Source organism: Rheinheimera pacifica, assembly GCF_024809855.1.
GTDB classification, from domain to species: Bacteria; Pseudomonadota; Gammaproteobacteria; order Enterobacterales; family Alteromonadaceae; genus Alishewanella; species Alishewanella pacifica_A.
Genome location: NZ_JANUEM010000014.1, coordinates 1 through 57,671, shown reverse-complemented (window position 1 = coordinate 57,671; position 57,671 = coordinate 1). Strand labels below are relative to the sequence as shown.

The following is a 57,671-nucleotide window of genomic DNA, read 5'->3' as shown; positions in this document are numbered from 1 at the left end:
CTGATATTGCCCTTATCGGGGTCATTCATTCCTGTACGGCGGCCATAGCTGTCATAACTAAGCGATGTTATTGCGCCACCTACTCCCGTTACTCTTTGTGGCATGCCCAGAGCAGTGTAAGTAAAGTGGGTATTATTACCCAGGCTATCGGTAGAATAGCTTACTTCACCACGGCCATTGTGCTGCTCTTCCCGTGTACGGTCCAGGCTGGCACTACTGCCTGCATCGCTGTAACTGCCACTGATATATTGCGTAACCTTACCAGCGTAATAACTAAAACGGGTAGCTAAGTCATCAGCCGATTGTACCGCGCCTTTGCGGCCTAAGGCATCATAGCTTAAGGTATCGTAGTAGGCTGTTTGCCCATTAATATAAGGCTTTGACACCTTAACTGGCCGCATTAGAGTATCGTAAAGGGTATCAGCCAGACTCCAGCGGCCATCAAGTAACTGAATAGCCTCCCGCACTTTATTACCATTGCTATCCAGATAAGTAATAGTGTCTGGCTGGTCTGGCGATGACATAACCACTGCCAGCACAGCATTGACCGGGCAATCACTACGATTACTACACAGCTGTTTAGCGACCTTGCCAGAGCTGCCCTGATTGGTGTAACTAAAATAACGCTCACCAAAACTGTCATAACGATAATACTCACGCTGTCCGGCGCGGCTATCGTACTGGTTGAACCGTACCTCTTGTGCCTGCCCCAACTTATTAAAGCTATGGAATGACTGCTCGGTGTAATACGGATTACTGACCTTTGTTAGATAACGGCCGGTAGTGTCATAACTGAAAATTTTACGCCGGAACACTTTCTCAGCATTATCCTGAGTATCGGGTACCGATGCATCACCACAGTTTTGTGCAAAATGCAGGCTACACTGCGTTTGCTCAGTAAGATTACCTTTACTGTCGTAACGCATAAAAGTTTGCAGATACAAGCTGGCATCACTACTGTCCGGCTCCTGAACCACCTGCTGCACACTACCGTTGGTGTTATATATGGTGTCAGCAGTTTGGCTTATAGTGCTCTGGCCCGTGCGGCTTCTGCCAGTAACTGTGCGGGTTGGCCGCTTAATACGCCAATTAGCAAGATCTTCATCGGTGTACTCATAGCTGACTGTTTGGCTGCTGCTGGTATTATCCAGCTTGTCAGATACTGTAGTGACTGTGCTTTTTACTCTGGGATAATTGGTAGCGGTCATTTCAAAAGTAGTTTCTACTACGGTAGTCAAGGCCGCAATAGCAGAAGATATGTCGCCATAGTCAGCATTAAGGTAGTAATTATCCGTCTGCTGTTTACGTGGTGCCACAAAGCGGCTTTGGTTATTGTTGCTTGCCAGGTTCCACCAGGTTGCTACGGTAGTACGTTCAGCCAGCTGGCCGTCGACGAATGTCTCAGATTTACTCAACATCCCATTAAAAGGCGAGTCTTGCCGGAAGTACTTAATGGTTTTGGTTTTCGCAGTGACATCTTCTGTTGTTACTTCTGCAAAACCAAGTGCACCACGGCCACCGGCCTGCGTTTTCATGCCTTTATAGCTATATTCAATTTCTTTATTTAACGGCTGGCCGCTTTGCGATAAACCGGTAACTTCAGTTACTCTGGCCACTACCGGCATGGTGGAGACAATATCGCGCACCTTTGAACCACTGCCCCAGTTAGCTGCCGCTGCACCGGTGCCTTTTTGGTAAACTTGTGAGTCGTTTAACCGGCGGTATTCAATTGCGTAATTCTTGCCTAAACCGTTCTCAACTGAAATAAGCTTATCCAGCACTTCGTTGTTGGTGTTGCGATCAAAACGGATATGGACTTTTTGGGCGGCGACATCAAAATAGATCAGCTCGGGTTGGTCATTACCATTCAGATCTGCCCATAGGTAAGGGTCTGTTTCACGAATAGACCAGCTAACACTGCCAAGCTGAACCGCAGAGGCTGACGCGTCTGACAATGACTGCCGCCAGTAAATTTTCTTATCGTGCACATAGACAATATCATCTTTACCATCGCCGTTAATATCAGCCAAGCCCTTAAGGCAGTTTTGGTTATTTGAATAGGAGTTGCAAGTAGAAGGTACATTTCCAAATGATGTTGAGGCATTCTGGAAATTTCTGCCCGTTTTTACATAACCGAGGTAGTCAATAACACCATCTCCGTTTATATCGCCCGGGATCTCATACTTATCCATATACCTGCTATCTTCATAAGGCACCAGTACTCCACTATAGTGCTGACCGTTTGTCTGGTTTAATTCAATAACATAATTATCACCAATAAACTCAGCCGGCGTATCACCTGTTTGTGGATCATACATTTCACGATAAAAATGTACTGGCACAGCTCTATCTAACAGCCCATCACCATTGTAATCAAATACAAAATCAGACAGCCTTTGTTCCATACCATAAGGTCGTACATAATATTCAATGGAGTAATCACCGCTATACATATTCTCGTCAATAAACTGTTGCATTGCGGCCGATGACGTTCTGGGGCTTACCTCATCTACACCATCACCATCCCAATCATAATAAGCGACATAGCCATAGTTGATTTCTTTTATACCATCGCCATTGGTATCAATTAGTCGCCAGGGAAAGTGGTAGACAATTGGTTCCATATTGCGGGCATACTTAAATGGTCTTAAATCAACATTAAGCAGCGATTTATTACTCTGGTAGGTAAAGGACTGCCCGATAAATTCAAACGCAAAGATTTTACCGGTTTCACCATGCAAACTTGATACAAAAAGCTCTGCCTTACCATTATCATCAAAATCAGTGACTTGTAATTTATAAGCTGGGCAGGAGCCATACATCTCCCGTTTGGTACAATTGGATTTGCCCTGCACAGAGCTATAAGAACCCAGATTAATAACAACCTCATTGCTTTGAAAACCAGCCATATCATAATCAGAGTAATCCAGCCGGGTTAGCAGGCTGCAAATACCACTGGTTGTGCCGTTACACATTTGTACTGTTTCAAGCAGGCTGCGCCCACTAAAACCGCTTAGCCGGTAACCCAGATGGTAGCTTCTGATTAACTGATTGCTATGGTTGCTGATAGTAATGGCCGCAATTCGTGAGTCATAAACCAGTTTATTACCCAAATAATAATGAGTAGACGCATCCGACCGGTCTTCATATACCATTTCAACCTGATTACCTGCATAGCGGATAAACTGCAACAGCGGAGCATAATTCAGCCTGCGTAAGTACAGGTATTCTACTTGCTGGCCAAACAGGTTGGCCTTTACTGATTGCAGCCAGCTATAGGGTTGCTGCGATATACTGTCAATCTGCCGGCTTTGTGCATCGTCACCAAAAATGACGGTTTCACCATTCGGGCGGTACAGCGTAAAATAGCTGCTCGCACCATTGCCGCTTTGCACAACTTTAACATCCGGCTGTTTATCAGCCCGGTACTCGGCACCGCCTCTGAGGTTAGTACCAGACACCAGGCGCAGCTTTTCTCCATCCAGACATAAAGCGTCCTGGTCGGTAAAGGTAATTTCCTGGTAACGCCCATCACCTTCCAATACCTTCTGGCAGCGGCTAATCGACGAAACGGCAGCTAAACTCCAGCCTAAGCCTGCATCACCGCTGCCACCTAAAGACGAGTAGTTCAGTGCAAGCTCTGGCGTATAGCCGCCAAGCCCCGCAGGTAACGTTATCGGAATGTTATAGGTTGCGGCCCCCTGGTTGGTTACCGTAAAGTCACCCGCCACAGTCATGACGGAGGTCGAAGCGGCAGATTCTGCCGGAATGGATACGCTAGCAGCGGCAGGTACTGCAGTAATAAAATCACTGTCAGCGCCATTTTCAGTAATTGTTACTGCACTGCTTGTAGCAGACCAACCCGAGCAACCAGATGTGTTACAGGCACTTAATTGGTAGGTATATACTCCTGCTCCCACATCATTAAACACACATTGATTTTGCTGGCAGGAGGGGTTATTTGCCACACTAAACTCTTGCCATGTAGCCCCATTTTTACTTTGCCTTAGCTTGTAAGTGGTAGCTCCGACAGTTTGCGGCCAGCTAATAGACACTCTGCCACTACCTCCACTAACCTGAGGCTTAGACGGCACCGGCGGCACTATAGTGAACACTTTAGTGATTTCGCTACTCTCTGCCATACCGGTCTTAAACGCTTTTGCTCTTATTGTCGCGCTCTGGCTTAAAGCTATGGCGGCAGTATATTGTGCTGAGCTTGCCGTTACAGCAGAGTTATTTAGCGTATAGCGTATAGTCGCCCCACTGGTGGTTGTACTGAGCGTAACGTTTACCTGGCTGCTATGGCTGCCGCCATTAGGCGTGGTTACCGGGGTGGCCACCTGGCTGATAGTGACTGCATTGCTTAGGGCCGTGTAATTTGAACAACCACTACTGTTACAAGCTCGTACTTTAAAGGTATAACTGCCAGCCTGTGTCCAGGGACGGTTACTGGAGGTGCCGCTGATATTGACAACTTCTTCTCCCCAAACTGCGCCGTCTTTATAGCCCTGCATCCGATACGTCGCAGCACTACTCTGTGTGGTAGCCAACCCGCCGTCCTCTTTAAGTTGCAGAGTCTCAGCAGGAGCAGGGCCACCCAAAGGAATACAAGGCTCACCGTCGCGGCAATGGCATGTACCGGTATAGTGACATGGATCAAGCGGTGGCGTGCTGACAACCCAACTAACTACAATATTATTGCCGCTTAAACTGGCAGTCGGGTTTGGAGGCACAGCAGGCAGTGGCGGCGGGGTCAGGGTGACCGTCGCCGCTGACCAACCGGAGCATCCACTGCTGCTGCAAGCTCTGACCTGATACTGGTGGTTAGCCCCCGGTGTCGCGGGAAAGGGGTGGACCCGCGTCGTGTCTTTGTTGATTTCGTTCTGCCAACTGCCATTCAGGCTCTGGCGGATATGGTAAGCAGTGGCGTGGGTAGCCATATTCCAGCTGGTATTGATGGTTGTGCCGTCCAGGCTGGCTGCCAACCCGGTAGGAATGGCTGGCACCGGCGACAAACTTACCTGATTACTGACTGCCGAGAAAGTTGAGCAGTAGTTATTGGCATTACAGGCCTTGACCTGATATTGGTAACTGTTGCCTGCGGTACCGGTCGTGTTATAACCAGGAGTAATAGCGTAGATATCGCTACTCCAGTTGCCACCATTGACTCGTTGCTGGACACGGTAGGACGCAGCACCGCTAACCGGCAACCAATTGGTGCTAAGTGACGTACCATTAAAGCTTGCTGTTGGGGCTGCAGGCACCGCAGGCACCTCCAGTACATTAATGCTGTTACTGACTGCAGCGTAAGCCGAGCACTGATTGTTAGCATTGCAGGCTCGTACCTGATACTGATAACTCCCCGCTGCCAAACTGCTAAAAACGCGATTGGTACCGGTGCCGGCATTGATTTCAGTCTGCCAGCTACCACCATTCAGCCGCTGCTGAATGCGATAGCTGATTGTGCCAGTGCTTTGTATTCCTGCATCGGCCTGCAGAGCCGAGCTATCCATTGCGCCGTCATCTTCCTTTATCGCAGCAACCGGAATGTCGCCGCCACCCAGCGGAATGCAAGGCTCGTTTTCACGGCAATGACAGGTGCCAGTAAAGTGACATGGCGGTGGCTCGCTACCGCCGCCTGCCCAACTAACAGTGATACCGTTCACCGAGGTCAGTGACGCTAACGGGATCGGCGGCAACGGGGGCACCGCCAGGATGGCCGCACTGTCGCTCATCGGACTATAAGCCGAGCACTGGTTATTGGCATTGCAGGCTCGCACCTGATACTGGTAGCTGCCTACAGCCAGACTGGAAAATACCCGGCTAGTACTGGTGCCAGCATTGATTTCCGTTTGCCAGGCACCACCATTGAGCCGCTGCTGGATACGATAACTGGCTGCACCGCTAACAGCCACCCAACTGATGGTAATACTGTTACCATTAATGCTCACTCCCGGTTTAGCCGGTGTCGCAGGCACAGCCAGAATCGCCGCCGCATCACTGATAGGGCTGTAAGCCGAGCAGTAATTATTGGCGTTACAGGCGCGCACCTGGTACTGGTAGCTGCCTACGGCCAAACCGGTAAAAGCCCGGATGGTCGCGGTACCGGCATTAACCTCAGCCTGCCACGCCCCGCCATTTACCCGCTGCTGGATCGTGTAAAAAGTGGCGCCGCTAACCGTACCCCAGCTCGCAGTAATGCTATTACCGCTAACACTGGCAGCAGGTTTGGCCGGTGCGGCCGGTGTTGCCAAAATAGACCTGGCATCGCTAACAACGCTATAAGCCGAACACTGGTTATTAGCATTGCAAGCTCGTACCTGATATTGGTAGTTTCCGACCGCCAAACCGGTAAAAGCACGACTGGTACCGGTGCCGGCATTGATTTCAGTCTGCCAGCTGCCACCATTCAGCCGCTGCTGAATGCGATAGCTGATTGTGCCAGTGCTTTGTATCCCTGCATCGGCCTGCAGAGCCGAGCTATCCATTGCGCCGTCATCTTCCTTTATCGCAGCAACCGGAATGTCGCCGCCATCCAGCGGAATACACGGCTGACCATCAGAGCAATGACAGGTGCCAGTATAGTGACATGGCGGTAGCTCGCTACCGCCGCCTCCTGCCCAACTAACAGTAATACTATTGACTGAGGTTATAGAGGCAACTGGCTTAGCAGGTGTTGCCGGGACAGACAATACAGATCGGCTATCACTTACCGGGCTGTATACTGAACACTGGTTATTAGCATTACAGGCACGCACCTGATATTGATAGTTTCCAACATTAAGGCCAGTAAAAGCGCGACTCGTTGCCGTTCCTGCATTGATTTCACTTTGCCAACTGCCGCTATTCAATCGCTGCTGAATACGGTAACTGGCGGCACCGCTGACTGCATTCCAACTAGCCGTGATTGTGTTGGCGCTAACACTGGCAGTAGGCTTAGCTGGTGCTGCCGGTATAGCGACAATACTAATTGAGTTGCTGACTGCAGTGTAAGCCGAGCACTGATTGTTAGCATTACAAGCTCGTACCTGATACTGATAACTCCCCGCTGCCAAACTGCTAAAAACGCGACTGGTACCGGTGCCGGCATTGATTTCAGTCTGCCAGCTACCACCATTCAACCGCTGCTGAATGCGATAACTGATTGTGCCAGTGCTTTGTATCCCTGTATCGGCCTGCAGAGCCGAGCTATCCATTGCGCCGTCATCTTCCTTTATCGCAGCAACCGGAATATCGCCGCCACCCAGCGGAATGCAAGGCTCGTTTTCACGGCAATGACAGGTGCCGGTATAGTGACATGGTGGTAGCTCGCTACCGCCGCCCCCTGCCCAACTAACAGTAATACTATTGATTGAAGTTAAAGAGGCTGTTGGCTTAGTCGGTACAGCAGGAACCGACAAGATAGAGATACTGCCGCTGATAGCAGACCAGGCCGAACAGGCCGAAGCATTACATGCCCTAACACGATAGCGATAACTATTGCCCGCCATACTACTAAAGGCATGACTGCGTGTAGTCCCCTTATTAATCTCAGCCTGCCAACTACCGCCATTGACACTCTGCTGAATACGATAAGAAGTGGCACCCGTCACAGCGCTCCAACTGGTGTTAATGGTATTGCCGCTAAGGCTTACCGTAGGCGCACCCGGTGTGGCCGGTGCCGGCTCCGAAGCCACCAGGCTAATAACATTACCTACCCAATACCCGGAACATCCCCAATCGTTACAAGCTGCAGCCTGATATTGATAGGTATTACCAGCACTACCAGCAAACTGCTGGCTTAACCCCCAAACTGTCGCAACAGACTGCCATGCACCACCATTTATTCTCTGCTGTATCAGGTAATAGTATGCATTGGTGGCATAACTCCAGTTGACAGTAATAGTGTTACCACTTGCACTGGCAACAGGCGAGCTAGACATATAAGGAGGGGTTCGCTGGCAATCAGGAGATTGTATATTGCTATTCGCCGCACCCTGCTCACTTTGTTGTTCAGCACTATCCTGAATAGAGAGTGGGATGCAATTATTCAGCTCGGCATCCGATACTGGCAACTCTGCATCTGCAGCCGCACAAAAGTTTATAAGCAGTAGTAAAAAAACAAATACATTACTATGCTTTGCAGCATCCCTTGCAATTTTCAACATAAACATCCCTGATCATATTACAGCCAAATAAGCTGCCAATTATTAATACAAAAAACATTATGTCAACAAATAAGTTGGCAATAAAAATTACAAATTGTATCCATAAAATATAATAATCGAAACTTTCAAAACAACTTCACTTATAAAATAAAAAGTAACCAACAAAAAAGCACGTTGTTACATCCAGTGATTTTCTATTCTGGTGCAGGATAGCCAGGTATTTATGACTATATTAGGTTAGGCTCTAAGTGGCAAAATATGGTAAAATTGCCGCCATATTAAGCTGATAACAGGGTTAAGAGACAACAAAATGGCAAGACGTACCAAGGCCGAAGCCGAAAGCACCCGGGCAGCAATTTTAGATGCTGCAGAAGTGTTATTTTTTCAGCACGGTGTATCGCGTACAACATTGGAGAAAATCGCCGTAGCTGCCAATGTTACCCGTGGTGCTATATACTGGCACTTTCAGAACAAGGCTGATTTATTCAATGCCATGCTGGAGCGGGTGCGGTTGCCATTTCAAACCCTGTTAACAGAAATAGATAATAACCCCACTGCCAACCCTTTTGAGCAAATCCGCAATTTAATGATTAATGGCTTGCAGCTTATTGCTTCCAGTGCGCAGCATCACCGGGTACTAACCATTGTGTTCCACCGCTGTGAATACATTGATGAACTGAACCCGGCAGTAAATAAGCAGGATGAACTGGATGAGCAAACCATTGCAATACTGCAACGTGCTTTTGAGCGAGCCGCCCAGGCAGATTTGCTGCGCGATGGTATTTGCCCCTATCTGGCGGCAACAGCTTTACATATGTACATGGGTGGTATTATCAGTAATTTTCTGCTTAAACCGCAGCAATGCGATTTATATCAGCACGCCTGTGCCCTGGTTGACGCTATGCTGCAGGGCCTGAAAAAACCATAAAAAAACCGGCTGTTCAGCGTGGGACCAAAAAGCCGGTAAAGGTACAAACTTAGCAGGGCAGCAACGCTGCCCTGTGTTACTTTAAGACTGCTTTACAACTTCGGTGTTACCTTGTTCAGTATCGTCTTGCTGCGTGGTTTTGGCCTTTGTTGCAAACACACGCATGATCACCAGATAAAACACCGGCACCAGAAACACTGCCAGTACAGTGGCTGAAATCATACCGCCCAGTACGCCGGTACCAATGGCATTACGGCTGGCAGACCCTGCACCACTGCTGATAACCAGCGGCAGTACGCCTAATGAAAACGCCATTGACGTCATAATAATGGGCCGTAAACGTAAGCGCACAGCTTCTAATATGGCATCTACCAGTGCTTTACCCTGGTGTTGCAGTTCACGGGCAAATTCAACTATTAAGATCGCGTTTTTCGATGCTAACCCCATGGTGGTCAGCAAGCCCACCTGGAAGTAAACATCGTTACCCAGGCCGCGCATATAAGCAGCTGTCAGTGCACCGACAATACCCAGCGGTACTACCAGTATTACTGCAAAAGGTACGCTCCAGCTTTCATATAGTGCAGCTAAACACAAAAACACCACCAGAATAGACAGCGCATATAAAGCCGGTGCCTGTGAGCCAGACAGTTTTTCCTGATATGAGGTTGCCGTCCATTCAAAACCAATACCGTCAGGTAACTGGCCAATTAAGCGCTCCATTGTGGCCATTGCATCACCCGAGCTGGAACCCGGTGCCGGTTCACCCTGAATTTCCATGGCCGACACGCCGTTATAGCGCTCTAACCGTTGCGGACCATATACCCAATCACTGTTGGCAAAGGAGGCAAAGCTAACCATCTCGCCGTTGCGGTTACGTACATGCCAGCGTTTGATATCTTCCGGTGTCATACGAAACTCAGGCTCGGCCTGCACATACACTTTTTTCACCCGGCCGCGGTCAACAAAGTCGTTAACGTAGGTAGAGCCCCAGCCAATAGACAAGGTTTGGTTAATATCGCTAAGCGACACGCCAAGCGCCTGTGCCTTTAACTGATCGACAGAAATTTGTAACTGCGGCGCGTCTTCCATACCGTTTGGCCGCACACCTACCAGGTTTTGTTGCTGTGCTGCCATACCCAGTAACTGATTACGTGCATTTAATAATGCCGCATGCCCTACGCCGCCACGGTCTTGTAAAAACAGCGAGAAACCGGTTGCCCGGCCCAGCTCGGCAATAGGCGGCAGGTTAAAGGCAAAAATCTGTGCCTCTTTCACCGTGCCAAAGAAACCCCATGCACGGCCGATAACTGCTTGTACGCTATCTTCCGGGCCACGATCTCCCCAGTCAGCCAACCGCACAAACGCCAGGCCCATATTCTGGCCCCGCCCGGCAAAACTGAAACCCGATACCGTAAACACTGACTTTACCGCGGCCTCTGTGCCATAGTGTTCAGCCACTTTATCCATAACAGCTTCGGTGCGTTCCTGGCTGGCACCGGTAGGCAGTTGGATCATGGTTAAAAACACGCCTTGATCTTCTTCCGGCAAAAACGACGTAGGCAAACGCATAAACATCAGCGCCATAACAGCCACAATAGCGCCATACACCAGCATCGACCGCTTCGGCCGTGCCAGCATACCGGCTACACCGCGCTGATAATTACGGTTGGTACTGTCAAAACCACGGTTAAACCAGCCGAAAAAACCGCCTTTGGCGTGATGATCGCCCTTAATGGGTTTTAACATGGTAGCACAAAGTGCCGGGGTGAAAATTAACGCCACCAGCACCGACAACGCCATGGCGGTTACAATGGTAATAGAAAACTGCTTGTAGATGGCCCCTGTTGCACCACCGAAAAATGCCATCGGCACAAATACCGCAGATAACACCAGGCCAATACCTACCAGCGCACCGGTGATCTGGCCCATAGATTTACGCGTGGCCTCTACCGGGCCCAGGCCTTCTTCGCTCATTACCCGCTCAACGTTTTCCACCACCACTATGGCATCGTCTACCAGCAAGCCGATAGCCAGCACCATACCAAACATGGTTAGGGTATTAATGGTAAAACCAAAGGCCGACATCACACCAAAGGTACCCAGCAGTACCACGGGCACAGCCAGAGTAGGAATTAACGTAGCGCGGAAGTTCTGTAAAAACAGATACATGACCAAAAACACCAGAATGATGGCTTCAATCAGGGTTTGCACTACCGAGCTGATAGATACTTCCACAAAAGGCGTGGTGTCATAGGGGATCACAGTAGATAAACCGGCCGGGAAGTAAGGTTCCAGCTCAGCCAATTTAGCCCGTACCGCATTGGCGGTATCCAGAGCGTTAGCGCCGGTGGCCAGTTCAATAGCCAAACCGGTAGCCATTTTGCCGTTATAACGGGCAATAACAGAGTAATCTTCGCCGCCAAGCTCAATGCGGGCCACATCAGACAGCTTTACTGTTGAGCCATCGGCATTAACTTTAAGCAAGATCCGGCCAAACTCTTCAGCCGATGTCAACCGGGTTTGCGCCAGAATAGCCGCATTAAACTGCTGGCCCGGTAACGCAGGCGCGCCACCAAGCTGCCCGGCAGTGACCTGATTATTTTGTACCTGAATAGCTGAAGTTACATCGGCCGGTGTCAGCTGATACTGGTTTAGTTTATCAGCGTCCAGCCATACCCGCATGGCATACTGGCTACCAAACACCTGCACATTACCTACACCCAGTGTACGGCTTAGCGGATCTCTTACGTTGGCAACGACAAAGTCGGATATATCATCACGCGCCATGCTGCCGTCTTCAGAGATAAACCCCACTACCATCAAAAAGCCGCCGTTAGATTTGGCAACCCGCACGCCGTTTTGCTGCACTTCCTGCGGTAATAACGGTAACGCCTGTTGCAGTTTATTTTGCACCTGCACCTGGGCAATATCCGGGTCGGTACCGGTTTCAAAGGTTAAGGTCAGGCTAACATTACCGGACGAATCGGTATTGGCCGACATATACATCAGATTGTCCAGGCCGTTCATTGCCTGCTCAATAACCTGGGTTACCGCGTCCTCAGCCGTTTGCGCCGCAGCACCACGGTAAGACGCACTAATACTAATAGCCGGAGGTGCTACACGCGGATACTGTTCTACCGGTAATTGCTTAATAGACAACAACCCGGCCAACATTATTACTATTGCAATTACCCAGGCAAAAATTGGCCTGTTAATAAAGAAATTTGCCATCTGCTACTCCTGAGTTTACTGCGCAGCAGTATTAGCGGCGTCGTTTTTAGCAGCAGCTTGCGCTGTAACCACTTTAACCGTGGCACCCGGCTGTACTTTTTGCAAGCCCGCCACTATCACTTTGTCACCGGCTTTAAGGCCCGACAGCACCTGCCAGCTTTGCTCAACGGTACGGCCGGTTTCAATCACCCGGGCTTCCACTTTATTTTCACCGGTTACCAGCATTACGGACGCCTGGCCTTTGGGTGTACGGCTAACTGCAGCCTGTGGCACTAACAAGGCATTATTATCGGTACCGTGGTGTAAGCGGGCCCGCACAAACATACCAGGCAACAAGTCGCCGGTTTCATTCGGAAACACTGCCCGCAGCGTTACCATGCCGGTGCTGGGATCGACATTTACCTCAGAAAACTGCAGGCTGCCTTTGTGGGCATACTCACTGCCATCATCCAGCAGTAAATCCACACTAACTTTATCAGCACCATCGCCCTGATGTTGCCGCTTTAACCGCAGCAGCTCGCTGCTGGACTGGGTTAAATCAACATAAATCGGATCCAACTGGCGAATGGTGGCCATCACCTGAGTTTGGTTTGCTGTTAACAGCGCACCTTCAGTCACGGCAGAGCGGCCAATCTGGCCGCTAATCGGGGCGGTAATATTGGTGTAGTTCAGGTTAATTTGTGCAGTTTGCAGCGCAGCTTCGCTGCTGGCTACCGCCGCATCAGCTTGCATCAGCGTAGCCTGGGCATCATCAAAATCTTGTTGGCTTACCGCTTTACCGCCCAGCAACCCTTTAAACCGGTCAGCTTTTAACTTGGCATTGTGCTGCACCGCTTTGCTGCTGGTAAGGTTAGCTTTGGCATTGGCCAGTGCGGCCTGGTAAGGTGCGGCATCAATTTTATACAGCACCTGGCCTGCTTCAACCAGTTGGCCTTCGGTAAATAAACGCTGTTTTAAAATACCATTTACCTGCGGGCGAATTTCAGCCTGGCGGTAATCTGTAGTACGGCCCGGTAATTCAGTTGTTAATGCCACAGATGACTTGCTCAGTGTTACAACTTCAACTTCCGGTGTGGCCGCTCCCTGTGCCCCGGCTTGTTCCGGCTCGCTACAGGCTACCAACAATACAGCCAGCACTGACGCACTTAACAGCTTCATATTTACACGCATACAAACTCCTGTGAGACACTGCCCCCAATAAGCTGTGCACAGCTTAGGCAGAATAAGACTGGCAATATACATACAGGCCTGTATGTAATCAAGTCTGAAATAATTGCTGCGCGACCAAAAGCGTAAAAACGCTGACCAACAGCAAGAACGTTCAGAATAAGGTTCAGTATAGTCTCGTCAGAGCAAAGCAGCACCGGACAGGCCCAACTCCGGCTCTGTCAGGTGTTTGTATATACGCATTTATTGCTGTGTAAAAACTTCAGTGTCGTCCTGGGCATCCCCGCCCGATGGCCCGGTATCCGATAGCCGGCTGGCCAACCAATGCTGAATAGTGGCGTTAGCTAATACTGCTGTGGTTTCAGAATATGCTGGCCGCGGGTAAGGTTTATGGTCTAACGCCCTCACCATATAAGACGACGCGAAAAACACACAAGCCCCCAGGCCAACTGCAGCTAAGGCATTTTTATAATCATCGTTGCCGCGGGTAATAAAAAACAACATCAACATGGCACAACAGGCAGCCATATAAACTGCGACGTAATTAAAAACATTATTACCAACAACAACACCAAGGGTATAAATGCTCAGATACACCAGCACCGGTGCAGCCAACATAAATGTAGATTTCATATACCTGTACATGGTGTAAGCTCCTGTCGTTAAGTGTTAGTTGTCATGTTCAACCGTATTCAACGTTTAGCCAGCAAAAAACAAACCAACAATATAATATTGTTTTTATTGGATTATTTTAAAAACACTTGGGTTTGCTTCTGTAGCTTTTACAAAAATTACTGGAATTTTTTCCTGCTACCGCTGTTGCTGATGATAAAAACAACACAGAAAGGCCACCACCACCCTCCTGAAAGCTATTCAGAAGTTAAGCCGTAGGCCAAAGCAGTGATGAGTTTGGTGATTTTTGTGCATAAACAGGTAGAGCGTTACCTGAGTGAAAACGCCGATATGGCGATAACCGAAGCGCTGCAGCATTTATATGACACCAAGGTCAGCGCCCGCCGCTAGGCGCTGACCTTGGGCCATAGCCGCGCAGTGATACCGCGATGGGTTTAGCAAGACAATCACCTGTCTGATATGTTAGACAAAAAATTGTCTTTTTAGCTAAATTGCGCCTTATATTAGACAAAAAATTGTCCTTTCTGCCTTTTTGTGCGTTATATTAGACAATAGAACAGCAGCAATAGGACATTTATGCAGCTTACATTGCAAGCCTTTAATGATGGCCACTGGCAGGATGCTTTTGTTATTACCATCGCCGCCCCGGAGGCAGGCAAACATAGCAGGGTATCTTTGCAGGCCCAAACAACATACGCCGCAGCTTATTTTGATGAGACGGGATCACGTAGTTTTTCGGCAATGTACCCGGTTAACCCTATGGATGTGTACAGCTTTAACAGCTGGCCCGGCGTATTTGAAGATATTATGCCGATGGGCTACGCCCGCACGCTATGGCTGGATATGCTGGGCCTGCAGCAACAAACGGTGGCTGTGCAGGATCTCACCTTGTTGCAAGCCGGCACCATTGCACCTGTGGGTAACTTACGCTTGAAAGAATCGGTTGAAATGGTGGCCGGGCAACAGGTAAGTGCATTGGAGCAGATGCGTTTTGAGCAACGGCAGGTAATAGAGCGCAACCATGACTTTCTAAACTATGCCAGACAACGCGGCGCAGTGTCGGGCGGCGCAACCGGTGCCGGTGGTGCCGCACCTAAATTGTTGGTCAGGCTAAACTCGCAGCGCGAGGTATGGATAGACACCCTGCAAAACGATAATAGTGCTGACGCGCATTATCTGGTGAAATTCCCACGCGGTAACACTGCGATAGACCAGGACATTTTGCGCACGGAATACCACTACTACTGTGAATTGGCAGAACTGGGGTTCGCCAGCATGGACGTTGCCAAACTGCAACTACAAGAAGGTAGCAAACAGCCCTCGCTTTGGTTGCCGCGCTTTGACAGAGAGTTTAATGCCGATGCTGTAAAACGTTATGGTGTTGAATCTGTGTTCTCGCTGTTAAATAAACCCGCAGGTAGCCATTTGAAACATGAAGAGGTATTAAAGGTACTTACGCAAGTGGTAAACAGCCAAACTGCGGCAGAATTAACCGCCGAATACCTGAAGCGTGATTTGTTAAACGTGGTATTTGGCAACTCCGATAACCATGGCCGCAATATGGCGGTACTAAAACAAGCAACGTCGGTATCACTGGCCCCCATTTATGACTTTGCCCCCATGAAAGCAGACCCGGAGGTAGTAATGCGTACGACCCATTGGAGCAACACATTTGAGCGCGGTGGTGATATTGACTGGCTGGGGTTATGTGACAACCTGGCCTGTTATGGTGAGCCTGAATTGTTTAAAACTGAATTACGCCAATTGGCCGCCAAGCTACAACACTTAACCAGGCGCTTAACAGAGCGTGGTGTGCCTACCAGCATTATGCAGATGCCGGTAATGGGCTTTGCCTATCTGGAAACCAGGCTGCAAAAGTGGCGGTTATTGCCATGACAAAAGCTAAGGCCACTACCACAATAGATCGCTTTGCATTAAAGCAACGCCTGGTGCAGCAAATGCTGTCTGGCAATACAACTCTGGGTCAAATTGGTAAAGCCTTGCGAACCGAAGGCTTACAAATGTCACAAACAGACGTATGCAAACTTACCGGTTTGAGCCGCCAGGTTGTCAGCGATATAGAAAACGATAATGGCAACCCGCGGTTAGATAATTTACGCAGCTATTTTAAATTGCTCGGATTGGAGCTGGCGGTGCTGCCGCGCCAGCGCACTGAACTGGATAGCTTGCTTAAGCCCCCGGCTGAGGTTTAACCACAAACTGCCGTGCGCCTAAATCCAGCGCCAGGGCGCGCAGTTCGCTTTGTTGGGCTACCGGCGCATAGGCAAAGCACGTTACCTGTAAGCCTGCCTCACTGGCAGTGTGCATAAACTGGCATACGTCACTAAAACCCAACTGTATTGGTTTTACCACCTGTTGATACGCCGGCGGGTTGCTGGCTGGTAAGTAAATTTCCAGCTTTTCTACTTCCAGCTCAAGCAACTGTTGGCATAATGCCGCGGCCTCATTTGGTGGCACCAAACCATAAGTTACCAATGTCACCGGCACGCCGTGACGTTTGGTTTTAAAAGCCGGTAAAAATGCGGCCAGCACTTCCAGTTGCAACAGCGGATCACCAATACCAGCAATAGCCAGGCCTTGTAATTCAAATTCGGTAGAGGCTTGCTGCTCGTAACCGGCCTGATAGGCTTGCTCTGTGGCATCCAGCAATTGCTGTGCGCCAGGCTCTGCAGCCAGTTGCGCCAGCAACGGTTCGTTACCCGCTACTTGCAACAACGACTGTGCAGCAGGTAAACGGCTGCCACATTGCAGTGTTAAGCGCTGCTGCTCAAAATAATGGTAAGGCGATGATGTCATTGCGGTTCTCCACGTCAGGCTAAGCGGAAAGTAACACAAGCCGGTTTGGCTGTCTTGTGGTTGCCTTAATGATCTTTTGCAGAATAACTTGACGTAAAAACGGCGCCCAGAGGCGCCGTGATATTTAAGCTTAACGTGCGCCGGGTTCGGCGAATTTAGTCATCCAGTCTTTAACCTGGTTATACCAATAAATGGAGTTATTTGGTTTTAAGATCCAGTGATTTTCGTCCGGGAAGTAAATCATCCGCGATTCCACACCACGGCTTTGCAGCGTGCGGAACAACTCAAAACCCTGCCCTACCGGTACGCGGTAATCCAACTGGCCGTGGATCACTAAGGTTGGCGTGTTAAATTTATCGGCATGGTAGTGCGGCGAGATGTTTTTATAGATGTCGGGATTTTCCCAGTAGCCACCAAAACGGGTGGAATGCACGGCAAAGTCGGCCGCCATTTGCGAGTACATATTGTATACCGCAGCATGAATAAGCAGCGCTTTAAACGGGTGCTCGGTACCCAGCAGTACTGAGGTTAAATAACCGCCGTAACTGGCCCCACCGGCCACCATACGGTCGGTGTCAATCCAGCTTTGGTTTTCAAACCATTTGGTTGCTGCCTGAATATCGGCTAACGGCTTGGTGCGCCAGTCGGGGTTTATCGCATCGGCAAAATCCTGGCCAAAACCGCTTGAACCATGAAAATTCGGCCAGGCGGTAACATAACCCCAGGAGGCAAAAGTTTGCGCATTCCAGCGGTAGCTGAAGCTGTCGCCAATGGCATTATGCGGCCCGCCATGAATAAGTAAAAACAGCGGATATTTTTTGCTTTTATCAAAGCCTGCCGGGTAATGCACCCACATCTGAATATCTTTACCATCGGCACCTTTATAGGTTACCGACTCATAACTACCCAGTTCGGTGTTGTTCAGAATATCGTCGTTAAAGCTGTCAAGCCGGGTGGTTTTGCCGTTACGGGTATCTACCGTTACCAGCCGTGCCGGGTACATAAAGCTGTCGTTGGTAGCTACCAGCGTATTGCCGCCCGCTAACGCTGGCTGGCCAAAGCTGGTGGCTTGGGTAACGGCGCGGGTTTTGCCACTTTTGGCATCAATATGGTACAGACGCTGGGTGGCGGCATCGTCGATGCTGCTGTAAAAACCGCGGCTGTCGGCTGTCCAGACAAAATTACTGACTGAGCGATCCCAGTTGCTTGCTACCTCACGGCTGGTTTTCTTTGCCAGATCATAAATTGTTAATTTGGCAGTATCAGCATAAAAGCCATGAATACGCTGGCGGGTAAAAGCCAGGCTTTTACCGTCCGGGCTGAAACTGGGGTTAGCATCCGGCGCCTGGTTATCGGTCGTCAGATTTTCAGCGCTCTTTGCACCTTCTGCATTCGCGGCACCAATACGGGCCAGAAAGATATCGGTTTTCGGATCAACCTGATTGTCCCAGCCGTTGGCAGTAAAGGCGATGTACTGCTCTTTGCTGTCAATATCGTAGCTGGATGCACTCTGGCTGGCGCGCGGCAGCTCATAGCCCAGCGGCTGGGTAACAGCCTGTACGTCACCGCCGCTGGCGGCAATACGGAATACATGCGCCTGGCGGCTTTCGTCTATCCAGTGATCAAACTGCGAGTAAGGCAGCGCATTCCACTGCCGGGCCGACACTTTTTTATCTTTGTCGGCTTTTAGCTGTGCTGTCATCTCATCCCAGCTTTTACCCGGCCAGATACGGCTGATAAAGTACAAATGCTTGCCTGCCCACTTAATACCATATACGCCGGTAGGAACCTGGGTTAAACGCTGCGCTTCACCCGGCTTGTCCATAGACAGCAGGTAAATTTGCCCGGCGTCATCTTTGTCGCGCTGGCTGATAAAAGCTAAGGTTTTGCCATCAGGCGAAAAGGTGGCCTCGCTGGCACGCAGGCCTTCGGCGGTAAGCGGTGTTTGCTGCTTGCCATCGGCACTGAACAGCCATAAACGGGTATGTGCTTTGTCGGCTTTAACGTCATATTGGGTAACCGGCGCCACAATATAGCGGCCATCGGCTGATACCACAGGCGAACCTATACGCTGCAGTTGCCACAGCCGCTCTACGCTCAGGCTGTTGTCGTCCTGTGCAAAAACCATAAATGGCAGCAGGCACAACACCAGTAAAAGGTGCAGTTTTCTCATCGGTGAAACTCCCTGGTTGTTATTAGAATGATACCGGGAACGATACTAGCACAAGGTATTGTGCTGTCAGTAAGCATAAGATAAACGGCGGCTTTAAGGCTGTTAGTGGTGAGAATGCAACAGCCAGGATAACTATAAACGCAAAGACCGCCGAAATGGCGGTTGCACCCGATAGGATTGATTCGGTGCATCCTGCACCTCACCCTTCGGGCGTCGCTGGCGCAACGTCAAAATCGGCTGTCCTGCCGATTTTTCGAACGCAGGTTCTCATCCACAGGTACACAAAACAAAAAACCGCCTGATTGGCGGTTGTTTGTTTTGGCGCACCCGATAGGATTCGAACCTATGACCTCTGCCTCCGGAGGGCAGCGCTCTATCCAGCTGAGCTACGGGTGCACACATCGCCTGTTTGGGCGAGCGCGCATTATAGTCAGCCTTATGCTGTGTGTCTATTGCCTTGCTGTGCGTTTTTTCAACACTCAGTTATAAATCCTTTGTTTACAAGCCCTGCCCGCAACATATAGAGTGTAACTTAATCCGCATTGGCGCTATAACTTAATATGGATACTAAGTTACTTCCGTTCTGGCAATGGATATTGCTGTTAGCTCTGCTGTTAGGGGCGGCATATGCTACTGAAACACTGGTTGTGCATGAACAGCAGCATGCCCGCAGCCAGCAGTTACGCCATGAAATTGCCAGTGCCGGCCAGCTGCGGGCACTGATTGAGTCTGAACTGAATATCCCTCTGTACCTCACCATTGGCCTTACTGCCCATGTACAGGCCCGTAACGGCGAAATATCTCCGGCCGACATGCATTTATTGTTACCCGAACTGGTACATCAGGCCCGCCATATCCGTAATATTGGCATTGCGCCGGGCAATACCCTGCGTTACGTGTATCCAAAAACCGGTAATGAGCAAGCCATTGGCCTGTATTATCCCGACATAAAAGAACAATGGCCGGATATTGAAGCCATTATTGCCCAGCGCGAAGCCCGGCTGGTAGGGCCTATTGCACTGGTGCAGGGTGGTACAGCTTTTATCTATCGGCTGCCGGTCTATCTTAATGCCCGCAACTACTGGGGCATTATCAGTACGGTGGTAGATATTGATTCCGTCTGGCGTTTACTGGAAAAGCAAACCTCTGAACAGGAAGTACAGATAGCGCTTCGCAGCCTGTCGGCAACAGGCCGTGCCGGCCCGGCGTTTTATGGTGATGAGCGCTTATTTCATGACGACAGCATGCTACTGGCAGTGAGCCTGCGCGGCGCCTTATGGCAAATGGCGCTGCGCTCACTTACACCACCGCAAGATCGCTCGCTGGCTATCCGCACAACGGCTTACAGTGTAACCCTGTTGCTGCTGGCTCTGCTGTGCTGGTTATTTATGTCGCGCCAGCATTTACGCCGCAGTGTGGCAGAGCAACAGCGCAGTAAACTGCAACTACGCTGTATTATGGATAACGTCGCCGATGCCATTATTACCACCCTGCCGGACGGCACTATAGAGCAGGTAAATTTGTCATGTTACCCGATGTTTGGCTATAGCGCGGCAACCTTACCGGGTATGCACTGGTCTGCCTTACTGGCTGAGCCACAGCGGCTGGATGAATTGTATACTGCCACCTCTACCAACAAAGCAGAGTATGAAACGCTGGGGCGGCGGCACGATGACAGTTTATTTCCGCTGGCGATAAGACGCAGCCATATCCGGCTGCAGCGCCAGGCCCGCCAGTTGCTGGTACTGCGGGATTTATCTGAACAACAAAAAACCGAACAGTTAAAACAAGAGTTTATTGCCACAGTAAGCCATGAACTGCGCACCCCGCTTACGTCTATTTCAGCCGCGCTGGGGCTGGCTACCGGCGGAGCCCTTGGCGAGTTAAATTCATCACAGCTACGTATGCTGCAATTGGCCCATACCCATTGTCAGCAGCTTACTACGTTGCTAAATACACTGCTGGACGTAGAAAAACTGGCCAGCGGTAATATGCAGTTTCAGTTAACCAGGCTGCCGTTATTGCCACTGCTGCAACAAGGTATTGAAGACAGCCAGATACTGGCTAAAGCACGGCGTATTAGCTTAGTACTACATTGCCCGCCCGAGCTGCAACAGGCGCAGGTACAGGCCGATAGGCTGCACTTAAAGCAGGTGTTACTGCATTTATTGGGCAATGCCATAAAGTTTTCCCCGCCAAACAGCACAGTGCAACTAATAGTGCAGATAAATGTACAATTGCACCAGCGCCTGCTAAGAGTGGTTATTGCTGATCAGGGAGCAGGCGTCAGTGAGCAATTTGTACCGAAATTATTTAACCGCTTTAGCCAGGCCGATAGCTCTGACAGCAGCATGCATGGCGGCAGCGGCCTGGGTTTGGCGGTAAGTAAAAACCTGATTGGCCATATGCATGGCAGTATAGGTTATATGCCAAATACACCGCAGGGCAGCTGTTTTTATATAGAACTGCCGTTTAACGCATCAATTCAGCCGTGACAGTTGCCCTAAGCCGGTTTTTGTCTTAATTTGTTGGCGTCTGGCTGCAAACTTGGTTTATCGCTGAGTATTTTTGGCATACTCGGTCAGGCAGCCTGCGCTAAGGCGCAATTATTACAACAAAGCTTTACATCTTCCAGGGAGATACTCATGCGTAAAACGCTTATCGCCACGGCCGTTGGCACTGTACTGGCGCTTACCGCCTGTTCTGACAATACGGCACCACAGCAAACTGATACCACGCAAACTCAAACGCAGCAAGACGCTGCACCGGTAGCCGATGTGACATCAACTAACCCGTTATTTACCAAAAGTATGCTGCAGTACGAAGCACCAAACTTTACTGAAATAAAAGACGAGCATTTCCTGCCAGCCTTTGAAGAAGGCATGAAGCAGCATATGACCGAAGTGCAGGCCATTGCCAGCAACCCTGAACCGGCTACCTTTGAAAACACATTGGTTGCACTGGAAAAAAGTGGCGAGCTGTTAACCCGGGTATCACGGGTATTTTATAACCTGGCAGGCTCCGACTCTAACGCAGAGCGGCGCAGCATTCAGTCTGAACTGGCACCGAAAATGGCAGCGCACTCAGACAACATTAACTTAAACCCACAGTTGTTCGCCCGCATTAAAAGCCTGTACAACCAACGCAACGAACTGAAACTGGACCCGGAATCGCTGCGTCTGGTGGAAGTTTATTACGAGCGTTTTGTCCGCGCTGGTGCACAGTTAACTGAAGAGCAAAAAACAGCAATTCGCGCACTGAACGAAGAGCACTCTAAACTTACTAACCAGTTCTCACAAAACCTGCTGGCCGAAACTAAAAATATCGCCGTTATTGTGGATACCAAAGAAGAGCTGGATGGCTTATCTGATTCACAAATTACTGCAGCGGCCACTGCCGCTAAAGACGCTGGCCATGACGGTAAATACCTGCTGAGCATTACCAACACCACTCGCCAGCCGGTTTTAAGCCAGCTTAGCAACCGCGATGTGCGTAAACGTGTATGGGAAGCCTCTGCCAACCGCGCACAAAGCGGCGAAACAGATAACCGCCCGCTGGTAGCCCGCTTAGCCCAACTGCGTGCAGAGCGTGCCAGGTTGTTAGGTTATGACAACTGGGCCAGCTTCAGCCTGGAAAACAACATGGCTAAAACACCACAGGCCGTGCTGGATATGCTTGGCTCTATGGTGCCGGCCGTTGTTGCTAACACTAAAGTGGAAGCCGCTGCTATTCAGGAAATGATTAAGCAAAAAGGCGGTGACTTTGAGCTGCAACCGTGGGACTGGGAATACTACGCCGAGTTTGTGCGCCAGGCTAAGTTTGATCTGGACGAAAACGAAGTTAAACAATACTTTGAGTTTAACCGCGTATTAAAAGACGGCGTGTTCTTTACCATGAACCGTTTATACGGCGTAACCTTTAAACCACGGCCAGATTTACCTACCTACCACCCGGATGTAGACGCCTACGAACTGTTTGATGCCGACGGCACCAGCCTGGCTATTTTCTACGCCGATTACTTTGCCCGCGAAGGCAAACGTGGTGGCGCCTGGATGAGCTCATTTGTTGGTCAGTCTCATTTAACCGGCCAAAAGCCGGTAGTGGTTAACGTAATGAACATTCCAAAAGCACCGGAAGGGCAACCTACCCTGGTAAGCTATGACCACGTTACTACTATCTTCCACGAACTGGGCCACGGTTTACACGGCATGTTCTCAGATGTGAAATACCCGACACTGGCTGGTACTTCAGTATCACGCGATTTTGTTGAGTTTCCGTCTACCTTTGAAGAAGACTGGGCAGCACACCCTGAAGTGATCGCTAACTACGCTAAGCACTACAAAACCGGCGAGCCTATTCCTACTGAATTGCTGCAAAAAGTGATGAACTCACGCAGTTTCAACCAGGGCTTTGATACACTGGAATATATGTCTGCCGCCCTGCTGGATATGGAATGGCACTCACTGTCGGCTGACGAGCCACTGCAGGATGTAAATGCGTTTGAAGCCGCAGCACTGAAAAAACACGGTGTAGATTTAGCAGCAGTACCACCGCGCTATAAATCTACTTACTTCTCTCACTCTATGGGCGGCGGTTATTCTGCCGGTTACTATGCCTATATGTGGAGTGAAATTTTAGCGGCTGATGCTTTTGCTTATGTGCAGCAACAAGGCGGTTTAAAGCTGGAGAACGGCCAGAACTACCGGAAAAACATTCTGTCTGTGGGTAACTCACGGCCACCAATGGAGTCTTACAAAGCCTTCCGTGGCCAGGAGCCTACTACTGATGCACTGTTAATCCGCCGCGGCCTGAAAACCAAAGTAGATTAATATCTTGGCGGATATCGGTTTACTCTAAATCAACCGTTGAAGGCAAGGATGCCTGAGTCGAGCCTACAGGGACGTATTTACGGCGCGTTGATGTGAGTAAACCAGTTAGCCGCCTGCCTGTGATACATTAAAAAGCCCCGCTGATTTAGCGGGGCTTTTTGTTGGTGGCTGCTTAATTAACTACCTGCCACCTGCATCTGGTTGATCAGTACCGAGCCGGTTAATACCCCGCCACGGCGGTCAATGTCGTTACCTACGGCGCTGATATTCATCAACATATCTTTTAAATTACCGGCAATCGTTACCTCAGATACCGGAAACTGAATTTCGCCGTTTTCTACCCAAAAACCGGCTGCACCGCGCGAGTAATCACCGGTAACGGTATTTACACCCTGGCCCATCAGCTCGGTAACCAACAAACCTTTGCCCATAGTGCGGCAAAGTTGCAGTAAGTCTTCATCTCCGTGGCTTACCAGCCAGTTATGAATACCGCCAGCATGGCCGGTGCTGACCATACCCAGCTTACGGGCAGAGTAAGTGCTGGTAAGGTAAGTAGCCAGTACACCCTGCTCAATTACCGCTAAGTCGCGGGTTTTTACGCCTTCGCCATCAAACGGGCTGGACGCCAGCGCTTGCTTTAAATGCGGCTGCTCTACAATGGTAATACCCGGCGCCATAATCTGCTGGCCAACTTTACCCACTAAAAAGCTGGAGTTACGGTAAATGGCACCACCGCCAATGGCCGACACCAAATGGCCAAACAAGCTGCTGGCAATATCAGCACGGAAAATTACCGGCACTTTCTGCGTGGCAATTTTACGGGCATTTAAACGGGCAACCGTTTCCAGCGCTGCTTCACGGCCAATTTGTTTTGGGTCAAGCAACTGGCTGTACTGGCGTGCTACAGTAAAGCTATAGTCGCGCTGCATATCGTCGCCATCTTCGCCTATTACCACGCAACTAAAGCTGTGGCGCGAGCTGGGATAACCCACTAACTGGCCATGGCTGTTACCATACACCTTTAACCCCTGATGCGTTGAGAACGACGCACCTTCAGAGTTGGTAATACGCTTGTCGGTGGCAAAAGCGGCTTCTTCAGATGATGCACACAGCGCTATGGCTTCGTCGGTGCCGATGCTGTCGGGATAGAATAAATCCAGATCCGGCGGAGACATTTCCAGCCAGCTGGCGTCAGCCAAACCGGCGTGCGGGTCTTCAGAAGTATAGCGGGCGATATCGGCAGCAGCCTCAACCGTGCGGCGCAGTGCCTGCGGGCTTAAATCGGCAGTAGACGCCGAGCCTTTACGCTGGCCAAAATACAGGCTGATCCCTAAGCCGCCATCCTGGTTAAACTCTACCGTTTCAACTTCGCCATGGCGGGTTTCTACGCTTAAACCTTTGGTACGGCTCATTGAGGCTTCAGCCGTACTGGCACCCAGTTGTTTGGCATGGGCCAGTACTTCGGCTACAGCCTGTTTAACTTCGTCAATTTCCTGCCAGATAGTCGGTTGTGTTACTTGCATAATGTCTGTTCAGCTAAATTATTTGCCACAAGCTTATCATAGTCTGCGTAAGCTAGAGCACCATATAGTTTAAAAAGCGACGCCAGCGAGATCCACCTATTAAACTATATGGCGCTCTACTGCTGCTGTGCTGCACTATCATGTATACTTAGCGGCATTATTGTTAAGAGTGAAGCAAGCATGACCGATTTTATTAACGGCGATACCTGGGATGAAGAAGAAGGTAAGAGTAAATCTCAGGTAAAGCGTGAAATGCACGAGTTACAAAAGCTGGGCGAAGAGCTGGTGTCGTTAAGTGCGGCCGCCCGCGCTAAAGTGCCACTGGATGACGAACTAAAAGACGCGCTGCAACTGGCCGACAAGCTGGGTAATAAGCGCGAAGCGCTGCGCCGCCATATTCAGTTTATTGGCCGTTTAATGCGTACCCGTGAGCTGGAGCCGATAGAGCAGGCGTTGGCGGTATTGCGTAATACCAACCAGGCGGCCACCCGGCAGTTTCATAAAGTAGAGCAATGGCGTGATAAGCTGCTGGCCGACAATGACGCGGTAACCGACTTTATTGCCGCCCACCCTGACGTTGACGTACAGCAACTGCGCCAGCTTATTCGTAATGCGAAAAAAGAGCAGGAAAAACAGCAGCCACCTAAAGCGTTCCGCGAGTTATTTCAGCTAATTAAGCCTTTGATTATTCAAGAATAGTTTATATGCCACGACGGCTACAACGTCTGTTGTGCTAACTAAACCAGATTGGGATGCCGTTGCGCACAGCCACAGACCATTTTCGCGTTAGCGAAGGCGGGTAAGGCATTCGTCAGGAACGAATGCCGTCAGCGCAAGCTGGCCCGCCGGATGAGGGGCCGGATTGCCCCGAATTCCACTGTGGCGAGCACAGCGGAATCCCAATCTCAGCCAACCCTACTTAACAAACTTTCGTTAGCCAGCTATGTTTATCTTCAGCCTTGCCCCACTGAATATCATTTAGTGCCTGACGCAGTGCATTGGTCGTGCCGCCGGCGGCACCTGAACCCACCTGATACTCTTTACCGTTATGGATCAGTGTACCTACCGGCGTTAATACCGCAGCAGTACCCGATAATGCCGCTTCTGCACCCGGTTTTGCCGCGCGTTCCAGCAGTTCATCTACCGTTAGCTCGCGCTCGGATACTGTCATACCGCGGTCACGTGCCAGCGTTAAAATAGAATCACGGGTTACGCCGTGCAGGAACGAGCTATCCAGCGCTTTGGTAATAATTTCATTGCCGTCGATCAGCAAAAAGTTTGCTGCGCCGGTTTCCTGTACGTCACCGTTGGGGCAAAACAGTACCTGATCGGCCTGCACTGCGGCACGGGCTTTCATAATGGGCTGCAGCGCACTGGCATAGTTACCGCCGCTTTTTACCATACCCATATGGGCGGCACAGCGGGCATTGTCTTCCAGCAGCAAGCGCAGTGGCTTGGCGCCACCGGCAAAATAATCACCTACCGGTGATAACAGCACATACAATAAAGATTCCAGGCTGGGGGCCGCAGCTTTACCGATAGAAGCCTCAGTACCAATATGCGTCGGGCGGATATACATAGAGCCCGGCGGAGTCGGTACATCTGCCGCATAATGCTTAACGATATCAACGATCATCTTGCTTAGCATGGCACCATCAATTTTCGGCAGCGACAACAGCTCACTGCTTTGCGCCAGGCGGGCTACGTTTTTATCCATGCGGAAAATATAAATGCCACCATCAGCGTGGCGAAACGCTTTTAAGCCTTCAAAGCAGGTGCTGGAATAATGCAGCACATGCGCGCCCGGGTGCAGGCTGATGCTGTCAACCGGAACCATTTTTGGCTGGCTCCAGCCGGATTGCTCATAACGGGATATCACCATCTCTGGGACAAACACAGTGCCAAACGCTGCCATCTTGTTTTATTTCCTGCTGTTGTGTTGGTTTAAAGGCCGCTTTAGCGCGGCTTTGCCTGTTATTTAGTGCTGGGTGCCACCTACCGTCATGGCATCCAATTTTAATGTGGGCTGGCCCACGCCTACCGGCACGCTCTGCCCTTGCTTGCCACACACACCTACTCCGGCGTCGAGCGCTAAGTCGTTACCCACCATCGATACCTGCTGCATCGCCTCCGGCCCCATGCCAATTAAGGTTGCGCCTTTAATCGGTGCGGTAATTTTGCCGTTTTCAATCAGGTAGGCTTCAGAGGCCGAAAACACAAACTTACCGGAGGTAATATCTACCTGGCCACCACCAAAGTTAGGTGCATAAATGCCTTTTTTCACGCTGGCGATAATTTCGGCCGGCTCACTCTGGCCGGCCAGCATATAGGTGTTCGTCATACGCGGCATCGGCAGATTAGCAAAAGACTCGCGCCGGCCATTACCGGTTGGCGCTACACCCATTAGCATGGCGTTGTGCTTGTCCTGAATATAGCCTTTTAATATACCGTTTTCGATCAGCACATTGTGCTGGCTGGGTACGCCTTCGTCGTCGATATTCAGCGAGCCACGGCGGTGCGCCAGTGTGCCGTCATCAACAATAGTGCATAGCTTCGATGCCACCTGCTCGCCAACGCGGCCCGAAAATGTCGATGAACCTTTGCGGTTAAAATCGCCTTCCAGGCCATGGCCTACGGCTTCGTGCAGTAATACGCCCGGCCAGCCGCTGCCAAGCACTACCGGCATAGTACCGGCTGGTGCATCTATGGCGGTTAAATTAACCTGAGCCTGGCGCACAGCTTCGCGGGCATAATGCTGCCAGCGCGGAGTGCCATCAACCAGCTCGTAGAAATAACGGTAATCGGTGCGGCCACCGCCACCGGCATTGCCGCGCTCGCGCCGGTCACCTTGTTGCAGCAGCACTGAACAGTTTAACCGCACCAGCGGGCGGATATCGCTGGCATAGGTGCCATCAGTGGCGGCTACCAGTATTTCTTCATACACGCCGGAGATATTCACCATTACCTGCTCTGCACGATTGTCCAGCGTGCGGATATAGGCTTCTATCTGGTGCAGCAGAGCCACTTTATCGGTATTGGTTAAACTTTGCAGCGGCTCACACGGTAAATAGATATTACTGTTACCGCTTTTGCTAAAAGCTTTGACACGGCCATTCTGGCCTTGTGCAGCAATGCCACGCGCTGCTGTTGCAGCCTGTTTTAATGCCGCCGCGCTGATGGTGTCTGCATAGGCAAAGCCGGTTTTTTCACCGCTGATAGCGCGCACACCCACGCCACGCTCAATATTAAAAGAGCCTTCTTTCACTAAACCATCTTCCAGCACCCAGGATTCATGTACGCTGGATTGAAAATACAAATCAGCAAAATCAAGCTGATGATCAAATAAATAGCCCAGCGTTTGCTGTAAATCAGCAGCGGTCAGCTCGGAAGCGGTGATCAGGTTCTGCTCTGGTGCAGTCATGGTTTGAGCTCACTGTTAAATCGGTTATGTTGCGCCAGCTGCATGCTTTGCCGCAGCGGCACAACGTCAGTTAAATCTATTATTGCCGTTACCCAGCCCGGTGCAGTACCGGCATCAGCCAATACCCGGCCCCAGGGGTCGATGATCAGGCTGTGGCCGTAAGTTTCGCGGCCATTGGCATGCACGCCGGTTTGGTTGGGCGCCAGCACAAAGCACTGGTTTTCTATCGCCCGCGCTCTTAGCAATGTATGCCAGTGTGCCTCGCCGGTAACCTTAGTAAAAGCCGATGGCACTGTCAGCAGGTTCATACCCTTAGCGGACAATGCCTGTGCCAGGCCTGCAAAGCGCACATCATAGCATATAGTCAGGCCAAGCTTTAACCCGCCTACTTCAGCCAAAGTGATTTTCTGCCCCGGATAGGTACTGGCCGATTCACGGTAGCTGCCGGTGTTGTCACTCACTGCAACATCAAATAAATGCATTTTCTGGTAATCGGCAACAATACTGCCATCGGGTGCAAATAAAATACTGCTTGCGCTAAAACGTTGCGGCTCTGGGCTACTGGTGGGTAACGAGCCAGCCAGTAAATACACGCCAAACTGTTTGGCCAGCGCCGCACACCCCTGCTGGATAATACCCTGCCCCAGCAGTGCCTGATACTGCAATTGCAGGCCGTCGCGTCCGCCAAACACAGCAAAGCATTCAGGCAGTGCTACTAAATGCGGCAGGCCATCGGCATAAGTATCGGCCAGTTGCCGCAGGTAAAGCGCTATCTGCGCCAGGTTGTGCTCTGGCTCCGGTGTGCTGGTGAGCTGAATGGCCGATACACGCCAGTTAACCATGGGGTTTGTTCCTTTCAGGCTCCGGTTGCGTTGCTGCAGGCAGTTGAATAATAGCTTCGGGCTGGGCAATCCGCACCGGCACCGGTACTTCAGTGCTATGACGGTTTACTTCGGTTACCACCGGTTTGTCAAAACTGCCGGTAACGGTGAAGTTAATTTTCGAGATCACTTCTGCGCTTTGAAACACTTCATCCAGCGCTAATGCCGCAAGCCCGGTGGCCGGGTTTACCATCCAGGCAATAATGACCGGCAAACTGGAGGTAACTTTAGGGGAAAATGCCATCTGGTAATCCAGTTGTTTGCTCACCAGATCAGCATAGCCCTGAATTTGCAAGTTGCCGGGCACGCCGTCAATACCGGCATCGCTGGTTTGTGCCACGCCTTTTGCAATAGCCAGATTACCGCTCATTTTGTTGTAAAAAAAGCCTTTGGCAAATACGTCACGAAAGTCCAGCCGTAGTTTGCGCACCAGTGAGTCAAGGCTGAATATAGAGAACAAGCGTGAACCCTGATCGCTTACCTCCGTTAACGAGCCCTCCCCCAACGTATAACTGACATTACCGGACAAATCGGCCACAGCATACTGGTTAGGCGCGCCGGGCCAGTTCAGCGTAAATTTAATATCGGCGGTGCTACCGGCAATGGCTGATGTCAGCTGAAATTCATTTAGCATGGTGCCAATATTGGGGCTTTGCAACTGGCCGGTAAATTCACTGAAACCGGCATTACCGTCATCTTGCCAGAAGCCCTGCACATTTAGCTGGTGTCTTTTATAGCGTGCATCCAGCTTACTAAGCTCCCAGCGCTGTGCAGTGCTGTGGGCCTTAGCCTCTACCTGGCCAAAGCGGTAATTACCCAGGCTGCAATCGGCACAACTTACCGTTAACGGTGGCAATTCTAACAGCCAGCGCTGGGCTGTCAGTGCCAGTTTCTCGGTAACTTTGGCGGCCTGATCACTGGCATCGGCAGTTTCATTCAGTGGCAGGTGCAGGTAGTCAAAGGCGGCAACAATACCCTGCTGCTGCCAGTCTTTATTAAATTGCCAGCGGCTGGCCAGCTCAGTACCATTTAACTGCAATCGCCAGTGCTGTGGCAGCTGTTCGGCGTCAAACACCGTATTATGCAGCCGTACTCCAGGCGCTACGTCCAGTTGCGCTACCTTACCGCGTACCTGGGATAACTGCGGAAAAAAGTGCGGTTCGGCATCAGTGGCACTTTCATCAAGCTGCTGTTTGATCACATCAAACCAGGCCAGAAAATCCAACTCAGGTAAATTAATGCTAATAGTAAACTCATCCGCTGCCGGTACAGGTTCCTGCAGGCCCAGGCTAAGATGGGCACGGCGCAGTTGCTGGGTGTCGTGTTGTAATACAGCATTAAAATGCAGCTGTGGCGCATCCTGCTGTTGGGCATTCTTCTGTTTAGCATAGCCAAGCGCTATCGCAGACTGCACACTGTTGCCGGTTACGGTTAGCGCCAGCTCTGCAGTTTCATCTTCCGCTTTGTTATAAGGTGCGGGCAACAATAAGGCAGTGTTGTGCAAGCTGCTGCGCAATTGGGCCTGATAATTTATATCGTCCTGTGTCAGGTTCAGTGCCAGCTGTAACTGCCAGCCAGTTGTACCATCTACCAGGGTAGCCGCTGGGGCGTGCAGCGCCTGCAGTAATTGCCGGCTGTTTTGCTCCCCTTTTAACTGCAGTGCCAGTTGGTAACCATCGGCGGTATTTTTGCCCTGCAGGGCCGCTGTAACCGGCAGGTCGCGCCAGCTTAACTGCAGTTTATCAGCACGGATTTTGTCATTTTCAAAGCTTAAGCTGCCGGTTAACTGCTGCACCTGCATTGCCGGGGCCTGCAGGTTAAGGCTGGCGTCAGTAAAGCTGACGGTACCGCTAGCCAGCACAGCAGGTTGTTTCAGGCTAATTGCCAGCGTAACATCGCCGTCTGCCAAGCCTTCAACACCAAGGTGCTGCAGCGTTTCACCCAGGCTATCGTGTAATGGCGATTGTTGCATTAGCGCAGTAACCGAACTGGCTTGTACCTCCCGCTTAATATGAATATCCAGAGTTTGCGCATCAAACAAATCCGGGATCACGGCACTAACACCTTGTTCAAGTTCAATGCCGTTTAAATTGCCTGCTTCAGACTGAATAACCATAGCGGCATTTTCAAACCACAACTGTGCGCTTAAACCTGCTATTTGCGGCCAGTCGGGGTCGAAGGCAAAACGCCCTTGCTCCAGTTGGGTTAACACCTGAAACACGCCTTGCTGTTCAGTGTAAGGAAATTCTGCCGGTTTACCCTGCCACAACATAGTGGCGTTATTCACCCGGCCGCTGATAATAGCTTCGCTCAGATATTCGCGCACACTTTGCGGCATATAACGCTGCGGAAAATAATGTGCTGCGCGGCTGGCGTCCAGTTGCTGCAAACGTGCCAGAATGCTCAGCTCGTCGGTTAACTTAATGCTGGCGTCTAACTGCAAATCAGCGCTGTGAAGGCTTAATGACGGAATACTCAGTTGCCAGTTACCGGCTACATTGTGTAAATACACCTGCGCCGACAACACGTCGTAAGCGGTGGTTTCACTGAACAGGCCATCCCAGCTTAGTTCACCGCCTAAACTTTCCAGCTGTATTCTGGCCAGCGTTGGTGTGGCTATAAAGTCGCCGCGCATATTGCTGACACCCGGAATATCACCATGCGCCTGCGAGCTGACATTCGCTAACCGGCCCTGCAACTGCCACTGCTGATCGGCAACTCGCCATTGCAACTGCTGCACATCACCGGCAGGCTGATACGCTACCAGCTGTTGCAAAACACTGATATCGTCTGCCAGCAAATTCGCCAGCGGCGTAATGGCGTTAAGCGAAAAATTGTCTACCTGGCCCAGCCACTGCTGAGCAGTACGCTGTAACTGAAATTGCAGCCCCTGCCATTGCTGTTGTTTGTCAGACAGCGTTAACGGGCCGGAATGCAGCACCCAGCCATCTGTTGCCGGTTGCCATAACAGCTGCCCCGGCCCCAGTTGCAGGCTGTGGGCAGTGTCACCGCGATGCCAGCTTAAGCTGTTATTGGCCAGCTCTACCTGTATCCGTTGCAGTAAGCCCTGCTCTACCTGGCCCCAGGCTTGAAAATTGATACTGGCCTGCTCCAGCTTCTGGCTGGGCGGCAGCAGGGTACGAAACCATGGTAAAACATCCAGCTTGTCGCTTTCCAGATACAGCTGGCCGCTGGCATTGTCCAGCGTGTCACCATGTAAATCGAGAATAAATGACACCGTATTGGCCGTAACACCGGCCAGTGCTAAATCGCCGTACCCCTGATGCCGGTTGCCACGGTTAGCCCAGTCCAGCTGTTTAATATCAACAACCAGATCCGGATTGTCGTCATTTTGCAGCACCAGTTGGCTATCTACTACAGAGAAATAGGTCAGTTGCTGAAAAAACAATTGTTCCAGTGCTGCAAAAACAGGTGCGCTGTCCAGTGCGGCTGTACCTTCGCCACTTAGCAGGCTGTCGGCATCAATGTAGTACTGCATGCCGCTCAGTTCAAAATGTTGAGCCGTTAGTTGCCAGTTACTCAGGCTGCGCCAAAAATCCAGTCGTACCCGGGTTTCACCAATACTCAGCTGTAACTGCCCGTTACTGTCCAGCAGCTTAACATCGCGCAGCAACAGCGCAGGGCCATACTTCTGCCAGCCGGCACTTAACTCACCAATGCTGACATTAGTGCCGTAACGGTTGCTGATAAGTTGTTCAATATGGTGCTTGTAGCTGTCGGCATGTGGCAGGGTGTAACGCAAAACGGAGATCGACACAGCCAGCAGCACCAGCGTAACAGCCAGTGCCAGCCAGAGCTTATGTAAACAATAAAAACATACCCGTTTTGTGCGTTGCACTACATCATTACCACATCAAATTGTTCCTGTGTGTATAAAGGCTCAGTATGGATACTGATTTGTTTACCAATAAACACCTGTACTTCAGCCAGGCTGTGAAACTCGTCGTTGGTTAAGGCGTCTTTTACTGCCGGCGACACATACACAACAAATTTGTCGGCAGCATAGGCCCGGTTTACCCTGACAATTTCGCGCAACACTTCAAAACACACCGTTTCAACGGTTTTTAAACTGCCACGGCCCTTACATACATGACACTCTGAACAAAGAATATGTTCCAGGCTTTCACGGGTTCTTTTACGGGTCATCTCTACCAGACCCAGTGCCGAGAAGCCGTGAATATTGGTTTTGGCCCTGTCCCGTGCCAGCGCCAGTTCTAAACTGTGAAATACCCGGCGTTTGTGCTCAGCACTTTGCATATCAATAAAGTCGATAATAATAATACCCCCCAGATTACGCAGCCGCAGCTGGCGGGCAATAGCCTGGGTGGCCTCGGTATTGGTATTAAAAATGGTTTCTTCTAAATTGCGGTGGCCAACAAAAGCACCGGTATTAACATCAATGGTGGTCATGGCCTCGGTTTGATCGATAATCAGATAACCGCCGCTTTTCAGTGGTACTTTGCGTTCCAGTGCGCGCTGAATTTCATTTTCCACATCAAACATATCAAAAATAGGCCGCTCACCGGGGTAATACTCCAGCAACGGCGACAAATGCGGAATAAACTCTTCGCAAAACGCTGTCAGTTGCTGGAAAGTCAGCTTGGAATCTACCCGTACCCGCTCCAGCTCGGTGCCAACAAAGTCACGTAAAATACGGTATGTCAGGGTTAAATCTTCGTATACCACCCCCTCTTTGCGGGTTTTTTGTTTACGTTTAACTATCTTGGCCCACAGCTTCTTCAGAAACCTGGCATCCTGTGCCAGTTCTTCAGCACCGGCACCTTCAGCAGCCGTGCGGACAATAAAACCACCGCTGTCATCCAGATACTGGCTGACAATATCTTTTAAACGCTGGCGTTCGCTTTCGCTTTCCAGCCGCTGCGATACACCAACATGCGGCGAACCGGGCATAAACACCAGATAACGCGACGGCAGAGTAATATCGGTAGTTAAGCGCGCGCCCTTGGTGCCCAGCGGATCTTTTACCACCTGCACTAATAAATACTGGCCTTCGCGCACCAGCACACGGATATCCTTACTCACTGCCGGCTTGGCTTCCAGCTCGGCCAGCGTGTCGTGCTGTACTATGTCGGAAGCATGCAAAAACGCGGCTTTATCCAGGCCAATATCCACAAATGCCGCCTGCATACCGGGCAATACCCGGCTGACTTTACCCACATACATATTGCCAACCAAACCTAGTTTGGCCTGGCGCTCTATATGCAGTTCCTGCAGTACACCGTTTTCTATCAAAGCCACCCGGGTTTCACTGGGTGTCACATTCAGTAGTAGTTCTGCGCTCATACCGGCTCCTGCCACTGCTGTAATAATTGTTCAGTTTCGCATAATGGCAGGCCCACCACTGCGGTATAACTACCATTAATGCGTTGCACAAACCTGGCCGCCAGCCCCTGAATGCCATAGCCACCGGCTTTATCGTGCGGCTCGCCACTTTGCCAGTAGCTGTCAATATCCTGCGCTGTTAACGGCCGGAAATACACCTCTGTGCACACTAACTGCTGCAAAATGCGCTCACTGCTTAGCAGCGCCACGGCTGTCATTACTGTGTGGCTGCTGCCAGACAATAGCTGCATAGTGCGGTTAAATTCAGCAAAATCAGCTGGCTTACCTAAAATTTCATTATTGGCTACTACTATCGTATCGGCACCCAGTACCGGTATGTCGGTGGTTAAACGAGCCAGCCCGGCCTGGGCCTTTTGCCGGGCTAAGCGGGCAACATAAAGCTCCGGGGCTTCATTCGGGTAAGGTGTTTCGTCAATATCCGCTTTAACCAGCTGAAAATCTACACCGAGCTGCGTCAGCAGTTCACGCCGGCGTGGAGAAGAGGATGCTAAGGCAATACGTGGGTAACTCATTGAATTTTCAACTGTCGGCGATAGCGCCGCAGTAACCAGAACAACCAGGGCCACACCAGCATACCGGTAACAACCGGCCACAGATACTGCGGCATAAAATATACGCCGGTAAGAAAATGGCTAAGCCAGAATAGCAGTAACTGATACAGCGCCAGCAGTAGCCCCAGCAATAAAGACTGCTGCACCACTGAAAAATTACGGATCTTAAGATGATGCTGGGCAACAATAAAAATTACCACAGAAAACGCCAGTGCATTAACACCCAGTACAGTGCCTACCAGCACATCAACAATAAAACCGCTGAAAAATGCCGTACCAACACTGATCCGCTGCGGTAAAGCCATGACCCAGTACATCAGCACCAGCAGTACCCAATCGGGCCGGGCCAGCTTAACCAGTTGCGGCATCGGCATCACCGTCAGGATCAGCGCCACAAATAACGACAGATAAATAAAGCCAATGCGGCCAGCTTTTCGCATCAGGGTTGCTCCTGTGGTGCAGCGCCAGCCAGGGTTTCTTGTGTCGGCTCAGGCACACGCGGCGTATTGGATAACAATAGTACATGGCGGATGCGGTCAAGCAAGGCGTAAGGCTCAGCATATACCACCATAAAGGGCTGGCTGGCATCCTGGCTTATTTTTGATACCCTGGCCACCGGATACCCTTCGGGAAAGCGGCCATCCAGGCCTGACGTTAGTAGCCTGTCACCTTCGCGGATATCGGTACTGTGTGGCAGGTGCATTACGCGCAATGAATCCCACTGGCCCAGGCCTTCAACAATAGCCCGCACACCGGTGCGCTCTGCCCTTACTGCTATGGCATGGGTATTGTCAGAAATCAGCAAGGCACGGCTGCTGGTGGGGCCGACACTAACTATCTGGCCAACGATACCCTGATCGTCAATGACAGCCTGATGCTCGGTTACACCATCTTTGGTGCCTTTGTTCAGCACAACCTGATGGCTAAACGGATGGCTGTATACCGCCAGCACCTCTGCTACCAGCCGTTTATCTTCAATCACCGCTGAAGATCCGAGCAAAGCGCGCAGTTTTTCATTTTCTTGCTGTAAATAACGTAATAGCTGTAGCTGGCCGCTTTGTTGCAACAGGGTTTCTTTTAACCGGGCATTTTCGTCCAGTACAGCCTGCTGCGACATAAACTGTTCTGACGCACCGGAAAACAGCGTTTCCGGTAAGCTGGCAACATAAAACAGCGGGCTTACTGCTGTGGTAAGATAACTGCGAAGCTGGGTTGAACTGTCGGTGTAACGGTCAAGAAACATCAGCCCAGCACTGCACACTACAGCCAGAAAAAGCCGCAGTGGCAGTGACGAGCCCCGACTATAACTTTGATTCATAACGCTGCCTGCACCGGCGATGGCTCAGTTAGTCATAACTGAACACATCACCACCATGCATATCGATCATCTCCAGTGCCTTACCGCCACCGCGGGCTACGCAGGTTAACGGATCGTCAGCTACCACTACCGGAATACCGGTTTCTTCCATCAGTAAACGGTCCAGATCACGCAGTAACGCGCCACCGCCGGTTAATACCATGCCGCGCTCAGAAATATCTGACGCCAGCTCAGGTGGTGATTGCTCCAGCGCAACCATTACTGCACTGACAATACCGGCCAGCGGCTCTTGCAGTGCTTCTAAAATTTCATTGCTGGTCATGGTAAAGCTGCGTGGCACGCCTTCGGCCAGATTACGGCCGCGTACTTCAATTTCCAGTACGTCATCACTGGGGTAAGCTGAACCAATTTCGGTTTTAATGCGCTCGGCTGTGGCTTCGCCAATCAGAATGCCGTAGTTACGGCGGATATAGTTAACGATGGCATCATCAAACTTATCACCACCAATACGTACAGAAGACGAGTACACCACACCGTTTAACGAGATAATGGCAACTTCAGTAGTACCACCACCAATATCAACCACCATAGAACCGGTTGCTTCAGATACCGGCAGGCCAGCACCGATAGCGGCGGCCATAGGTTCGTCAATTAAATACACTTCACGCGCACCGGCACCCTGAGCCGATTCACGGATCGCCCGGCGTTCTACCTGGGTAGAGCCACAAGGCACGCACACCAGCACACGCGGGCTGGGGCGCAGAAAACTGTTGCTGTGCGCCTGGCGGATAAAATGCTGCAGCATTTTTTCTGTCACGTAAAAGTCGGCGATCACGCCATCTTTCATCGGGCGTATCGCTTTAATATTGCCGGGGGTGCGCCCAAGCATACGTTTTGCTGCATGGCCTACCGCCGCAACACTTTTTGGCCCGCCTGCACGTTCCTGACGAATGGCAACAACAGAAGGCTCGTTCAGTACTATGCCCTGATCTTTAACGTAAATCAGCGTATTGGCAGTACCTAAGTCGATGGATAAATCGTTTGAAAAGAGGCCACGCAATTTATTAAACATGAAGAAACCGGATCCTTATAAACCTGAGCCGCCAGAAGCAGGTCAGCACTGCACCGCACTAAGGTCGCAGCAATAGTAAATATAGCGGCGTTTATTCTAAGTAACTCGCCAGCGTGTGAATAGCCTTATCTTACATTTTTGTGCAATTAAACCAAGTATTGCCTGCATTTATCTGTCAGCAACCACTTACCGGCACTCAACCTGCGTTAGGCTGGTGTTTAGGGGAATAGTTCACGCCAAAAAATTTGTCTTGGATTACCGCGAAAACGGCCAAACATAAATTCGGCAGTAGGGTTATTATTAAATTCGCCGTTCGCATCCCAGTCATATTGCAGCCAGGGATCTGTTCGATACTCCATATCGCCGCGGCCACGCTGCTGCGGTTGCGGTGCTGGCAATAAAAGTGTTGGTACTCCATTTAATGACATACTTCGGCCTTGCTGGAGGATTGAAGCACTGGCTTGAGAGTTAATGCTCATAAGCACTGTATTTGCTGATTCATCTCTTAACTGTAGATTAGGGTCACTACTACCAGGCCGAACTACTGCGCTAGCACTAAGCACACTACAATTATCATTCGGATTGGTAATGAACCTTGCTCCATTCCAGTATTCAGCCCGCAAGACTAATGGCAAAGATTCATTTTCCGGGCCATAGGCATTATCCAGTACCATACGGCCATAGCGGAAATCTGCATTGCTGCTAGTAGAACCAGCAACAGTATTCTCAAGTTGTTTTGCATTAGTATCGAAAATTAAATTGGGTGCAAAAATCAATACTGAGTCAAGCTCGTTAGCAATTTTAGCTCCGAGCTTGATTCTGTTATCAGCCAACTCATCAAGCTTCATAAAAGGTCCGTCTGGCTCATTTGCTAACCTGACAAAGCGCCCTTTAGCCGCAACAACACTGCTCCCGGCATCCCATGTTAAGGGGTAAATTTTCGGGTCACCGGCCACATTTATAAACATAAAGCGATCTTCTACCTTGGTAAAAGATGTTTCTGTCACCACTTCTAAATCTGCCGAAGCAAAATCGCCAAAATAATTTTGAGTGATATTTCCGGCTAAATTAAGCGCCTTCAGTGACACATCAATCGAAAATGGCTGCCCCATATAGCTAAAACCGCCACAGGCAGGAGTATACGTTGAGATTGCAGATATACTTGCAGGATAGAAACGGCCAATCGTACCGCTTACCGGCTTATCAGACACATCGGTTGTGCCTATATAGCTGTCATTTAGCAGCCTGGCGCGCAGGTTGATACTCCCGACTTCATTCCACCTGATTCCTCTCACAGTTTGCCGACCTGCGGTCGCTACGATACTGGTGTCGACCAAGCCATTATTTAAGCTACCGTTAATGCCGTTTAATGGATACACCAGTTTGTCAAATACCGTTTCAACCCGCTGCCTGGTTAGCTCTTTACCAAAATTCGGCGTAGCTGCGCCATCCGCATTACGTGACTCAATCACGGCATCGAAAGACTCACCTGCTGCAACAAAGCCATCACCGGTATTTGTTGTGCCAGGGTTAGCACTACCGTTTTGCCTCAGGGCCTGTACCACTGCCAGCGTATGCGGCCGCACCACAAAGGCCGTGCTGCTGCCATTTAGTGTTATGGCAGGATCAGGAGATTGCTCTGGCAAGGCCAGGCTGGCGTGCAGGGCTAGCTGGCCCACATCAGTGTAACGCATAGTGATTGGCGCGCTGCCACTGCTATTAAATGTCAGGTTAACATTACTACGGTTAGTGCTGCTTGCGGCACTATTGGCGGCAATTGACGTATTGTTAATACTAAATTGCTGCCCGGCAATACAACTGGATGGGTTTTCACAACTAAAGCCCAGGCGCACTGTTTTTGTACCTTCGGCTCTGGCCTCACAGGCACCGGTAGTGGTATTGGTGCGAATTGCCCTTAGTACGCCGTTAAAAGCAACACCGGCCGTTTGATGGCTAAGGGGGGTAATACCATCGGCCTGAGCAAACAATAAACCGGCATTGGCAAAATTGATCTGACAATTGCTACTGCTGCTACCCACCTTGCACACGGTTTGGCTAAAGGCTTTTCTTGGCGGTACGGTTTCTGTTACCCCTATGGTAGCCACGCCACCGGCAGGGTGCCTTAAGTAAGCCGTGCCTACACCATTGGTTAGCGTTATGGGATCGGTTTGCCAGTTACCGGCAGAGTTAGACAAGTCTACCGAAACCGGGCTGGTAAACAAACTGCTGCAATCTGCATTCAGACAAGCTTTTACCTGCACTGCCGAAGCCACACAGGCGATACCTGTTGCCTGGTGTGTTAATTCAATATGATCTATTTGCTGGCCAACCGGCATAGAGCGCTGTGCACAAATGCTCAGGTTGTCCAGTTCATGTATATTATTAGAACCACCGGTTGAGCCGGTAATAGAAACAAAGAAGTTTTCCGGCACCGGTGCCTGCCCGGTTTGACCCTGTACATTAAAGGGCGCAATTAAATTAACAAAGCCATTACCGGTATTACGATCAACCGACACCATGGTAGAGCCCGTAGCTCTTGAATCTATGGTAAAGCGGTAGCGGTGCGGATTGTTCTGGTTGCCATCTACGGCAGGAGACAGGCAATTACCATTAGTGTTGCTGGTACCGTTGTTACAGGTACCACGCAAATAGCGATAGCCAGTTGTACCGGAACCCGAGCCGCGAACCACCACAGATTGCTGCCGTCTGCCAATATTAGTACTGCCGCCCTCAGCAGAATAATTACCATATTCATCCAGACCAAACCCCAGCCAGCCACCGGAAAAACCCGGAATACCAGGTTTAAAGCCATAGCCCAGCGGCCCGCCAAAAGCACCAGGCTGCGGTGTAACAGTAGCGTCTGACAGCACCAGCGCTAAACCATCAGCACCATTGCCGCCATAGGCTAAATAGTCAAACTCAACCACTACCAGATTATTTGCTGCCGGATATAAACGCTGATAGGTCACTGAGGTAGACTGATTACCGACATTTTGCGTCATACGCAAACGCCCGTTAACCACTGATGGTGTAAAGTCACCACTGCTGCGGGCCGTGATCCAGCTCTCAGTTGACAAAGGGCTATTGAAATTATCTGCCAAACACTGTGCTACCTGCTGAGAACAAAGTGTTGCCGGATTAATTGCGCCATATGTGCATTCACCATAAATTGCGCTGTTGCCTTCTCCAACAATTCTTTGCCATGACGTACCAACGGTAACAGAGCCATACACCACAGAGTTTACCAGCTTGGCTTCTTGTAAAGCATAACCGCTCTCACCACTGATATTGCCATACAGGGTGCTGCCATCAAGCAAAACATTAAACCTGGCCTGAATGTTCCCGGTAAACTCAGCACCATCTCTAATGATTACATTATTTGCGCCACCAACAATGTTGGCGGTTATATTTCCGCCGACAATTTCAACCCGATCTGCGGAGCACCCTGAGCCCAGTTGAGGCGAGGTTTTAATATCACCGGCCAGCATAGTGATATTAGTCAGCAGAATATTATTACAAACCGATTCAAGACCACCATTTAAAGTACCACCAGAAATTTGAATACCACTACTGCCGGATACACCATTTTGCAAGGTACTGTTTGCCACTGTTACTTTATTTGAACTGCTTGTTACCCTGCCTGCTATGCTACTGCCGGTTATGCTCACGTCACTGTTTGCGGTAACCGTACCCGATACCGTTACATTGGTCAGCACAACGCCATTAGTGGCATTGATGTTGCCATTTACAGCCCCGCCGTTATGGTTGTATGTCGCATCGGTTTGTACATTGCCATTTACCGTAGAAGAAGTAAGCCCAACAGCACCACTGGTAGTTTGTATATTGCCCCAAATCGTGCTGTTAGCCGCTACCACTACGCTGCCGTAGGTTGCCTGCAGGTTAACTCTGTTACTATTCTGGCCGAGAGTGACATTAGTACCTAACTGAAAACCATTTTGTGCCACCAGCGTAATACTGCCGGCAGAAGCGCTGATAATATCGTTGTTGTTAAGCGTTACCCGGCCATTTCCGCTACAGGTATAGGTGGTGCCGCTGACACTCCAACTGGTACTACAAGGCGGTCTGCTGTTTGCTGCCATAGTGTAAGTAGCCGCATAAGCACCAACCGGCAACAACATCAGGCATAAGATTGCAAAGCGGTATATTGGTCGCATCAACGCACCTCTATTTGCACTGTACGGCGGGTTTGAAAACCACCGGCTTCGCAACTGGCGGTGCTGCTAAGCTTAAATAACGTAATACTCTCTGGCGCTGCAGTGGTAAAGGGGGTACAGCTGATACTAACATTGCAACTTTGCAAACTGTCGGCATTAAAACTGCGCGATGCTGTAACAGCGCCGCAGCCCGCAGCAGCGCCATTAAGAGGAAACAGTTGGGTTAACGCAATTTCCAGCCCGCTTTGCGCCGCAAACAGTGCGCGGGTGCCCTGCACTTCATATACTACGGTTTCACTGCTGCTGATAAGCAAACGTGACAAAGCCGCTGCCAGCGCCAGCATAACAACAATAACAAAAACGGCGATAACAAGCGCACTGCCGCGCTGCTTTTGATAGTTAAGGTACATTGGGAATATGCACCTCGTAGTTAAAAAACATATCAGTACCTGCATCGCCAAAACTCAGATACAAGTTAATTAACGCATTACGTTGTAAGGTAGGCTCAGTTACCTCAAAGCGTGTGTCTGGCCGCACCTGCTGTGCCATTAATATGCCGTTACGCGTTATAGTAGAACCTGTCCGGCAGTAACGCACTGTCTCGCTGTATACATAAAAACGTTTTGCCGGCGACTCGTAAGGGAAAGCTCCGCCGGTAAATGTCATGCTGTTGCCCGATATGCTGCTTATGCTTCGCATTCTGTCTGCCACTGCATGCTGCGGATTTTGTGGATAAATCACCAAAAAATCTCCAGCCTGCGCAGGCTCTTTCAGCCAGCTAAGCTCTACCGTGCTGGCAGTCAGTGTCTGATATAAGCCCACTGTTTTAATAGGCATAAACTCTAAACAGTCGTTGTCGACTTTTACACTGTTAGGTAGTGCATTTCTAAGCTCCCTTACCATACGTTCAGCAACAAAACGGCTTTGCCCCAGCAATTGTTCCCGTTCAGCAACATCGGTATACATACGGGCACCTAAGCCAATATAGCTGGTAATACCCAGAGCAAGTATAGCCAGCACCACCATGGTAATAATTAGCTCAATCAAAGTAAAACCGCGCATAAGCATTACCAGTTACCCTTATAGGCTGTAAAACGCACGCTACTGCCAGACGGAGGGGTTATTATAATGGTAATACGGCGCATATTAGCTAAGACGGCATCGTCAACTACATCAACCTGTATGCTGTAGTTACGATATACCTCAGCCAAAGTATCATTCTTGGCATCGGTCAGGGTGTCTCCTGTAGTAGCATAATTATTGTAATCTTCTACGCCAATAAAGCCGGAGCGTGCAGAGTTTCTTGGCGGATTGAACACCGGAATAGCACTACAGGAAGCCGCCCCAACTTCACCGCAACGCAATAAACTGCCATCTTTAAAACTGTTTTTATCAAAACGACGGCTCAGTATTTCATTCATCAGGCTTTGCCCAAGCTCGGCAGCACGTACCTGATGCCAGGGATCAGCGCTTTTAATAAATAACGGGCCTAATACCGAGGTAATAATGCTTAAGCTAATGGCCAGCACAACTATGCCAACAATCAGCTCTATTAAGGTAACGCCACGGCTATATCTAAGGCTGGGTTTTAGCATGGGTGAATATAGCCCTCACTTTGAATGCATATTTCAAGCTTTACTGCTCCCTCGATTGCCATACGGCAACCATCAGAGGGACAGTTAGCTCTGGGGCTACCATTGCTGCGGAATCTAAGTTGATTGGAGTTAATACCACTAAGCTTAATAAAACGAATTGCTCCAATGTCTTGTCGGGCTATACAAAGTTGATTAGTACTGTACGTATTGTTATCTGGGCAACTGTTGGCACCGACAAAAATCTTGTCACTCTCGAAAATAATTCGGTGTTCTTGACAACTATCATCCGTACACTGCATAGCCTGCATCTGAAAGTTACGCAGTAAGTTTAATACCTGGTCACGGTATAAATACTCAGATGTACCAGAGGCATCAAAAAAACGGGGTACTACGCTAACAGCGAGTACCCCGATTAATACCAGCACCACAATAAGCTCAATTAAGGTAAAGCCGCGGTGCTGTAATTTCATAAATAGTTACCGTTTAGCAACCATTAGCATGCACTGTAATAACTGGCTTAACACCACCACCAACGGCTTGCTCATAAACAACATGGCAAGAATCTGCTGCATCTGTGCTTAATACAGTGCCTACCGGCGAAACGACCACTGAGTTTGCAGTCGCGCCAAAAGCAGGGGCGTCATCGCCGGTTCCAACTGCAACATTCCATTCAGCGGCTACGAGTTCAGCAACAGCACGAATAGAGTTAACTGTTGGTGCTGGGTAACCATTAACTACGCCTGTAGCAGGCGCCGTACATCCACCATTTGGCTGAACAATAACGTCACCATCTGCAGTAAGACACCCATTCCCATTTTGCTGACCGGCAATAATTGCTTTACCATAAACTAATGCACCGGCAGATTCCAATGCTCCTTTTACACCATTAAGGGTTGATGTTCTGGCATCACCGGAGAAATTTAAAAACCGGGGAGCGGCTGTTACAGCCAGAATACCCAGAATAACGATAACAATAATTAATTCAATTAATGTAAAACCTTGATTACGTTTCATAATAGACCTTATAGCTTAGGGTTTAGTTAAAAATGCAGTGACCTGGCCTGACGCCGGAGCGTAAGTAAAACCATTACTGTTTGACTGATCAGACGGAATGGCCGTTAAACCAGCAGTTTGGTGATATACACATAATGCCGGTGTGCCATTTTGGTTTGAACCGGGTTGAGCACGAATGTACAGCTTCTGAGCTGTCATCTGAGCAAGAGTAAGGCCCTGGCCTGCAATAACCGAACTGGGTGCTGCCTGTAAAATCGTATTTAACACTGTCTGGCATTGTGCTGCATCAATATCATTTGCAGCTGCTGCACCACCAGCCGGATAACCGGTAGCGGCAACATTCACTACTACGCCGTCATAGTTTACCGTGCCATTTGCAGGGCGGCCCTCAACTTCCCATTGTGCCCGTACCAAACCCACGGCAGAGGCAAAACCACCGGCGATACCTTCAATGGCGGCATCTTCGGCTTGTTCGGTAACATTTAAAAACCGCGGTAAGGCGGTTGCGGCCAGTAATCCCAAAATAATAATTACTATAACCAGTTCTATCAGGGTAAAACCTGTTTGTTTTTTCATCGTTAAATCTCCGGTGTCCTTGTTGTAGTTAGTATATCGCTAATATTCGCAATTACATCCCCATATTGCTCACAATAGTTAAAGCATTAACCAGTATTACCCTTGTAAGCATTGAGCATATCCCACATTGGAGTAAAGATACCCAATGCCAGAATCAGTACCATTACCGCTACTATCGCGATAAGAATAGGTTCAATTTTTGCCGTCAGACTCTTTAAATCAAAAGCCACTTCACGCTCATAAAAACCGGCTACTTCGCCTAGCATATCGTCCATGGCACCGGTTTCTTCGCCCACTGAGATCATTTGTAATACCAGGGGCGTAAACAACCCGCTTTGCTGGCTTGCCCGCAATAAGCTTTCGCCACGTTCTATATTACGCCGCATATCACGAATTTTTTCGCCCATATATTCGTTGTCTACCGCATCGGCAACCAGTGTTAGTGCGCTGGTCATGGGTACACCGGCTTTTAGCATCATGCCAAAACTACGGGCAAAACGGCCCAGCGTAGCGCGGTAAATAACATTGCCGATAATAGGAAACACCAGCCGCCAACGGCCCCAGACAACCCGGCCTTTATCAGTTTTAATATAACTGCGAAACCCAAGCGTGGCACCCATGGCAGCAATAATAATTAATGGCCAGTAGGCAACAAAAAATGCCGAACTGGCCAGCAAGGCTTTGGTAGACCAGGGTAGTTCTGCATTAAAACGGGCAAACATATTGGCAAATTGCGGTATAACTGCCAGGTTAAGAATAAACATAGCCACTACCAGGGCTATCAGCACAAAAAACGGATAACGGGTAGCCTGTTTAATTTGTTTGCGGGTTTCCAGCTCTTGCTCAAAATAATAATTCAGCTGTAAAAAGGCTTCATCCAGGCGGCCGGTGTTTTCACCGACGTGCACTATGCTAACCATTAAACGGCTAAATACTTTGGGGTGTTCGGCCAGCGCTACCGATAAGCTGCGGCCATTTTCCAACTGTCCAACCAGTTCACCCAGTACCTTTTGCAAACGTTTAGAGCTGGTGCTTTGCGCCAGGCCTTCAATAGCCCGAACTATCGGAATACCGGCTTTCATCAGTGAATACATCTGGCGGGAAAACAGAATTAAATCGGTTAGCGATACTTTAGCCTGCCATAACTCTAACCGGGCAATTGATACATTACTTTGTTCTGCCTGGCGCTGAATAGTTAACGGAATAAAACTGCGACGGCGCAGTAAATCGGCAGCAGCGCCCTCACTGCCTGCCTCTATCTGGCCACTCACAGCATTGCCGTTGCTATCGCGCGCGGTGTATACAAAGTTAGCCATGGTGCTTAGGGCTCCACTGTGGCAAGACTTTCGGTGTCAAGGTATTCCGACACCCTTATTACTTCGTCCAGGCTGGTAATGCCTTGCTGGGCATAATGTAATGCCATAGTACCCAGGCTGACAAAACCTTCGCTGTGATGCGCTAAATGGGCAAAGCCGGCTGTGTCGTTGCGGCGCAGTGCATCCGCCAGGGGTTTGGTAATAAGCAACAGTTCAAACACCCCCAGACGGCCTTTGTAACCACTGTGATTACACGACTGACAACCTTTGGCATGCCAGTAAGATGCACCGGTGTCGGCTTTATGATGGCGTAACCAGCTGCTTTCCAGCTCGTCGGGCTGATAGGGTTGTTTGCAGTAGTCGCATAAACGCCGCACCAGACGCTGCGCCACTATAGCGCGCAGTGCCGACGCTACCAGATAAGGCGCTGCGCCCATATCAATTAAACGCAAAGTACTGGTTACGGCATCGTTGGTGTGCAGCGTAGATAGCACTAAATGGCCGGTTAAAGCGCCGCGCAAGCCCATTTCTGCGGTTTCCTGATCGCGCATTTCACCCACCATAATAATGTCGGGGTCTTGCCGTAAGGTGGTGCGCAGTACATTGCTGAAACTCAGGCCGATTTTATGATTAACCTGTACCTGATTAATCCGGGGTAAACGGTATTCTACCGGATCTTCCACGGTGATAATTTTACTGCCGGCCTGGTTAAGTTCACTTAGCAGCCCGTACAAGGTGGTGGTTTTACCCGAGCCCGTAGGGCCGGTTACCAGTATCATGCCATGCGGGCTTTTAATAATACGCCGCAACTTACTCAGTAGTGGCGCTGGCATACCGGTTTCTTCCAGTTGCAGCAAACCTGCTGACTGATCAAGTAAGCGCATTACCACCGATTCGCCATATTGCACCGGCATAGTAGAAATACGCACATCTATCTGATGTTTTTTTACATTAATCTGAAAACGGCCGTCTTGTGGCATGCGTTTTTCTGAAATATCCAGATTTGCCATTAATTTAAGCCGCAGCACCAGTGCAGAGGCAATACTGACCTCGTTCAGGATATTTTCCTGCAGCACACCATCAACCCGCTGACGAATACGCAGTACCTTTTCATCCGGCTCGATATGAATATCCGACGCCTTTACCTGCACGGCATCTTCAAACACTGACTGCAGTAGCTTGGCAATGGTGTTGTCGGCATCGGCTTGCTCATCCAGTACATTCAGTTCAAGGTTGGTGTCGGTACCATGCTCGGCTTTAAGCTGGGTAGCAAAACTTTCAATATCTTTGGTACGCCGGTACAGGGTGTCGAAAGCCTCAATCAGCTGGCTTTCCCGCACTACCGCCAGCGCCACTTCTTTTGGCGCCAGCAACCGGGCAATCTGATCCAGTGCGGCTAAATCTGCCGGGTCGCTCATACCCAGCAGTACGGTATCGCCGTTGTCTTCCAGCACCAGTGCTCTGAAACGCCGCGCCTGCACCTCGGGCAATAACTGTACGGCTTTAGGGTTTATCTGTTTTTGCGCAATATCAAGAAAAGGCACATTCAGCTGCTGTGCCAAAAACCGCAGCAGTTGCACCTCTGTCAAAAATTTCAGCTCGGTAAGGGTAGATCCCAGTTTACGGCCGGTTTCCTGCTGCCGCGCCAGCGCCTGCTGTAACTGGTCCTGCGAGATAATACCTTCATCAACCAGTAAATCACCGAGGCGCATTTTTAAACGAGGTCTTTGCATAAGGCTACTCTGTTGCTACCAAACGTTGTTGAATATAAGTTTTGCTCTGCACTGACAAGTTGTCACCCCATTGCAACGCGTTAAGATAGTACTGATGCGCCTCTGCCGGGCGTTCTAATGCTTCCAGCGATACAGCACCGCCAAGCCACCATTTACCCAACTGCGGCTGCAGGCGGCTTAGCTCAGCAAACCAGTCAAATGCCTGCTGATGCTGCCCAAGTTGCTGTAGCGCTGTTGCTTTAAGGCCGTAGTAGTCGGGGTGTAATGCCACAGCAAAACCGGCCGGTAGTAAGGCTTCTGTCTGTAACCATTGCTGGCGGCTGGCGGCTGCCTGAGCCAGCATCAACTGAATGTCGGCATCGACAATACCCTGCGTTTTTGCCTGCAATAAACTGGCCTCGGCCTGTTGCGGCTGGCCCAGTTGCAACCAAAGCCGGGCTTGTGCCAGATAAACCACGGCATCTTGTGGGGCTGCCTGCTGCAACTGTTGCCAGTAGCGCAGTGCCTGCTGCGGCTGACCGGCCTGTGTGGCTGCCAGCGCCTGCTGGCGCAGTTTAGCCTGCTGCTGCGCCGCCGTTGGCTCGCGGCTGGTTACGCTTAAGCTGCTGCCTGCTTTAGCCGCTGGTGGTACTGCTGCCTGTGCAATTTCAGGAAGCTGCGGCACAGGTGCAGCAGTATCATCCGGTTCAGTTCGCTGTTGCCCGGGTTGTGCGGCAATCGCGGCCACGTTTGCCACTGCCTGAACGGGCAACTCTGGTGCCGTAATAGTAGTTGTAGCTATACTTTCTGCTGCGGCGCTGTGCGCTGACGCTGCGGCTTGTAGTGATGCAAGGCTGTCTGTCGGCCCTGGGCGGTCTGTTGGCTCAGGGCTGTTTATTGGTTCAAGGCTGTTTGACTCAGGGCGGGCTGATATAGCTATTTCGGTCGCTATTCCCGGCTCTCTTGGCAGCTGTTGTGCTACTGGTTCCGGCGCAGTAGTGGCCAAATCGGCTGTTGGCACAACTGCACTGCGGCTTAATACCGCGTAAATAGCAAAGCACAGTAAGCCAAACGTCAACAGCAGTAGCAATGTTAACCATAAAGGCTGGCCGTGCCGGCGTGCAATAATCTGATTTGCACTGGCCGCGCTGTTGTTACGCTGATCTAAGTCGCGCAGCATTTTATTAATTACACTCATGCGCCACCTGCCAGCTTTAACAGCCCGGTTTGCGATGCCGCTGCCACACATGCCAGCGCCAGTAAGCCTGAACTACCGGCATACCACCACCAGCTTTTAGGTTTGGCGGTTACATCTTCGGTATCCATTGCCGCCAGCTTTACATGGCGCAGTGCGGCGTAAGGCTTACCTTCACCAAAAGCCAGCAGCAGTGCTTTATGCGCCAGAATGTTTACCAGCCTTGGTACACCGCGGCTGTAGCGGGCCAGAGCATTTAAGGCAAAGCTGCTGAAAAGTGCACGGCTGCATCCGGCTTGCTGTACACGCAAAGAGATATAAGCTCTGATCTGGCTTTTGCTCATTAAAGCCAGATCAGCGGAAAAGGTAATACGCTGCCGCAACTGCCGGAAACGGTAACTTGCCAGCTTTTTATTCAGTTCCGGCTGGGCAAACAGCACCACTTGCAGCAGTTTCCGTGTTTCTGTTTCCAGGTTGGTTAACAGCCGCAGTGCCTCCAGCGTTTCATCCGGCAGTGCCTGGGCTTCGTCAATTAATACTATGGCTTTTTTACCTTGTGCAGCCAATAACAGTAACTGGCGTTGCAGCAACTGCAGTAGTTGTGGCGGGTCTATATTAGCAGAGTGCTTCAGGCCCAGCTCTAATGCCAGCGCCCAGCGTAATTCAAGCGGCGTAAGGCAAGGGTCCGGTATATACGCCAATTGCCAGTCGGATTCGGTTTGTTGCAAAAGCTTGCGGCACAGCAGGGTTTTACCACTGCCTACTTCACCACATACTTTAATAAAACCTTCGCCGGCACACAGCGCCGTTTTCAGCACGGCCAACACATCCTGATGCTGCTCAAGCGGTACAAAGAATGTGGTGTCCGGTGTTAAACCGAATGGCATCCGGCTAAGCTGAAAATGCTGCAGGTACATAGTTAATTACCCTGGGCCCATCCGGATACCAGTTGCGAAGACTGCTGAATTTGCTGCTGCCATACGCCTTCGGTAACCACGGTTGGCTTTAGCAGTATTACCAGCTCTTTCTTTTTTTCCACTTTATTGATGTTGGTAAATAATTTACCCAGCAGCGGAATAGCGCTTAATACCGGCGTACGTGACTCGTTGTCGGTGGTGATAGTTTGCATTAAGCCACCTATTACCACTATTTCACCACTACGGGCGCGGATAATAGTGTCAGACTCGCGGATATTACTTTGGGCCAGCGGCAATGTGATTCGATCTGTTGTAGATAATTCAATTCGTTTCAACTGTTCGGAGGTTTCTGTCACAGAAGGATGGACATGTAATATGACATTGCCATTTGCATCAATGTGCGGCGTAACATCGAGGGCGATACCTGAGAAAAAAGGCTGCAAAGTAACATTTGGTGTAGTTGTTGCACCTGTTCCAGATAATGTGGTGCTACTAGCGACATTCGTTACAAAGTACTCATCCTGCCCAACTTTAATAACTGCTTTCTGATTATTCATAGCGGTAACTCGCGGATTTGACAATACTTGAGTATTTCCTTGTGTTTCCAGCAAGTTAATTACACCACTGAAATCAGCATTCTCAAACCTGATACTAGTGACACCGCCTAAAGTTTCGCTTACTACGTTGCCGAAACGACCCGATGTAGTACTCAAATCAAAGCCTGTTGAACGAATGCGTGAGATAAGGCTACCCCACTCCACTCCTTGCTGATACGCATCATCAAGAGTTACTTCGATAATTCTTGCTTCCAGCACCACCTGGCGCTGCAAATGCTGCTCTGACTGGCCAAGGTAAGCCTTTACCGCAGCAATTTCGTCTGGCATTCCGCGTACGGTTACCAAACCGGCTTGTGGTGTAACCACCACCATACGCTCGGGCCCGGTTCCTAACACTGTACTGACGGCTTTTTCCAGATCTTTCCAGAAGTCGGTTTTGCTTTCACTTTGAATAGTGCTGCCATTAAATTGCTGCTGGCCATACTGAGACTGGCTTTGATTGCTGTAATCACCCTGATTGAAGTTGCCCTGCGACGAGCGATTATTTCTGTTATTCTGGCCATTCTGATTATTCTGGCTGTCCTGAGATACACCACCAGAGTTTACCGCTACAGAAGAAAACCCCTGACGCTGCATCATTAAATAGTTAACCGCTATGCTTTCTGTACGCAGGCCAGCCGGATATATTTTATATATAAGCCCTTGCTGGCGAACGTCAAAACCATACAGTTGCTGCACTATTGCCATAGTTTCCGGCAACGTTACCTGTTTTAGCTGCAGGTTAATTTCGCCACTTACGCCGGGATGCATCACCACACTGTATGGTGTATCTGCGACCAGAGACTGGAAAAAGTCATTCAGCCCGGCATTGGCAGCCGCTACATCAAAACGTGGCAGCTCTGGCTGTACCGGAGTATAGCTACTGCTAAGCAAGTCCTGCGTTACAGCCAGCGGCACCGGTGCCACCGCAGTGCGGGCCGGAGCCTGCTGGGCAGCAGCTTGCTGTAATTCGCGCTGAGCGCCTTGTGGTACATCACTTTGTTGAAAAGCCTGACACCCGGTTAATAAAATGCTGCCGCACAACCACCCTAATTTATTCACTGGCTTATTCTTCATCTTGTTTTATCGCCGTATTAACTAAACGCAGTACTTGCCGTTCACCATTGAAATCCAATACAACATGATCAACTGCAATCTCATGCAGTTGATACTGGCTTATTTTTTCACCTTTACGCAGCAGGTTGCCGTTTATTACGGCAATACGGCCATTGGCGGTTTGTTTTATCAATTGTAAAGATAACGCCTGCGGTTGTGCTGCTGTGTCTGCTGTTGCCTTAGCCGCCAGCCAGGATGGCGCGGGACGGGTAGGATCAGCAAGCACCTGAACGCTTAGCAGCAACAGGCTATAAACGAATAAAGTCTTCATACTCACTCACAGTAATAAGTGTCAGTGTCAGTTCTGCCTGCGGATACTCAACAACCTGATAATTCAGTGCGGACCAGTTCAGCAACCAGGGTAATTGTTCCATGCGTTGTAATGCTCTGAACAAATCAGTGTAGCCTCCGGCAACGACCAGTGTGGTGGTATGTTGAAATAACATAGCCGAATCATCCGGTTGCTGCCCTTGCAGGCGTACAGCTTTAGGTGCCGATGTCAGCAGGCTTTTTAGCTGTACACCTTTACTGCTTTGCAAAATGTTACGCAGCAACGTGACCATTTGCTCTGCTCCGATAAAGTGGCTGGCGCTTTGGCGGATACGTTCATTCAGCTGTTGTTGCTGCTGTTCCAGGTTACTTATACGCTCACGGTAGTCCTGGTTTAAATCGGTACTAAGCTGAGCAAGCAATACCTCAGCCTGTTGTTGTGCATCCTGCAACTGCTGGCTGGCTTTAACCTGTAACACCCGCGTCTGCACAGTTTTGTGCCACAAGGGTTCCAGTACATAAATTACACTAAGCCACAGCAGTAATAATAAGCTGCCGAAGAACAACAGCAATTTTTCGCGCCGCTGTAGCTGGCTGAAACGATCTGACAGCAGTTGCCACTGGCTCACAACGTTTCTCCTTTTTGCGCCATCAGAACAAAGCTGACCGCAGTTGTATCCGGTACCTGTGTCATGCTTACCTGGCTAAAGCGCTGGCCTTTGAAATAGCCAAATTGCTGCAACCCTTCCAGCCACACCGTAATACTGGCGGGTTGTAACGTAACACCGCTAAAGCTGCTGCTGGCCTGCTGCAGGGTAAAATTGGTTAACCATAACTCGGGCAAGTCAACCTGCTGTAAATGCTGCAACACCGGGCTATAAAACTGGCTGGCCTGGTGCTGTTGTTCAGCCAGATAATTCAGCAGTTGTTGCTTTTGCGCCACAGCATACTCAGCCTGCTGATGCTGTTTTACCAGGGCTTCGTCTGGCTTACGCTGGGCTAACGCCTGCTGATACAAATCGGTTTGCTGCAGTTGTTGCTGTAGCTGTAACTCTGTCTCAGCCAGCGCTGCAGCCACCTGTTGTTGCTGCTGTGACAATAATAGCCAACCCAGCACAACTAACCCCGCTATTGCAACGGCACTACCAACCAGGCGCTGCAGGCTTAACCGTTCACGCACCGGATGCAGTCTTGGCTGATATAAGTTTACTTGTTGTTTAATATGACCGGCTCTGACAGCAGCACTGGCAGCCGCCAGCGCCGGCCAGTTATGCTGCAAGTCGTCCTGATTTATCGCAGCAGCAGGCTGTACCGGATGTAATGGTTCTACGCGGCTAAAACCGCTTTGGACAAACAACTCACATACCAGCTCGGTTTGAGCCATCAATACACGGATATCGCGTACCGGCGGTTGTTTTAACTGGCTTTCGAAGTAGTCCATTGAGCGCTGCAATTCAAGCAGCAAACGCTCCAGCGTGCCTTCGCGCAGCTCTGTTTCTGAATTAAGATGTAAATGGCTAAAACCGCGGGTACGGCGGGAGAAATACAACTGACCATCACGGATGATCTGAATTAACATTTCCTGCTCTGGCTGGTGCACCACCAACATCGTCGCCTGCGCCGATACCGGCAAAATGTGGCTTAACAACCATTCTTCGGGCTGGATAGAGCTAACGCTAAGGCCGGCGGCATCAACCACTGCGGTTAATTGCTTTAGCCAGGCATAGCTGCACACAACTACATTAATTTTTGCCTGCTGAGAATTACCAGGCAGGTCAATATAATCCAGCACCATGTCTTCCGGCGCTATTGTGACCAAATCTTTAATCTGCCAGGGCAATGCCTGCAGTAATTCATGCTCAGCCAGTGCCGGTTTATCCAGTTGCACCAGTTGATAACGCTCGGCAGATAATACCAGATGCAAGGTGCTGCCTGGCGACACTGACCGCAATGCAAGCTGCAGGCTTTCCTGCCAGTTATCCGCTTTGTAACTGAAAGCCTGGCTTTGTTTAAGCTCAGTACCTTGTAATATTACAAGCCGGATGCTGGCAGTGGCCAGATAGATTGCAACAACTGTGTCTGAATTGCCCGCAGCCGGGCTAAACCGCTTTATTATTTTTCTCAGCATAGCGATGCCATGATCTCCCTATATACAGCTATACTAGCGGCTATTCCGTTAACTGTCATTATTTCATACTGTTATGCAATCAGCAGAAGTTACCGCTTTACCTGTTATCGCTAGCTGGCAACAAATCCATCAGCCGATGTTACTCCGGCATCAGCTTGAGTTATGGGTTTATCAGTTAAATACTGCTATTCCACAATTGTCTGGCAATAAATGGCTGAAATTAAAATATCATATTGTCCAGGCACAACAGCTGCAAAAAGCCGGTTTTCTGACCTTCGGCGGCGCTTTTTCTAATCATTTAGCCGCAGTAGCCGCTATGTGCCATCATTATGGCCTGAAAAGCCTGGCTTATGTCCGTGCCGATCAGCTCGACAAACATAATCCTACTCTGGCATTTTGCCTGCAACACGGCATGCAAATTCAGCTACTTAACCGTGAGCAATATCGCCTGCGTAACGATGCCGACTTTCTGCAGCAATTGCAACAACAACATCAGCACTTTCTAATAGTGCCCGAAGGCGGCTCTTCTGCAGCAGGTGCCAGCGGAGTTGCCGAGCTGGAATTGGCTTTAACGCCGAACGGCACGGCCAGCCATGTTATTTGTGCTGCAGCCAGTGGCGGTACTTTAGCCGGTATCATTAACAGCACTGGCTGCAAAGTGTTGGGCATTGCTGTAGTAAAAGATCCGTCTTTGCCAGCACGTATTAACCAACTACTGCACAGCAGCGCTAAACAACACTGGTCTTTAAACACTGATTTTTGCGGCGCAGGCTACGCCAGGTTTGATGATAGCACCATACAATTTTGCCGTGACATGGCGCAGCAACAGCTGTATCTGGAACCCATTTACACCGGTAAAGCTCTGGCGGGTGTATTTACCTTGATTGAACAGGGTTATTTTTCACCCGGCAGCCGCCTTAGCTTCTTTCATACCGGCGGCCTGCAAGGTTTAGCCGGGTTGCACTACCGTAAACTCATAACTACAGCTGACTTTGCGTTATTATCTGGTTCAGCGGCTGGCTGAAATAAAATCCCTGCCCGCCAGCAATACCCAGTTTTTGCAACACCTGCCATTCAGCTTCAAGCTCAACACCGGTTGCCAATACCCGAATACTCTTACCGGCATAGCTGGCTATTAAGCCACGGACAAATAATTGCTGCTCCAGGTGCTGATCAATATTTCGCACTACCGAAGGATGTAGCTTTACTGACTCCAGTGGTAATTCATCCAGATAAACGGCGTTATCAATCACCAGCCCTACCTGATCAATAATCAAGGCGAAACCCAGAGTATGTAATTTAATTAAATTCTTACGCAGCTGTTTATAGTGCTTCAGCAGATGGTGTTCGCTTATCTCCAGTGCCAGGATATCTGGTTCTAACTGACCGGACAGCACCATGTGATCTAACCACTGCCACCATTGCGGCTCAAGTAAAGCCTGAATACTGATATTTACACTACAACGGCTATTCTTACCCATGTCTGCAGCGCAAAGTTTGGCTGTTTTAATAAGAACATGCTGGTCTATCTGGCTTGATAAACCACAGTTATGCGCCATAGGCAAAAATATGGCGGCCGGGATCTGGCCGTTATCGCTGCTTTGCAGTCTTACCAGCACTTCGTGCTGGATAATTTCACCATCATGCCAGGAGAAAACCGGCTGAAAACTTAATGCAAAGCGCTGCTCCTGCAACGCTTTATTAAGCTCAGATCGCCACCAGACAGAACCCTTCGCCTGTGGTTTGTCACTTTGCAGAATAAAACCAAAAGCCGCGTTCGGGCCATGTAACTGTGCCGTTTTTAACGCCATATCTGCTTCAGATAAAATCTGATAAGACGTTTGCTCACGCTGATATTCGGCATAACCAATGTGCAGTACATCCTGCCCGGCACAATCAGCAAAACAGCTGGCGCGGCTTAACAGTACGGCCATCCGGTCACCCAGTTTCTCCATTTCTTTACCATTCAGGCCGGCAATTAACATAACCAGGTCAGTGTCGGACAAACGCGCAATAACAGTATCGGCGTAACCGGCAGCAATGCCATTAAGCACATCTACACAACCTTTCAGCCGGCTTACCTGTTTAATACCAGCCCGGCTGATTTCAGGATGTGACAACTGAATAATATATACCGCCCCAGAACCCACTTCAGACTGATCACTGAGATAATGCTGCAACTTGCTTTCAAAAAATACCCGGTTGCCAACGGCCAGCTCGTGGTCAATAAGTCCCTGTACCCGTACCAGATGCCGAACTTCCTGATCGCGTTTCAGCAAATGTGTTACCTGGTTGCTCACTTTAGCCAAAGCAGCTAAAAGCGAATCATCCCTGGATGTTTTAAGCTCCAGTTTGTCTTCCAGCAACATAACCGCCGAGCGTAACTTATCAGCATCAACCATATAGGTTTTTTGTGCCTGAATACTAAACCAGAACGTAAGCGCGCCGCAGCTAAGCAGTACAATATTAACGCTAATATATAATAAAACAGCTGATGCTATCGGTTGAGCAGCCAGCATCAGCGTATTAATAAGCACAGCGCAAATCAAAAGCGCAGCAAGCTGCTTCCAGACAGAGGAAGAATATAGTTGAGGTGTGCGGGCCAAGGGCAACTCCTTTTGAACCTTGTCACAATGCTATAGCTTAGCAGCAGAGTTGCAGATTAATATAGAAAAATAATCTTAGCAAAGCAAAAAGGCCGGCTCTATCGAATAGCGGTGAACTACATTGCTCACCCCCTCCATGGGGTTCGCCGCTTCGCGGCCAGCTAAAGCTGTCCCAGTTCGTTCCGGACGAACTGGTCGCATAGCGTTTCGCTCACTCGGGCAGGTAACCCACCAGCAATACCAATAAAAAAACCCTTCGTTTTCACGAAGGGTCTGTTTAATTGGGAGCCTGGCGGTGAACTACTCTCGCATAGCGAATGCTACACTACCATCGTCGCAGCTGCGTTTCACTTCTGAGTTCGGAATGGGTTCAGGTGGT

The 57,671-nt window shown here is 50.0% G+C and carries 39 protein-coding genes, 1 tRNA gene and 1 rRNA gene (1 of these 41 running past the window's edge); 7 read left to right on the top strand and 34 right to left on the bottom strand.

Translation table 11 applies throughout. The features are described from left to right. A protein-coding gene (locus M2404_RS16210) for a chitobiase/beta-hexosaminidase C-terminal domain-containing protein (RefSeq protein ID WP_259240804.1) crosses the window boundary here: on the bottom strand, positions 1 to 8,147 show its 5' portion. The gene continues 2,284 nt to the left of window position 1, outside the view; the window shows 8,147 of its 10,431 coding nt (coding positions 1-8,147); it begins with the start codon at positions 8,145 to 8,147; its stop codon lies off the left edge, out of view. A gap of 310 nt (positions 8,148 to 8,457) precedes the next feature. Here M2404_RS16210 and M2404_RS16205 point away from each other — a divergent pair, with 310 nt between their 5' ends. Beyond that, positions 8,458 to 9,075 carry a TetR family transcriptional regulator gene (locus M2404_RS16205; protein ID WP_259240803.1) on the top strand — a complete coding sequence of 206 codons (618 nt, stop codon included), beginning with the start codon at positions 8,458 to 8,460 and terminating at the stop codon, positions 9,073 to 9,075. An 81-nt stretch (positions 9,076 to 9,156) separates the two neighbouring features. Here M2404_RS16205 and M2404_RS16200 read toward each other — a convergent pair whose 3' ends face one another. The 3 genes from M2404_RS16200 to M2404_RS16190 form a co-directional block, all read right to left on the bottom strand. Next, positions 9,157 to 12,306, bottom strand: a complete 3,150-nt coding sequence (locus tag M2404_RS16200) for an efflux RND transporter permease subunit (protein ID WP_259240802.1) — start codon at positions 12,304 to 12,306, stop codon at positions 9,157 to 9,159. A 15-nt stretch (positions 12,307 to 12,321) separates the two neighbouring features. After that, positions 12,322 to 13,476, bottom strand: coding sequence for an efflux RND transporter periplasmic adaptor subunit (locus tag M2404_RS16195; RefSeq protein ID WP_259240801.1), 1,155 nt, complete (start codon positions 13,474 to 13,476; stop codon positions 12,322 to 12,324). A gap of 240 nt (positions 13,477 to 13,716) precedes the next feature. Further along, positions 13,717 to 14,118, bottom strand: a complete 402-nt coding sequence (locus tag M2404_RS16190; protein WP_259240800.1) for a hypothetical protein — start codon at positions 14,116 to 14,118, stop codon at positions 13,717 to 13,719. 564 nt (positions 14,119 to 14,682) lie between these two features. Between M2404_RS16190 and M2404_RS16185 the strand changes: the two genes are divergently transcribed. Both M2404_RS16185 and M2404_RS16180 read left to right on the top strand, forming a co-directional pair. After that, complete coding sequence (locus tag M2404_RS16185) at positions 14,683 to 16,002, top strand: type II toxin-antitoxin system HipA family toxin (protein ID WP_259240799.1); 1,320 nt, start codon at positions 14,683 to 14,685, stop codon at positions 16,000 to 16,002. Then, a complete protein-coding gene (locus M2404_RS16180; protein ID WP_259240798.1) occupies positions 15,999 to 16,319 on the top strand; it encodes a helix-turn-helix domain-containing protein in 321 nt (106 codons plus the stop codon). Before M2404_RS16185 ends, M2404_RS16180 begins: the two co-directional genes overlap by 4 nt. Here the strand turns inward: M2404_RS16180 and M2404_RS16175 are convergent. The 3 genes from M2404_RS16175 to M2404_RS16165 form a co-directional block, all read right to left on the bottom strand. Further along, entirely contained in the window at positions 16,297 to 16,923 is a 627-nt protein-coding gene (locus tag M2404_RS16175) for a hydrolase TatD (protein WP_259240797.1), read from the bottom strand. The genes M2404_RS16180 and M2404_RS16175 overlap by 23 nt on opposite strands. A gap of 130 nt (positions 16,924 to 17,053) precedes the next feature. Then, the gene (locus tag M2404_RS16170) at positions 17,054 to 19,096 is read right to left on the bottom strand and encodes a S9 family peptidase (protein WP_259240796.1); all 2,043 of its coding nucleotides are present in this window, start codon (positions 19,094 to 19,096) and stop codon (positions 17,054 to 17,056) included. Positions 19,097 to 19,415: 319 nt separating this feature from the next. Then, a tRNA-Arg gene (locus tag M2404_RS16165) sits at positions 19,416 to 19,492 on the bottom strand. A gap of 164 nt (positions 19,493 to 19,656) precedes the next feature. On the opposite strand from M2404_RS16165, the gene M2404_RS16160 reads away from it, so the two are divergent. Both M2404_RS16160 and M2404_RS16155 read left to right on the top strand, forming a co-directional pair. Beyond that, a complete protein-coding gene (locus M2404_RS16160) occupies positions 19,657 to 21,591 on the top strand; it encodes an ATP-binding protein (protein ID WP_259240795.1) in 1,935 nt (644 codons plus the stop codon). 150 nt (positions 21,592 to 21,741) lie between these two features. Then, complete coding sequence (locus M2404_RS16155) at positions 21,742 to 23,925, top strand: M3 family metallopeptidase (RefSeq protein WP_259240794.1); 2,184 nt, start codon at positions 21,742 to 21,744, stop codon at positions 23,923 to 23,925. A gap of 176 nt (positions 23,926 to 24,101) precedes the next feature. On the opposite strand, the gene pmbA is transcribed toward M2404_RS16155, so the two are convergent. After that, on the bottom strand, positions 24,102 to 25,448 hold the full coding sequence (gene pmbA / locus M2404_RS16150) for a metalloprotease PmbA (RefSeq protein ID WP_259240793.1): 1,347 nt from the start codon (positions 25,446 to 25,448) through the stop codon (positions 24,102 to 24,104). A 180-nt stretch (positions 25,449 to 25,628) separates the two neighbouring features. On the opposite strand from pmbA, the gene yjgA reads away from it, so the two are divergent. After that, a complete protein-coding gene (gene yjgA, locus M2404_RS16145; RefSeq protein WP_259240792.1) occupies positions 25,629 to 26,147 on the top strand; it encodes a ribosome biogenesis factor YjgA in 519 nt (172 codons plus the stop codon). A 220-nt stretch (positions 26,148 to 26,367) separates the two neighbouring features. Here yjgA and M2404_RS16140 read toward each other — a convergent pair whose 3' ends face one another. The 24 genes from M2404_RS16140 to M2404_RS16025 all read right to left on the bottom strand — a co-directional run bounded on the left by M2404_RS16140 (position 26,368) and on the right by M2404_RS16025 (position 54,686). Next, positions 26,368 to 27,363: a branched-chain amino acid aminotransferase gene (locus M2404_RS16140; RefSeq protein ID WP_259240791.1), complete on the bottom strand. Its 996-nt coding sequence runs from the start codon at positions 27,361 to 27,363 to the stop codon at positions 26,368 to 26,370. A 63-nt stretch (positions 27,364 to 27,426) separates the two neighbouring features. Further along, a complete protein-coding gene (gene tldD, locus M2404_RS16135; protein ID WP_259240790.1) occupies positions 27,427 to 28,869 on the bottom strand; it encodes a metalloprotease TldD in 1,443 nt (480 codons plus the stop codon). After that, positions 28,866 to 29,711 (bottom strand): carbon-nitrogen hydrolase family protein, encoded by an 846-nt coding sequence (locus M2404_RS16130; protein WP_259240789.1) that lies wholly within the window; start codon positions 29,709 to 29,711, stop codon positions 28,866 to 28,868. The genes tldD and M2404_RS16130 overlap by 4 nt, the downstream gene beginning before the upstream one ends. After that, positions 29,704 to 33,609, bottom strand: a complete 3,906-nt coding sequence (locus M2404_RS16125; protein WP_259240788.1) for a YhdP family protein — start codon at positions 33,607 to 33,609, stop codon at positions 29,704 to 29,706. The genes M2404_RS16130 and M2404_RS16125 overlap by 8 nt, the downstream gene beginning before the upstream one ends. Next, positions 33,609 to 35,075, bottom strand: a complete 1,467-nt coding sequence (rng, locus tag M2404_RS16120) for a ribonuclease G (protein WP_259240787.1) — start codon at positions 35,073 to 35,075, stop codon at positions 33,609 to 33,611. The genes M2404_RS16125 and rng overlap by 1 nt, the downstream gene beginning before the upstream one ends. Continuing rightward, entirely contained in the window at positions 35,072 to 35,701 is a 630-nt protein-coding gene (locus tag M2404_RS16115; protein ID WP_310503101.1) for a Maf family protein, read from the bottom strand. The genes rng and M2404_RS16115 overlap by 4 nt, the downstream gene beginning before the upstream one ends. Further along, positions 35,644 to 36,126 carry a rod shape-determining protein MreD gene (mreD, locus tag M2404_RS16110; protein ID WP_259240786.1) on the bottom strand — a complete coding sequence of 161 codons (483 nt, stop codon included), beginning with the start codon at positions 36,124 to 36,126 and terminating at the stop codon, positions 35,644 to 35,646. The genes M2404_RS16115 and mreD overlap by 58 nt, the downstream gene beginning before the upstream one ends. Beyond that, positions 36,126 to 37,004 carry a rod shape-determining protein MreC gene (mreC, locus tag M2404_RS16105; RefSeq protein WP_259240785.1) on the bottom strand — a complete coding sequence of 293 codons (879 nt, stop codon included), beginning with the start codon at positions 37,002 to 37,004 and terminating at the stop codon, positions 36,126 to 36,128. The genes mreD and mreC overlap by 1 nt, the downstream gene beginning before the upstream one ends. Before the next feature lie 28 nt (positions 37,005 to 37,032). Next, the gene (locus M2404_RS16100; protein WP_008219881.1) at positions 37,033 to 38,076 is read right to left on the bottom strand and encodes a rod shape-determining protein; all 1,044 of its coding nucleotides are present in this window, start codon (positions 38,074 to 38,076) and stop codon (positions 37,033 to 37,035) included. A gap of 218 nt (positions 38,077 to 38,294) precedes the next feature. Further along, the gene (locus tag M2404_RS16095; protein ID WP_259240784.1) at positions 38,295 to 42,251 is read right to left on the bottom strand and encodes a DUF6701 domain-containing protein; all 3,957 of its coding nucleotides are present in this window, start codon (positions 42,249 to 42,251) and stop codon (positions 38,295 to 38,297) included. Further along, positions 42,251 to 42,661 (bottom strand): type II secretory pathway component, encoded by a 411-nt coding sequence (locus M2404_RS16090; RefSeq protein ID WP_259240783.1) that lies wholly within the window; start codon positions 42,659 to 42,661, stop codon positions 42,251 to 42,253. The genes M2404_RS16095 and M2404_RS16090 overlap by 1 nt, the downstream gene beginning before the upstream one ends. Continuing rightward, positions 42,651 to 43,313 carry a PilW family protein gene (locus tag M2404_RS16085; RefSeq protein ID WP_259240782.1) on the bottom strand — a complete coding sequence of 221 codons (663 nt, stop codon included), beginning with the start codon at positions 43,311 to 43,313 and terminating at the stop codon, positions 42,651 to 42,653. The genes M2404_RS16090 and M2404_RS16085 overlap by 11 nt, the downstream gene beginning before the upstream one ends. A 5-nt stretch (positions 43,314 to 43,318) precedes the next feature. After that, the gene (locus tag M2404_RS16080) at positions 43,319 to 43,846 is read right to left on the bottom strand and encodes a type IV pilus modification PilV family protein (protein ID WP_259240781.1); all 528 of its coding nucleotides are present in this window, start codon (positions 43,844 to 43,846) and stop codon (positions 43,319 to 43,321) included. Next, positions 43,840 to 44,316 carry a type II secretion system protein gene (locus tag M2404_RS20300; protein WP_310503100.1) on the bottom strand — a complete coding sequence of 159 codons (477 nt, stop codon included), beginning with the start codon at positions 44,314 to 44,316 and terminating at the stop codon, positions 43,840 to 43,842. Before M2404_RS20300 ends, M2404_RS16080 begins: the two co-directional genes overlap by 7 nt. Before the next feature lie 13 nt (positions 44,317 to 44,329). Next, on the bottom strand, positions 44,330 to 44,860 hold the full coding sequence (locus M2404_RS20295; RefSeq protein ID WP_310503099.1) for a prepilin-type N-terminal cleavage/methylation domain-containing protein: 531 nt from the start codon (positions 44,858 to 44,860) through the stop codon (positions 44,330 to 44,332). A gap of 15 nt (positions 44,861 to 44,875) precedes the next feature. Continuing rightward, positions 44,876 to 45,436, bottom strand: a complete 561-nt coding sequence (locus M2404_RS20290) for a prepilin-type N-terminal cleavage/methylation domain-containing protein (RefSeq protein ID WP_310503098.1) — start codon at positions 45,434 to 45,436, stop codon at positions 44,876 to 44,878. Between the two features lie 86 nt (positions 45,437 to 45,522). Beyond that, on the bottom strand, positions 45,523 to 46,752 hold the full coding sequence (locus M2404_RS16060) for a type II secretion system F family protein (protein WP_259240780.1): 1,230 nt from the start codon (positions 46,750 to 46,752) through the stop codon (positions 45,523 to 45,525). A 5-nt stretch (positions 46,753 to 46,757) separates the two neighbouring features. Continuing rightward, entirely contained in the window at positions 46,758 to 48,485 is a 1,728-nt protein-coding gene (locus M2404_RS16055) for a GspE/PulE family protein (protein WP_259240779.1), read from the bottom strand. Positions 48,486 to 48,489: 4 nt separating this feature from the next. After that, on the bottom strand, positions 48,490 to 49,662 hold the full coding sequence (locus M2404_RS16050) for a tetratricopeptide repeat protein (RefSeq protein WP_259240778.1): 1,173 nt from the start codon (positions 49,660 to 49,662) through the stop codon (positions 48,490 to 48,492). Further along, on the bottom strand, positions 49,659 to 50,576 hold the full coding sequence (locus M2404_RS16045) for an ExeA family protein (RefSeq protein ID WP_259240777.1): 918 nt from the start codon (positions 50,574 to 50,576) through the stop codon (positions 49,659 to 49,661). The genes M2404_RS16050 and M2404_RS16045 overlap by 4 nt, the downstream gene beginning before the upstream one ends. A 2-nt stretch (positions 50,577 to 50,578) precedes the next feature. Beyond that, positions 50,579 to 52,234: a pilus (MSHA type) biogenesis protein MshL gene (mshL, locus tag M2404_RS16040; protein ID WP_259240776.1), complete on the bottom strand. Its 1,656-nt coding sequence runs from the start codon at positions 52,232 to 52,234 to the stop codon at positions 50,579 to 50,581. Between the two features lie 4 nt (positions 52,235 to 52,238). Further along, positions 52,239 to 52,559, bottom strand: a complete 321-nt coding sequence (locus M2404_RS16035; protein WP_259240775.1) for a general secretion pathway protein GspB — start codon at positions 52,557 to 52,559, stop codon at positions 52,239 to 52,241. After that, the gene (locus tag M2404_RS16030) at positions 52,537 to 53,187 is read right to left on the bottom strand and encodes a hypothetical protein (protein ID WP_259240773.1); all 651 of its coding nucleotides are present in this window, start codon (positions 53,185 to 53,187) and stop codon (positions 52,537 to 52,539) included. The genes M2404_RS16035 and M2404_RS16030 overlap by 23 nt, the downstream gene beginning before the upstream one ends. Next, entirely contained in the window at positions 53,184 to 54,686 is a 1,503-nt protein-coding gene (locus M2404_RS16025; protein ID WP_259240772.1) for a PilN domain-containing protein, read from the bottom strand. The genes M2404_RS16030 and M2404_RS16025 overlap by 4 nt, the downstream gene beginning before the upstream one ends. Positions 54,687 to 54,759: 73 nt before the next feature. On the opposite strand from M2404_RS16025, the gene M2404_RS16020 reads away from it, so the two are divergent. Beyond that, the gene (locus M2404_RS16020) at positions 54,760 to 55,710 is read left to right on the top strand and encodes a 1-aminocyclopropane-1-carboxylate deaminase/D-cysteine desulfhydrase (protein WP_259240771.1); all 951 of its coding nucleotides are present in this window, start codon (positions 54,760 to 54,762) and stop codon (positions 55,708 to 55,710) included. Here M2404_RS16020 and M2404_RS16015 read toward each other — a convergent pair. Together M2404_RS16015 and rrf are read right to left on the bottom strand one after the other, a co-directional pair. Beyond that, positions 55,667 to 57,292 carry an EAL domain-containing protein gene (locus tag M2404_RS16015; protein WP_259240770.1) on the bottom strand — a complete coding sequence of 542 codons (1,626 nt, stop codon included), beginning with the start codon at positions 57,290 to 57,292 and terminating at the stop codon, positions 55,667 to 55,669. The two genes, M2404_RS16020 and M2404_RS16015, sit on opposite strands and share 44 nt — an antisense overlap. Positions 57,293 to 57,579: 287 nt before the next feature. Next, positions 57,580 to 57,671: ribosomal RNA gene (rrf, locus tag M2404_RS20380) — 5S ribosomal RNA — on the bottom strand; the annotation flags it as partial.

Bases quoted from the DNA above. Each gene is read 5' to 3' on its own strand.
- M2404_RS16205 (WP_259240803.1), top strand. From the start codon at position 8,458: ATGGCAAGACGTACCAAGGCCGAAGCCGAAAGCACCCGGGCAGCAATT.
- M2404_RS16200 (WP_259240802.1), bottom strand. From the start codon at position 12,306: ATGGCAAATTTCTTTATTAACAGGCCAATTTTTGCCTGGGTAATTGCA.
- M2404_RS16195 (WP_259240801.1), bottom strand. From the start codon at position 13,476: ATGCGTGTAAATATGAAGCTGTTAAGTGCGTCAGTGCTGGCTGTATTG.
- M2404_RS16190 (WP_259240800.1), bottom strand. From the start codon at position 14,118: ATGTACAGGTATATGAAATCTACATTTATGTTGGCTGCACCGGTGCTG.
- M2404_RS16185 (WP_259240799.1), top strand. From the start codon at position 14,683: ATGCAGCTTACATTGCAAGCCTTTAATGATGGCCACTGGCAGGATGCT.
- M2404_RS16180 (WP_259240798.1), top strand. From the start codon at position 15,999: ATGACAAAAGCTAAGGCCACTACCACAATAGATCGCTTTGCATTAAAG.
- M2404_RS16175 (WP_259240797.1), bottom strand. From the start codon at position 16,923: ATGACATCATCGCCTTACCATTATTTTGAGCAGCAGCGCTTAACACTG.
- M2404_RS16170 (WP_259240796.1), bottom strand. From the start codon at position 19,096: ATGAGAAAACTGCACCTTTTACTGGTGTTGTGCCTGCTGCCATTTATG.
- M2404_RS16160 (WP_259240795.1), top strand. From the start codon at position 19,657: ATGGATACTAAGTTACTTCCGTTCTGGCAATGGATATTGCTGTTAGCT.
- M2404_RS16155 (WP_259240794.1), top strand. From the start codon at position 21,742: ATGCGTAAAACGCTTATCGCCACGGCCGTTGGCACTGTACTGGCGCTT.
- pmbA (WP_259240793.1), bottom strand. From the start codon at position 25,448: ATGCAAGTAACACAACCGACTATCTGGCAGGAAATTGACGAAGTTAAA.
- yjgA (WP_259240792.1), top strand. From the start codon at position 25,629: ATGACCGATTTTATTAACGGCGATACCTGGGATGAAGAAGAAGGTAAG.
- M2404_RS16140 (WP_259240791.1), bottom strand. From the start codon at position 27,363: ATGGCAGCGTTTGGCACTGTGTTTGTCCCAGAGATGGTGATATCCCGT.
- tldD (WP_259240790.1), bottom strand. From the start codon at position 28,869: ATGACTGCACCAGAGCAGAACCTGATCACCGCTTCCGAGCTGACCGCT.
- M2404_RS16130 (WP_259240789.1), bottom strand. From the start codon at position 29,711: ATGGTTAACTGGCGTGTATCGGCCATTCAGCTCACCAGCACACCGGAG.
- rng (WP_259240787.1), bottom strand. From the start codon at position 35,075: ATGAGCGCAGAACTACTACTGAATGTGACACCCAGTGAAACCCGGGTG.
- mreD (WP_259240786.1), bottom strand. From the start codon at position 36,126: ATGCGAAAAGCTGGCCGCATTGGCTTTATTTATCTGTCGTTATTTGTG.
- mreC (WP_259240785.1), bottom strand. From the start codon at position 37,004: ATGAATCAAAGTTATAGTCGGGGCTCGTCACTGCCACTGCGGCTTTTT.
- M2404_RS16100 (WP_008219881.1), bottom strand. From the start codon at position 38,076: ATGTTTAATAAATTGCGTGGCCTCTTTTCAAACGATTTATCCATCGAC.
- M2404_RS16095 (WP_259240784.1), bottom strand. From the start codon at position 42,251: ATGCGACCAATATACCGCTTTGCAATCTTATGCCTGATGTTGTTGCCG.
- M2404_RS16090 (WP_259240783.1), bottom strand. From the start codon at position 42,661: ATGTACCTTAACTATCAAAAGCAGCGCGGCAGTGCGCTTGTTATCGCC.
- M2404_RS16085 (WP_259240782.1), bottom strand. From the start codon at position 43,313: ATGCGCGGTTTTACTTTGATTGAGCTAATTATTACCATGGTGGTGCTG.
- M2404_RS16080 (WP_259240781.1), bottom strand. From the start codon at position 43,846: ATGCTAAAACCCAGCCTTAGATATAGCCGTGGCGTTACCTTAATAGAG.
- M2404_RS20300 (WP_310503100.1), bottom strand. From the start codon at position 44,316: ATGAAATTACAGCACCGCGGCTTTACCTTAATTGAGCTTATTGTGGTG.
- M2404_RS20295 (WP_310503099.1), bottom strand. From the start codon at position 44,860: ATGAAACGTAATCAAGGTTTTACATTAATTGAATTAATTATTGTTATC.
- M2404_RS20290 (WP_310503098.1), bottom strand. From the start codon at position 45,436: ATGAAAAAACAAACAGGTTTTACCCTGATAGAACTGGTTATAGTAATT.
- M2404_RS16060 (WP_259240780.1), bottom strand. From the start codon at position 46,752: ATGGCTAACTTTGTATACACCGCGCGCGATAGCAACGGCAATGCTGTG.
- M2404_RS16055 (WP_259240779.1), bottom strand. From the start codon at position 48,485: ATGCAAAGACCTCGTTTAAAAATGCGCCTCGGTGATTTACTGGTTGAT.
- M2404_RS16050 (WP_259240778.1), bottom strand. From the start codon at position 49,662: ATGAGTGTAATTAATAAAATGCTGCGCGACTTAGATCAGCGTAACAAC.
- M2404_RS16045 (WP_259240777.1), bottom strand. From the start codon at position 50,576: ATGTACCTGCAGCATTTTCAGCTTAGCCGGATGCCATTCGGTTTAACA.
- M2404_RS16035 (WP_259240775.1), bottom strand. From the start codon at position 52,559: ATGAAGACTTTATTCGTTTATAGCCTGTTGCTGCTAAGCGTTCAGGTG.
- M2404_RS16025 (WP_259240772.1), bottom strand. From the start codon at position 54,686: ATGCTGAGAAAAATAATAAAGCGGTTTAGCCCGGCTGCGGGCAATTCA.
- M2404_RS16020 (WP_259240771.1), top strand. From the start codon at position 54,760: ATGCAATCAGCAGAAGTTACCGCTTTACCTGTTATCGCTAGCTGGCAA.